Raw genomic sequence first — 55,625 nt, 5'->3', positions numbered from 1 at the left:
GAAAGTGGCTTCGCCGGGGGTACGCCCTGCCGCGAAGGAGTGGCTGACTGTCGCGCCGGAGTCCAGGTCGTAGCGGTGGATCGCGCCCTGGCAGTCGGAACCTTCGGGAGATTTGAGGGTGGTGGCGTAACCGTAGCGGGCGGGGAGGCCCGCGAGGCGGTCGTCGATGCGGGGGAATTCTGCTCGGCGATCGTCGAGCTGTTCCTCGTGCACGGTGTCGGTGGCCAGGTCGATCGTCCATCGCCAGAGGGATCCATGGCCGTTGACGTCCACGTTCTCGCCGACATGGTCGTAGCGGATGGCGTACAAGGTCAGGCGCCGTCCGTCGGCGTCCTCGTGGGCGTTGAGCGTGTGGAAGACGTAGCAAGGAGCGATGTCGAACCAGCGCACCGGGCCGTAGGGGTCCTCTCGGTTCAGGACACCCAGGCGCGCGCCGTGGTCGGGGGTCCAGGTGTAGGGCAGGCCACGGTCGCCGGCCACGGCCTTGGGCAGGTCGAAGACCATCGGCAGGTCCATGAAGACGACGTGGCGGGAGGTGAGGTGGAAGTCGTGCATCAGCGTCGGTGCGCCGACGTCCACGGGCCGGCTGATCGTCAGCTCTCCCTGTGCGCTGGCACGGTGGTAGGTCAAGGGGGTCTCGTCCGGTCCGGCACCGTAACCGAAGAAGTGCAGCTCACCGGTGGTGGGGCAGGTCTTGGGATGGGCGGTCATCGGAGTGTGGAGCCGGCCGTGGAAGTCGTAGGCGCCGATGGTGGCCAGCTCGTTGCCCCTGCGCATGTCCATCTGGTAGGGGAAGGAGGATTCGATCAGGGCGAGGGTACGTCCGGCATGGCGGACGACATGGGTGTTGGCGACGCCTGCGAGGAGGTCGCGCTTGCCCTGTTCGTCACGGAGTTCGGCGCCGCGCGTCAAAGCGGCGGTCTGGACCCAGCGGTTGCGGTAGGAGACGGCCCGGCCGGCCTCCAGGCGCACGCCGTGGACCATTCCGTCGCCCAGCCACCAGTGTGCGGAGGTGGCCTGGTGGGGGTTGGGTCCGTTGCGCAGGTACCAGCCGGTCAGCTCGGGCGGGATCGCACCGGTGACCTGCAGTTCAGTGACGGTCAGTTCGTCGTGGACGGGGGCGAAGGCGCCCAGCAGATGGGGGACGGTGGTCATGGTTGACTCCAAGCTGTGTGATGGACGGGGCTGTACTCGGTGCCGGGACGGTCAGGGCGGTGAGAGTGGAGGTGAAGTACGGCGAGACGGCGGGTGCGCTTCGGCGCCGCCGGCCGTTGGTCAGTGCGCCGCCGTGGGCTGGGCAGTGGCCGCCGGGCCCGCCGGGAGGGGAATGCGGTGCAGCCCTCGCCGGTCGTAGAAGCGCGTGACGGCGAAGCCGAACAGGGCGGCCGCCACCAGGGCGATGCCCATCGCGGACCACGCGCGGGTGAGACCGGCGTCGGCCTGGGCGTCGTAGTAGAGGATCGAGCGCATGCCGCCGGCGATCTGCCGCAGCGGCTCGAACTCGCCGAGCGTGCGGAAGAAGCCGGGGAGCGCCTGCAGCGGCACGGTCGCGCCGGAGGTGGGCACGGCCATCGCGATGAAGATGAGGGTCAGCAGCAGCATGCCCGGTGTGCCGAACGCGGCGAGGAGTGAGAGGCCGCCGATGCCGACGACGGCGATCGTCGCGACCGAGTAGAGCCACAGCAGGCCGAGGTGAGAGGCGTCCATGCCGAGCACGCCGACGGTGGTGGCCTCGACCAGCGAGCCCATGAGGACGGAGAGCCCTGCCATGAGCGCGATGCCCGTCGCGAGCGTGCGCACGCGGCTGGTGTGCTGGACGGGCATGCGCTGGCGGAACGGTCCGATGTCGTTGTGCAGGTAGCCGAGGGCGGTGTCGACCTGGGAGTTGATGACGTTGGCGCCGAGCATCCCGCAGACGACCAGGACGAGGGAGTAGTAGAAGGCGGACAGTCCCAGGCCGCTGTGCGTGCCCAGCGGGTGGCCGTCGGCGACCTGCACGGCGACCGGGTCGGCGAGCAGGAGTTCGGCGGCGGTCGGCAGCGTGGCGCCCTGCTTGCCTGTCTGGCCGACGAGCTGGGCGCCGATCCGGGTGGACGCGGCGTGGGCGGCCTGCTGGGCGGCCTGGCTTGCCATGGATGAACCGATGCTGCCGGCGGACTGGTTGGTGAGCACGCTCAGCACCGGCCGAGCGGGACTCTGCGAGGTGCCCGGGACGGTCAGGGCGGTGACGGTGGAGGTGAAGTCCGGCGGGACGACGAGCGCCCCGAACACCTTGCCCTGGCCGATGAGTTGATCGGCCTTCTCGCGGGTCATCGACTGCCAGGCGATGGCGTGGTTGGCGGTGCCGTGCTCGATCCCGGTGACAATCTGATCCCCGAGGTTGAGGTGCCTGCCGCCGGCGTCCGCGCCCTGGTCGCTGTTGACCAGGGCGACGGGCAGGTCGCGCAGATGCCCTCTCGGATCGAGGTTGCCGCCGACGTAGAGCAGCGCGAAGGCGGTGGCGACGATGGCCAGGATGAGGCCGGCGCCGGTCCACAGGCGTGGGCTGCGGAGCGCGGACGGCGTTGGGCGAGCGGGCACGGTGCGTTCCTCGGTCGGACGGGATGGCTGGAGCTCAGTCATTGGCGGGCGCTGGTGCGAGTCCGTCGGCGACGAGCCCGGCGTGGACCGCCTCGCCGAGGGCGTGAACGGCGGACTGCGGGCGGACCATGACCGTGAACTCCTTGATCCGGCCGTCGTCGGCGAAGTGCAGCAGGTCGATGCCGTGGATCTGCTTGCCGCCCGCTGTGGCGCGGAAGAGCAGGACGGCCGAGGGTGCGTCGGCGGCGTCGGCGCTGGTCTGCGCGGTGCCGGTGTACTCACCGACGTACCGGAAGTCCTGGAAGCTCCGCAGCAGGACCCCGAACAGGCCCAGGACCATCGGCTTGCCCTCGAAGGGCGTGAACTTCACCGGGCTGTAGAAGCGGACGTCGTCGGTGAACAAGTCGTCCAGCGCGGCGAGATCACGGGCGTCGACGGCGACGCGGAAGCGGTCGGCGGTGGTCATGGTGCACCCTCCTGACTCAGGGAGACTAGTCATGAATCTGACTACTCATTTTTAGGAGTACCATAGGGAGGTGTGTCCGGCAAACAGAGGTGAGTGAAGGAGTTCGACCGATGGCACTACGGCACGCCGTTCTGGCCGCCCTGCTCGACGGCGAGACCAACGGCTACGAACTGGCCAAGACCTTCGACGTCGGCGTGGCGAACTTCTGGTACACCCAGCCGCAGCAGCTGTACGCCGAGCTGACCCGGCTGGAGAAGGACGGGCTGATCTCCGGGCGGGAGATCGTCCAGGACAACCGGCCCAACAAGCGGGTCTTCCGCGTCACGGACGCCGGCCTCGCCGAACTCGACGACTTCGCCGCAGCCTCCGCCAAGCCGTCCTTCGTCCGCGACGACCTGCTGGTCAAGGTCCAGGCCGCCGACCACGTCGACCCGGCGGTGCTGATCGCCCAGCTCGACGAGCGGGCCACCTTCGCCCAGGCCAAGATCGACCTGTTCGAGCAGTTGCTGCGAAGCATGCGCGGCGAGCGCACGGAGGAGGAGTTCCTGCACGAGGGCGACCGCATCGGCCCGTACCTGACCTGCCTGCGCGGCCTCGCCTTCGAACGGGGCAACCGCGACTGGTGCCGCAACACGATCACCATCCTGCGCCATCGGCAGGCTGCCACTGCGCAGCGGTGACAGTGCTCCTCTTCGTGCACTGCTGAGCTTGATCGGGTGGTGCCAGTCAGCCGTCCATGATCAGGCCGGCCCCCGCCGGCCGAATCGACGAGTACGAACTCCCCAGCCCGTCCTCCGAACCACACGGAATCGCACAAGGACCAGACGGTGCAGTCTGGACGGCACTGGAGATCGGAACGATAGCCCGACTCACGCCACGCTGAGACCCAACCTCCCAGGCAGGGGCGACCCCATACGCCCATCGGCACAGCTGCTTTGCCACCCGGCTGTGAGAGGGTCGCCCTCGCCGTGGGTTTCGGCGCCGTCATGCCCCTGGGCGCCCGGCAGCCCCCGCGGCCGGAGGAGCCGGCGGAGCGGATCGCCGGACTCCACCCCGACCAGCACCCCTCCGAGGAGGCAGGACCGTTGCTCTGGGCCGCCCAGGTCATTGATCCGGTGATAGCTGGCCACTGCTCGCCAGAACGTGGCCTCATGGGAGTCGATCAGGGACATGCCGTTCTGAACGGCTCTGCGGTAGGTGCTGGGGGCCGGGAACTGGCCGCTCAGCGTCTCTTTATGACCGGACATCAAGTCGTTGATGTCATGGAAAAATCCACCCAGGAGTTCAGCGTTGGCACCCCTGAACGGGATGTTGCCTTCGAAGCCAAGACGCTTGTACGCCACTGCCGGCGCGGCGGCGTAGATCTCACAGAAGACGGAGCGCGTGCGCACATACTCGGCGCCGATGCCATCGCAGGCCTCGAGGGTGTAGCCCGACTCCAATACCACCCGGTGCAGGCCGACTGCGGGTGCAGAGCGGAGCGGACGACCTCCCGCGGAAACTGCATCAGGTCGGTTTTCTGGGATGTTCCGGTGTTCTGGGATGTTCCGGTGTTCTGGGATGTTCCGGTGTTCTGGAATGAGCTGAGCCGGGCCGCGGAGATGCCTAGACCAGTGGGCCTGATAGGCGCGACATGGCCCCCATGCAAGCGCCCTACCCGCCAGCACAATTGATGACCCCGGTCCAGCGAGCGGGGGTGCCCCGACCCAGGTACGAGGGCTGCGGCAAGGGGAAGGGGTGGCGGCCGTCTGACCCCGAGCATGACCGAGGGTCGAAACCCACGTCGCCCGACGGCAGCGGGTGCGGGTGCGGGCGGCGGTCGATGGGGCTGAGGGTCGACAGAGGCCCGTACCTAATCGTTATGCGGGATTAATGGGGCGAGCGATGCGCTCCACGACATAAGTGTTTTGAGTTGCCTTGACGGGCTCCCGAGGCCGCAGGAAGCTGAGCCGCCCCCCACGGCAACCCTCCCCTTTTACCGTTGGAATGCCCATGCGCCCGCTTGTTTCCGCAGGCACGCTCACGGCCGCCGTGGCCGCGGCCCTGCTGCTCGCCCCTTCCGCTTACGCCACCGCCCCCGGCGACAACGGCACCGTGAAGATCCACGACGCCAAGACCGGTGAGGAGCTCCGCAAGAACGAGCCCCACGTGTGCACCTTCTACCTGGACGCCTTCGGCTTCGACGGCGACCAGCAGGTCGACTGGCACATCGAATCCTGGGCCCCGACCGCCGACGTCAAGGGCGAGACCGTGAAGACCGGCTCTCTGACGCTCGGTGGCGAGGGACACGGCCGTACGCAGGACCTGTCCCTGCCCGACGGCCACTACAAGCTCTTCTGGAACTTCGACGGCGAGCACGGCCGGGCCAAGCAGAAGGTCTTCTGGACCGACTGTGCGGGCAAGGACCAGCCGGGCGGCGGCAACCCCTCGGCGCACGCCACCCCCTCCGCCACCGCTCAGCCGACCGCCGCTCAGCCGACCGCCTCCCACGCGGGCAGCGCACCGACCTCCCCGGCCGCCTCCCCCTCGTCGTCAAAGTCCGCCGAGGTCAACGGCGACCTCGCCGAGACCGGTAACGGCGCCCCCGTCGGCCTGCTGTCCACGGCGGCCGCGGCGCTCGTCGCGGCCGGCGGCTACCTGGTGTTCCGCCGCCGCAAGGCACAGCAGCACTGACCCGCCTGTGCCCCCGTGCCCCGCGCGGGCTCGGGGGCACAGTCACGTCGGGCAGCGCCTGGTTGCCGGGCGGCGCGCTCGGATCCCAACCGTGCCCAACCCTGCCCTTCAGTACGGTCGACGGCCGTCCGGCCGCCCTCGCCCGCAACCTCGGGCTCTGACGGTGAACGTTCAACCGTATTTGGTTGCATCGCCTATCTACCGGAAAAGCCTTTAGTCTCATTTTGAGGGATAAATCCAGCTACTCGCGACAGGAGGAGTAGCCATGGCCGGACAGAGCCCCTACGTATTCGAAACGTACAAGGCTGTCGCGAACGCTGACCGCGCCGCGGAGCTCGCCGCGACCACGTCTCCGTTCCAGATCGATGTGCGGTTCCTCGGAGGCCTGACGAACAGCCAGAAGAACGTGTTCAAGAAGGCCGCGGACCGCTGGGCGCACGTCATCGTGGGAGACCTGGAGACCGCGGTCATTCACGACATCACCGGTGAGGTCGTGGTCGACGACCTCTTGATCGACGCCGAAGGCGTGCCGATGGACGGCGTCAATCACAACCCCAACACCCTCGGATCGGCCGGCCCGACGCAGTTCCGGAGCGAGGATGCGGCCAGCGGAGCAGGGCTCCCCGTGAAGGGGCACATGAGGTTCGACAGCGCCGACCTGGCCCAGATGGAAGAGGAGGGCATGCTCCTCGATGTCATCACGCATGAGATGGGGCACGTGCTGGGAATCGGAACCGTCTGGACCGATTTCGGGTTCCTGAAGGACTTCCCCGGCAGCAACCCGACCTTCGTCGGCCCCGGGGCGATGACGGAGTTCGGCAAGCTCATCGGAAATGCCCCCACCGCGGTACCTGTGGCAAACGTCGGCGGTATCGGAAGCGCAGGCGGCCACTGGCGCGAGAGTGTGTTCGCCAACGAGCTGATGTCGCCGACCATCGGCGGCCGCCCCGGCACACCACTGAACGACAACCCCATGAGCCGGCTGACGGTGGCGAGCCTGGGGGACCTCGGATACACGGTCGATCTCGAGGCCGCGCAGGACTTCGAGCTTCCGGATCTCCTCGCGATCGCGCGCTCGGACCGCGTTCCTTCCCCGGAGCCGCGGTACGTGGTGCTCCCGACGATCCCGACCCGCATTCCGGCGGAGAGGCCCTGACGGGCCTCGCCAGCCGACAGTCAGCCGACACTCGACCCACCGCACTCGGCCCACCACTCAAGCCGCCACCCGGAAGCCGATGTTGCCCGTGGAGCTGTCGGGGGTGTTACGGCTGCGGGCCGCGACGCGGTAGCGGTTGCAGTAGGAGTCGTGGCACAGGTAGGAGCCGCCGCGCATGACGCGCGAGGTGTCCGGGCTGAACCAGTCGGCGCACCATTCCCATACGTTGCCGACGGTGTTGTACAGGCCGTATGCGTTGGGGCGGTGGGACTTTGCCGGTACGGTGCCGGGTCCGGCGGGTCCCGTGTGGGCGGTGGGAAAGGCGCCCTGCCAGATGTTGAGCATCGTCCGGCCGCGGGGGGCCAGTTCATCGCCCCAGGGGTAGCGGCGGCGGACGAGGCCGCCGCGGGCCGCGTACTCCCACTCTGCCTCGGTGGGCAGTCTCGTACCGGACCACTCGCAGAACGCCTGCGCGTCGTTCCAGGACACATGGACGACGGGGTGGTGCTGCCGCGCCGTGAAGGAAGACCCTGGGCCCTCGGGGTGGCGCCAGGTCGCGCCCTCCACCACGCGCCACCAGGGAACGTCCTCGACCGGCGGTGAAGCGGCCTCGAGCTCGCCGGAGAGGAGGCCGAAGAAGACGAAGGAGAAACCGAAGCTTTCGGCTTCGGTGACATGGCCGGTCGCCTTGACGAAGGTCGCGAACTGGGCGTTGGTCACGGTCGTGGGGGCGATCCGGAAGGGGGCGACCTCGACCTCGCGGACCGGGCCCTCGCCATCGGCCGGGATGCCGTCCGGGTCGTCGCCGCCCATGAGGAACCGCCCGCCGGGGAGGGCGATCAGCTGCTTGGCGATCCGGAGTGCCGCCTGTGGGCGGGGCGGGGCGGTGGACACGGCCGGAGCGATCGTGAGGGTGCTGCGGCCGGGTGTGCAGCAGGAGGAGGACATGGCAGCTCCAGGCGTCGAGGGGGCCGGCCGGGCGCCCGCAGCGGAAGCGGGTGCCCGGCCGGATGGTGCGGACCGGCCGAGGGGGGCGGAATCGGCCGGATGGTGCTGTGCGAGGCCGTGGGCCGTTCCGCTAGCTCGCGCGGTCGGCGGCGAGCTGGGAGGCGAGCGCCGGAATGCCCAGGTTCTGCTCCTCCGCGGGCGTTGCCTGGTAGAGCTTGTTCGTCAGCTGGTACTGGTCGTTGACGAGGTCGTAGTACTCCCGGAACGTCACCTGTCCGGTGCCGGTCTCATTGCCGTTGGCGTCGGTCCACAGGTCGTAGTACTCGACGTACTGCTTGTCCTTGGCGACGTAGGACGCCCAGGTGTCCTTGACGCCCGCGCTGCCCTGCTTCCACCACTCGACCAGCAGATGGTCACGGTTGAAGGAGCCGAGCAGCGACTTGCCGTCCACCGAGTGCGTCGGGGTGATCCCGGCCGCGTCGAGGATGGTGGGGGCGATGTCGATGTTGCCGACGATCCGGTTGTCGGTGGTCCCGGAGTTCAGTCCGGCGGCCGGCCAGGACAGGTGGAACGGCACCTCGTGGGCCGGGGAGTACGGCGTCCCCTTCCCGAGAAGGCCGTGGTCGGCCCACTGGAAGCCGTTGTCGCCGATGTGGATGACCAGGGTGTTGTTCAGCTGCCCCAGGGCTGTCAGCTTGTCCTTGAATGCCTGGACGGCGTCGTCGACGGACAGCAGCGTCCGCAGCTGCCGCTGCCGCACTGCCTGGCCGTCGGCCAGGGTGTTGGTTGCGTCCTTCACGTACTGCGGTTTGTCGCTGCGGTCGTTCTCCGGGACGGAAGGACGGCCGTTCCAGTCCGGTACGACCGTGTCTGCGTATGCGGGAGCGGGCGTGTTGGGTTCGTGCGAGGCGTACGGGGTGACGTAGGCGAACCACGGGCGGGTGTCTGTGGCTGCCTTGTCCAGGAAGTTCAGCGTCTTGTTCTTGATGATGTTGGTGGTGTAGCCGTTGATCGTCTGGACCGTGCCGTTGACGTTCCACTGGGCGTCGACGTAGCCCGGCTGCAGCAGGGCGAAGTCCTCGAAGTGCGGCGGGTTGTCGGCGAGTGTCCAGGAGTTGAGGTACTTGCCGAACAGGCCGGTGCGGTAGCCGGCCTGCTTGAGGTAGCGCTGCACCGTGGTGCTCTGGTCGAGGTTGTGCGCGTGGCCGTTGTCCCGCACGCCGTGGTTGTGGGCGTAGCGGCCCGTGAAGACGGACGAGCGCGAGGGTGCGCACAGCGGTGTGGTGACATGGCCGTGGGTGAACTTCACGCCCTGACCCGCGATCCAGTCGAGGGTCTTCTGGATCGCCCAGTCGGTGTGTTTGGGCTGGTCGTCGGTGACGATCAGCAGGATGTTGGGGCGGGACGCGGCGTTCGCCGGGCCTGCGGCCGCCACCTGGGCTATCGCGGGTGCGGCTGCCGTGGCGGCTGCCGCCGCCGTACCGGCGAGAAAGCCGCGCCGGCTCACCTGCGGTCTGTCGTGACTCATGGGTCGTTTCCTCCTGTGGTCCATCGAAGTGGCGGCGCGGGCGTGCGGAACCGCATTCTGCGTACGCGGAGTTGGGGGGACGTCGCGCGCCCGCGCGGGGTACGGCAGTGTCTGCCGGATACGAGGAAGAGACGGGAGTCGGGCGCTTTGACGGGGGCGCCAGGTGGGGATCCCGTGACGATGGCGATGTGGCGCGAGCTGACCGGACGAGAGCGGGGTCACTTGCCGTGGGGCAGGCGACCGGGCCCGGCGGTCACGCCGTGGCGACCGTACACAGCGCGCTCGCCAGCCTGCCGAAATCGACATGGCGGCGAGCAGCGAGCATTCCTTCTGCTGCCATGCGGCGAGAATAGAGGTAGCGGAGCGTGCCGTTCTATGCACGCCGTATGAAATGTGGAATGCGGCGTCAGGACCAGGACGGCCGGCCCCTGCTGCGACCGGAGCTTCGCGCGACCGGTGGTGGCCGCGCGAAGCTCGGTTCAGGTGCCGGTGTGGGTCAGGAGTGGGTGGCGAAGTCCTGGGTCCACCAGGGGCCGTTGGCGCTGAGGTTGACGCCGACGCCGGTGGACTTGTAGGAGCAGTTGAGGATGTTGTCCCGGTGTCCGGGGCTTTCCATCCAGCCCTTCAGCGCCGTGTCCGGGTCCTTGGGGCTCTTGAAGATGTTCTCCGCCCAGCTGCTCCACTGGAATCCGGCACGGGTCATACGGGTTCCGGGGTCGATGCCTTCCGGGGTGTTGTGCTCGTAGTAGTTGCGGGCGGCCATGTCGTTCGAGTGGGCCTGCGCGGCCTTCTGCAGCCGGCGGTCGACGGTGAGCGGGCCGCAACCGTGCTGGGCCCGCTGGGCGTTGACCAGGTCGACGATCTTCTTGGCGAACCGCGCCGCGGTGCCGGTTGCGGTCCGCGGTGCGGCGGGGGCGCTGGTGCTCGCTCCGGACCCGGCGCGGGAGGCACGGGGCATCGTGTTCCCGGCCTTCGGGCTGCTCTCGGGGCGGGCCTTCCGCGGCGGTTGGGGGGTGTGCCGCTTGCCGTGCCGTTCGGCATCGGACGGGGCGGCCGACGCCTCGTGGCGGTGGGGCGAGGGTGAGGCGCTGCCCGGCGCCGACAGGGCGGAGACGTCCCCCGTGCGCGGCTCCGGCAGGGACCGGTTCGCCGTGAGCTCCTGGTCGGGGCCGGAGGCGGGGCGTATCAGTACGAGGGAGCAGCAGCCCGCGGCGATCGCGGCCGCCACGGCCAGCAGCATGCCCTTGCGCCGGAGGCGGGGACGGCTGGTGCCGGCGCGGTGGGTCCCGCCGTTGCGACCGTGCCGGCCGCCGGGCCGGGGCGCGGCGGAACGACGGCGCGAGGCAGCCTCGCCGGACCGGTGGCCGGTCCCGGTCGGCGTTTCGTCGCGACGTGCCGGCCGGAAGGTGTCGTCGTTGTTCATGGTTCCGTTTCCTGTGCGGCCGTGGAGCCTGTGGGGCTTCCGCAGCCTGTGGGGGATGTGGGTCTGTGCGGTCCGTTGTGTGCGGTCCGCACAGAGGAGAGCCGGGTCGCGGTCCCGGATAACGAAAAGTTCTCGGCGTATGTGGAGCGGACCGCCGCGGGTGGTCCGACGGGGGCCGCGGGGCCGGGCCTCGAGGTCATTCCGGATCCACGTAGGTTTCTCTGTTATCCCGGCGAGTCCGGCGGGTCACCTGAGTGCGGGGGCCATCGATGTGCACACGGATGAACAGGACCAAAGAGGCGTGAAGCGGGAAAACGGTACGGCGACCGTCGAGGCTGCCAGGGCCGGGGACGAAGGTGCCCGGGAGCAACTGGTCGCTGCGTACCTGCCACTGATCTACAACGTCGTGGGCCGGGCGCTGGACGGCCATGCGGACGTTGACGACGTGGTGCAGGAGACCATGCTGCGCGTCCTGGAGTCGTTGGCGGATCTACGGGAGCCGGCGTCCTTCCGTTCCTGGCTGGTGGCGATCGCCATGAACCAGGTACGGCGCCGCTGGACCGTCAGCCACAAGACTCCCGTCGTCGGCTTGGACCAGACGCCGGAACGGGCCGACCGTTCCGCCGATTTCGTGGACCTGACCATCTTGCAACTGGGGCTTTCCGGTCAGCGTCGTGAGGTGGCCGAGGCCACCCGTTGGCTGGACGAGGGGGACCGGGCGCTGCTGTCCCTGTGGTGGCTGGAGGCCGCCGGGGAGATCAGCAGAGCGGAACTCGCCGCCGCCGTCGGCAGCAGCACACGCCATACGGCGGTCCGTGTCCAGCGGATGAAGGAGCAGCTGGAGACGGGGCGTGTCGTCGTCCGTGCTCTCGCGGGGAGTCCCCCGTGCCCCGAACTCGCCCAGCTGACCGCCACCTGGGACAACGAACCCTGCGCCCTGTGGCGCAAACGCATAGCCCGCCACTCGCGCGGGTGCCGGAACTGCTCGGAACACTGGAACGACCTCTTGCCTGCAGAGGGGCTCCTGGCGGGCCTCGCCCTGCTGCCACTGCCCGCGCACCTCACCCCGCCCACCGTCCTGCACGCGCCCACCGCCGCGACCGCATCAACGACGGCAGCCCCGGGACACCCCGTGTCCGCAGACCACGGCGCACACGCAGTGCCGAAGCGACCGCACCCTCCGCGCCGGGTCGCCAAGGGCGCGGCGGCCGCCGGCGTGGTGGTGCTGGCAGCGGCCGTCATCGCCGCGCTGTGGTGGTTTCCGGACGCCCCCCGGAACGAGCACAAGGCCAAGCCGAAGACGGCAGGCACCCCTGCCCCCACCACATCGGCGCCCCGCCACACGCCCGCACCGACCCCGTCACGCACGGCCGCCACCGCATCGCCCACCCCGTCCGCCTCACCGGCCGGCACTCCGTCACCCACGCCGCCCGACCTGGAGCAACAAGCCATCGCGCTCATCAACAGCCGCCGTGCGCAGGTCGGCTGCGGTCCGCTCCGTAGAGACCGGAGGCTGCACCTCGCTGCCCAGCGGCACTCCACCGACATGGCGGCACGCGGCTACTACGCACACGACACGCCGGACGGCACCGGCCCGGACAAGCGAATCACCGCCGCCGGATACCCCTGGAGCAGCTGGGGCGAGAACCTCGACCGCGGTCCGCGTACGGCTGACGCGGCGGTAGGCGACTGGATGAGCGACGCCATGCACCGTGACAACATGCTCAACTGCCGATTCACCGCGGTCGGCATCGGCATCGTGCACGGAACGGGCGGCCCTTGGTGGACCCAGGACCTCGCCTCGCCGCGCTGACCTCGGTCGGGTCGTCCCCGGTCCGCTCGGCACCGGCGCGTCCTGGCGACCCGACGGCGGAAGCTGCGGACACCTCGTCGCCCGCTCTCCTGCCCTCTCGATCAGGCAATTCCCCACGCCGAATTTGCCTACCATGTACGCATGTTGGCCTTCGCCCCTGCGGTCCTGTTCTCTGTCCTCTTCGGCGTCGGCGTCCTGCGCGACCGACGCCGGTTCGGCAATGCCATTTATCTGGGGCTCGCCGCCACCTTCGCCCTGCTCGCCCTGATCGGCAAGCTGGGGCGGACCGATTCACTGCTGGGGACGATCGCGGTCCTGGCGTTGTTGCTGCTCCCGGCGCTCGGGATCGTCGTACTGGCCTGCTTTCTGATCGCCAACGGCATCAAGATGGTGCGCAAGGAAGGCCGGCGCCCCGCCAACCTGCTGTCGCTCCTGGCCGGGCTCGGCATCCTCTTGCTCATTGCACTGCTGGTCACGGCCCTCGCGCTGCGCTCGCGCACGCTGCTCGTGGTCGGTGTCACCGCCGTCGGGCTGGTCGGCTATGTGTCTTTCCTCTTTCTGTGCTTCGTGAGCTACGCCTTCCTGTACGGGCGGCTGCGGGTCCGCCGGGACGCCGACTATGTGGTGGTGCTGGGTTCCGGGCTGATCGGCGGGTCCAAGGTGCCGCCGCTGCTGGCCAGTCGGCTGGAGCGGGGGCGCGCGGTGTACGAACGTCTCCAGGCACGCGGCAGCACGCCGGTGCTGCTGACCTCCGGTGGTCAGGGACCGGACGAGAAGCTCCCGGAGTCCCATGCGATGGCCGACTACCTCATCGGGCGCGGGTTTCCGGCGGACCGTATCGAGCGCGAGGACCGCTCACGCACCACCGAGGAGAATCTGCGGTTCAGCAGGGCGATCATGGAGGAGGCGAAGCCGGACTACCGGTGCGTGGTCGTCACCAACAACTACCACGCCTTCCGGGCGGCGTTGATGGCGCGGAAAGTGGGCCTGCGCGGTCAGGTCGTGGGCTCCCCCACCGCCGCCTATTTCTGGCCGAGCGCGACGATCCGCGAATTCGCCGCGGTGTTCCTCGCGCACAAGGTGGTCAACCTCGGTGTCTGTCTTCTGCTGGTGCTGGGTGGCGTGCTCATCTGGTGGAATCGCTGACGTGCCGGGAGGACGGAGCACGGCCCGGTTGGTCCCGTAATTATCGCATTAGCACCTATACGCTGCATGGTGCCGCCCTGGAATGGCGCGCGTTCACGTGCCGGAAGGACGTACCACCATGACCACGGATGCACTCCCCAGCCCACTGCGCGTACTGGTCCTCGGCGCCTCACTGCGGACCGGATCGACCAACGCCCGTCTGGCTTCCCTCGTCGGCCGGATGATGGCCGAGGCCGGGGCCGACGTCGACCTGGCCGCGATGCGGGAATTCGACATGCCGCTGTACGACGGGGATCTGGAGGCCGCGCACGGGGTTCCGGACGGCGCGCTCGCCCTGCGCGACCGGCTCGAACAGTGTGACGCCTTTGCGCTCTCCTCCCCGGAGTACAACGCCTCCGTGCCAGGCATGGTGAAGAACGCGATCGACTGGGTCTCCCGGGTCCGGCCGCAGCCGTTCAAGACCAAACACGCCCTGCTGGTCTCCGCCTCGCCGTCCCTGGTCGGCGGCAACCGTGGACTGTGGGCGCTGCGGGTGCCGCTGGAGCACCTCGGCACCCGCGTCTACCCCGACATGTTCAGCCTTGCCGCGGCTCACCAGGGCTTCACCGAGGACGGGCAGCTGGCCGACCCCGGTCTGCACCAGCGCCTCGGCGAGACCGTTACGGCGTTCCTGAGCCTGGTCGAGGCCGATGTCCGGTACGTCTGCCTGCAACGCCGGTGGTACGAGTTCTTGGGAGACTGTACGGAAGCTCCCATTACCCTGCGGGCCGAGGACTGAGCCGCTCGGCCGCACCCCTGCTTCGGCCCGGCGTGTCGATCATCCGCCGCGCATGGTCGCAAAAGGACCGGGTGGCGGGATGGGTTGGGGTGCGGGGCCAGATCAGGCGGACGGTCACGGGCGGGGCGTCCCTGAGGGGGAGGTAGCGGATGCCGGGGTGGGGGTGGCTGTGTCCGGTGCCTTCGGCGGTGACGCCGACCGCGTCGCCGGTGGCGATCACCGTGAGCCATTCGTCGACATTGGCCACCTCGAAGGTGTGCGGGCGGCGGTCGCCGGGCCAGAGGCCGGCGCGGGTGGTGGCGGCTGTCGCGCACAGCACGACCGGCTGATCGGCGAGGTCGGCGGGCGTCACGGTGTCCCCGTCGGCCAAGGGGTGGTTCTCCGGGACGGCGGCCAGGCGGCGCTCCTGGTAAAGCTCCGCGCTGTTCAGGCTCCCCCCGGCGGCCGTCGGCATCGTGCGGACGAGGGCCGCATCGACCTCTCCGCGATACAGGGCGGACTCGGGGTCGTCGTGACGGTGCATCTGTACGGGGGTGCCGGGATGTGCCTGCCGCCATGCGCGCAGCAGGGGCACGGTGTGCTCCCCGAAGGACGCCCAGGCAAATCCGATACGGAGTGGACGCGACCCGCCCGCGACGTCCCTGAGGGCGTCGTCCACCTGGTGGAGGATGCGGTGCGCGTGTTCCCACAGGCGCTGTCCGGCCTCCGTCAGGGCCAGGCTTCGGGTGGTGCGCTCCACCAGTCGCGTCCCGAGGCGGGTCTCCAGCTGGTCGAGCGTACGGGAGAGGGCGGGCTGGCTGATGCCCACAACCCTTGCCGCATCGGTGATGGTCCCCTCGTCACCGATTGCCGCGAGGGCCCGTAGATGCCGGAGCTCCACCTTCTCCACATTCATCACCAGCAAGCATAAATGCAGCACCAAAGGTATTTCCCTCCGCCGATGCCCCCTGTCTAGCCTCACGCGCATGAACATTCTTCTCGTCGGGGCCACCGGCAAGCTCGGTACCGCCGTCCATGCGGAGCTGGCCGACCGCGGCCACCGCGTCCTCACCGTCGGCCGCACCGCCGGCGACCTGCGCTACGACATCGCCGATCCCGCTCAGGTCACCGCGATGTACGAACGGGCCGCGGGCATCGATGCGAGGGACGTGATCGATGCGGTGGTCAGCGCCGCCGGTGATGTGCCGTACAAGACGCTCACGGCCATGACTGCGCAGGACTTCCGGGCCGCGTTCCAGGGCAAGGTGCAAAGCCAGATCGAGCTGGTGCGTCAGGGCCTCGGCCGGGTCGCCGAGCGCGGCTCGTTCACGCTGATCACCGGGGTGCTCGCCCGCGAACCCATCCCCACGGGCAGCGCGGCCTCCATGGCCAACGGCGCCCTGGAGGCCTTCGTGCGCGCCGCCGCCATCGAGATCGCCCCGCAGCGGATCAATGCGGTCAGCCCCAGCGTGTTCACCGAAAGCCTCGCCGACTACGGCGACTTCTTCCCGGGCATGCCGCCGGTCGGCCTGGCGCAGGTCGTTCAGGCGTATGTCCGCTCCGTCGAAGGCGGCCAGACCGGGCAGGTTTACACCTTGCCGTGATGCTGGGGCGTACGGGGGACCCCGGGCGAGGTGTTGCGCATGGGCGGTGGTCGTGAGCAGTACGTTCACAAGCGGAGCGCATCGGAATACGTCGGTACGTATCGGCGCACACGCGATACAGCGGCGTCACGACTCGATCGGTGGAGTGCGCATGTCCTCACCCGTCATGCGGAGGAGAAGCCGACGGCGTGTCGTCGGCGCCCTGGGGCTGTTGGTGGTCGTCGGGGCCGTCGTGGTCGGCCTCGTCCAGGCCGCGCCATCGCCCTCGCCCTCGCCGCACGAGCTCGATCCCCGGATCGCTTCGCTCATGCGGAAGCCGGAGTACGGGCATGCCCAGTGGGGGCTGTTCGAACAGGATCCGGACAGTGGCGAGGTGGCGCAGTCGCGCAACGCCGACCAGTTCTTCGTCCCCGGGTCGTCGGCCAAATTGTTCAGCGTCAGCGGCACATGGCACACCCTCGGCGGCGACCACCGGTTCCGCACTCCGGTGCACGCCGTGGGGCAGCGCCGAGGTACGGCTCTTGACGGCGATCTGGATCTCGTCGCGCAGGGTGATCTGACCCTCGGGGGCCGCACGCGCAAGAACGGTACGGTCGCGTTCACCAACCTCGACCACACCTACGCCAATGACCTGCCCGGAGCCACCCTCACCCCGCAGGACCCGTTGACGGGCATCAACCAGCTGGCCCGGCAGGTACGCGACGCGGGGATCAGACGCGTCGAGGGTGATGTGGTCGTCGACGCGCGGCTGTTCCCTCCCGATCCGTCGCTGAAACCGACCCCCACCCCCCTGATCATCAACGACAACCTGATCGATCTGCTCACCTCCCCCGGCGTCGACGCGGGCGACCCCGCCCACCTGGAGTGGCGCCCGAAGGTCGCGCCGTACCGCGTCACCTCCACCGTCCGCACCGTCGCGGCGGGCAAGCCGACCGACATCAATGTCGACGCCTCCCCGGACGGCGCCCGCATCCGGCTGTCCGGCACCATCGCCGCCGGCTCCGCCCCCGCCCTGCGGGTGGCCGCCATCAAGGACCCGAACGCCTTTGGCCGGACCGCCCTGATCGAGGCGCTGCAGCGCGCCGGGGTCGAGGTCCGCGCGGGGGCCGTCGGACCCAACCCTGCCGACCGGCTGCCCGACTCCTACCAGGGTGCGCCCACGGTGGCCCGCTACACCTCGCCCGCGTACGCCCAGTACGCCGAACTCATCCTCAAGGTGAGCCACAACCTCGGAGCGAATCTCGGTATCTGCCTGATGGCCACGCATGCGGGGAGTGCCGATTGCGAGGACGGATTTCCGGTCCTCGCCGCATTCCTGGACGGCGCGAAGGTGGACCGCAAGGCAGTGCAGCACGCCGACGGCCGGGGTGGCAATCCTGCCGACCGGAGCACCCCACGGGCTCTGGCTCAACTGCTGACGTACTGGCAGCGCACCCCCGAAGCCGGCCGTTTCCGCAGGTCACTGCCGATTTTGGGGGTCGACGGCACACTGGCGGATTCGTGTCACGACTGCCCGTCACGGGGCAAGGTCTTCGCCAAGACCGGCACCATGGCTGGTGGCGATGCACTCAATGACCGGCTGGCGGTGGGTGCCGAAACCACGGCCGGTTATCTGGAGACACGTAAGGGGCATTTCGATGTGTTCTTCGCCGGGGTGAACGGGGCTTCGACGCCCGGTGCCAATGTCAAGGGAATTCTGGGCATTGCCAATGATGTAGCGGAGGTTGCTGCTCGCCTTCAGCAGAGTGCTGCCCGGTGAGCCTGCGTCATGTCTGTCGGGCCATGAGCTCCTCTGCCATGTGCACGATGCGTTCCAGGAGCTTCTCGTCGTACGGCAGGAACGGCAGCGGCCGGGCGCCGCGCGACTCGGGCAGGACGATGTCCACGGGATCGCCGTCGCGGGTTACGCGGCCGGTGGCCAGGTGGATGTCGTGACCGTTCAGGCGTAGATGGCGGGGGCCGAACTCCACGCGGCCGGAGGATATGTGGCCGGCGAAGATGCGCTGCAGGGCCTCGCGGCGCAGGCGTGCGGTCTGGCGAAGAGGGAGCTCGTAGAGGCGGTTGAGTTCGCGCCACGAGTCTCGGTCGTGGGCGGGGCTGGGGCTGTGGGTGGGGTCGGTGGTGTCGCGCCAGGCGTAACTGGACGCGCTGATGAGGAGGTCGACCGAGCGCAGAATCTCCGAGCGTTTCACGGGATCGAGCCCGCGAACGAGGTGTACGTCCTGGGCTTCGGCCCACCCGGTGGCGCCCGGGTAGAGCTTTGCGGCGACGCCGAAGTAGGCCGTCACACCCGGGAGGGAGAGCGCGAGGCAGTCGTCTTCGATGCTCCAGCCGTGGCGCGCGGCCAGCCCGAGGACCGACTCTATGCGGACCAGGTGGCCATGGAACATGGCGGTGGTACCCGTCTCGTCGGCCTCCTCCGGGAGGTAGTGCTCCCGATATGCCTGCCGGAAGGGCTGGCGCAGCCGGAGGTCGGTGATCCGGTCGCGCCAGCGGTGGCGTTCGGCCTCGGTGGCGCGGGCCGGGTGCCAGAGGCGGACCGCCGCCGAAGGGGCGGGGTCGGGTCCGTGGGAGCGGTCGGCTTCGGGCAGCGTCGCGCGCCAGTCTCCGGGGGCGTACTCGATCTCCCAGATCAGGCGGCGGACGGCCGCGCCCACCACGGGGTGCGTGGCGAGGGCTTCGCGCCAGCGGTCGAATCGGTAGACGGTTCCGTTGAGATGGCTGGCTTCGAGGAAGCCGCCTTCGAGTCCGCGGAGGAGGGTGCGTATCTGGGCGCGGGTCTTTCGCAGGACGTCGCGGGCGGCGGTGACCGTCTCGGGATGGTCCCGGCGGGCGGCGGACGGGAGGGACCGCAGCGGTCGGCCGTCGGCGCGTTCCCAGGCCAGGGTGGGTTCGTCGGCGGCCGTGAGGACGGCGGTGTAGGCGCCGCAGCGGATGCGCCGGGTACCGTCGGGACCGTAGCCGAGGCCGGGGAGGCGGACCAGGATCTCGGGGCGTCGGCCGAGGTTGCGTTCGGCGCGGTGCAGGATGCGGTCGAGCTTCTTGGTGACGCCTGCGTGGCGGACGACACGGCGGGCCTCACGGAGCGCGGCGACCGATTCGGGCGTGGGGTAGGCCTCGACGGCTTGGGCGAGGACGATGCAAGCGCCCTGTGAGGGGAGGGTCCGGGCCGCGGTCGGAGCCACGGAGAGCTGGGGCAGCAAGGTGGTCAGTACGTCCCCGGCCCATGGTTCGTCGTGCCGCAGGGCGAGCCGGGCGGCGCGGCGGAGCGTCTCCGTATCGGCGGGGGTGAAGGCCTTGTCGGCGGCGTAGGGGACCTGGCCGGCGTGGATGGCGGCGAGGTGGTCCGCGGCGGAGTGGAGCGTACGGCGGGCCAGTTCGGCAAAGGGCGGGGAGAAGGTGTGTGGGGTGTGCCGGGGGTGTTCTCCTGCTTGGTCCGTCAGGGGTGGCCAGGTGCCCGACGGGGTGGCGTACCGGCGGTCCTCGGCGAGCCAGGCCCGTTCGCGGGCGCCGGTCGTGCGGATCACTTCGAGTTCGGCGAGCCTCAGTGGGCTGTTCTCATACGCTGCCCGGAGGCGGGTGACGAGCTCCGCTTCGGCCGTCGGGCCGGCGAGCGCGGCCACCGCCAAGGCCGCGCCGACGATGTGATCGTCCGTCACCGATGCCGCCGCTACGAGGGCCGTCGCCGGCGCCGCCAATGCCGGCTGGTCCCATGGATCGGCGCAGCGCAACAGGGCACCGGCCGCCAGGCAGACATGGGTGGGCTTCGGCGACTCGGCCAGTGCCGCGTAGAAATCCGTGAGAGCAGCGGCCGTGAACGAGGGCTGCGTCTTGACCCAGGTCACTTCGCGGGCGGCCCGGCGGGCGTGGCCGGGGGCACCCTCGTCGCCGAGGATGCGGTACACGGTGGGCAGCAGCGTGCCCAGCTCCACCGGGGTCAGACGGGTGCACGCCGCCCACACGCCGCCGGACCCGTCCAGATCGGGCGCCGGACCCACCATTGCGGCGTGCACCTGTGCGGCGTGCGGGGAGAGCTCGTTCATGGCGTCCATGGCAACGAACGGTAACCGCAGGGTCTGACAATCGCGGTTCGCCGATCGCGGTCCGGCCGTCGCAGCCGAGGGTTGCGAACACGCCGACAAACTCGACAAGGGCAGCGGCCGAAACATCCGCAGGCACCGGAGAATCCGGAACACGAGGATCGGCCGGAGCGTTGAACGAAGAGAAAGAGGGAGCTGTAGCTGTATGCGCATCGCACTGTGTCAGATGACGGCGTCGACCGAGCCGAAGGAAAATCTCGCGGCAGTGCGGGACCACGTGCACCGCGCCGCGCAGGAGGGCGCGCGACTGGTGGTGTTTCCCGAGGCGGCCATGGTGCGCTTCGGGGCTCCCCTGCAGTCGGTGGCCGAGCCGCTGGACGGGCCGTGGGCGGAGGGGGTGCGCGCGGTGGCCCGGGAGGCGGGGGTGACGGTGATCGCCGGGATGTTCACCCCGGCCGACGGGGACCGGGTGGCCAATACGTTGCTGGCCACGGGGCCGGAGGCGGAGGCATCGTACGACAAGATCCATCTGTATGACGCCTTCGGGTTCCGGGAGTCCGACACGGTTGCCGCGGGCTCGCGTGTGGTGACGATCGATGTCGATGGGGTCCGGGTCGGCCTGGCCACCTGTTATGACCTGCGGTTTCCTGAGTTGTTCCGCGCGCATGCGGACGCGGGGGCGGTGCTCTCCGTTCTGCCCGCGGCATGGGCTGCCGGTCCCGGTAAGCGCGAGCAGTGGGACCTCCTGGTGCGGGCACGCGCCCTGGACGCCACCGTCTGGCTGGCCGCCGTCAATGCCGCGGCTCCGGACCCGCAGGCCGATCCGGAGCTGCCCACCAAGGCACCGACGGGTGTCGGGCACAGCGCTCTGATCGGCCCCGATGGCACCGTACGCGCCCAGTTGGGAGCCGTGCCGGAGCTGCTCATCGCCGAGGTGGACGTCGAGGAGACCGAGCGGGTCCGGCGTGCGGTGGCCGTGCTGGACAATCGGCGAATGTAGGCACCGGGTGGGGGCGGGTGCCTGGTGGCGTTCAACGGGGCGGGCCGCAGGTCCGCGGCCCCGCCCCCCGGCCGTAACTACGCGGCCAGCAGGACGCGTTGGGTGGCCCGGATGTGATGGTCTATGGCCGTGCAGGCCGCCGCGGCATCGCCGGCCACCAGGCAGTCGAGGATCTGACGGTGTTCGGCGATCACCTCGTCCTGGCGCTTGCCCGACCGGTACGGCGCGATGATGCCGGCCCGGACCTGGCGGCTGCGCAGCGCGTCGTACTGACGGCTCATCAGGGTGTTGCCGGCGGCCGCGACAAGGGTGGCGTGGAAGCGGTGGTCGGCAGCGATGAATGCCTTGGTGGAGCGCTCTCCTCGCATTGCTTCCTGGTGGGCAAGGATGTCGGCCATTTCCGATACCGGAGCGGTGCCCTGTGCTGTGGTGCATTCGGCGGCGAAGCGCTCGATCAGTCCGCGCATTTCCATCAGCTCACCGATGTCACGCCCGGTCAGCGGAGCGATATGCGCGCCCCGCTTGGGAACCAGCCGCACCAGATCCTCGGCCGCGAGCAGGAGCAGCGCCTCGCGGATCGGGGTGCGTGAGATGCCGACACGGTCTGCGAGATCCTGCTCGGAGAGGAAGCAGTTATGCGTGTCAGGGTCGGTGAGGATGAGGTCCTTGAGATAGGCATATGCCTTCTCCCGCCCCGACTGCATCGTTTTCTCCATCGATCCCGCCGCTCTTCCCGCTGATTTCCCGCGCCCTTGGCGTCGCACCGCGCGTCACACACGCGTCCGCGCCACCCCGCCGTCATGCACCGCGTACTTCGCCTCGTCGCTTCGTACCGTGCGTCGTACTGCGCCCTGTCCTTGGCATCGCACTTCGTGCCGCACGTCGCGGTGCACCGCGGGCTGTACTGCCCGTCGCAGATCCTGCATGCATGTTGTATGCAGGTGCATGCAGAAGCTACCACGGGGCGAGGCATGGCCGAGCCGCGGGTACCTGCCTCGAACTCCCGGGCGGGAAGGGGCCCGACGCGACGGCGCCGCAGCCGTTTCCGCTGCGGCGCCCACGCCGCCCCGAAGGCCGGCCCCTGTCCGGGGCCGGCCCCTGCTCCCGTAAGCCCCTTACTTACGGGCCGACGAGGCGAGGTGCGCGAACACCACCACGTTGGACTCGTAATCCTTGGCGGCCCGGTTGTATGCGCCGCCGCAGGTGATCACGCGCAGCTGTGCGTCCGGGGTGTCGGCGTAGACCCGGTCGTTGGGGAACTGCGCCTTGCTGAAGGTCTCGACGGAGTCGACCTTGAACGTTGCGACGAGGCCATCCGCCCGGGTGATGCTGATCTGGCTGCCCTTTTTGAGCATGCGCAGCTGCAGGAACACGGCGGGGCCGGTCTTGGTGTCGACATGACCGGCGACGATCGATGCACCGCGTTCGCCGGGTGTCGCCCCGCCCTGGAACCAGCCGACCAGGTTGGTGTCGTTCGCCGGCGGCGCGTTGAGCTGCCCCTTCGGGCCGATCGACAGCGCCGTGAAGGGTGCGTCGACGCCGATCTCGGGGATCGCCAGCCGCTTCGGTATGGAGCGCGACAGTGGTGGGCTCGAGAGGGGGGCGTTCCGGGCGGTCGCGGCCGGACGGGCCTGGGGCGGCTTGGGATCGGAGGGCGTGTCTATGGAGTTGTAGACGAGCAGGGTGCCCAGGAGGAACGCCCCGGCGGGCCACATCAGCCGACGGCTGAGAGGGCCGGACCCGGGCGCGGGCCGGGGTGGTCTCGACTGGGGCGGCTGCTGGTAGGCCATGGCGCGCTGCCTTTCGTGAACGAGGCGTCGGCAACGAGAAGCGGGGTGCCGAGCGGGAGAAGCGAGCGGGAGAAGCGGGTGTCGGAACGGCAGTTGTCGCGGCCACCATCCATCTGCGACGGTGGCCGCGACAGCACGGCGAACTGTGTGGGACGCGGTCAGGTCAGGCGGCGGAACCCGACGCCTTACGGCGGCGGACCACGTAGACCCCGGCGCCGAGACCACCGAGCATCAGCACCGAGCCGGCGGCCAGGCTGCTGCCGGAGAGGGCCATGCCGCCACCGCCGGTGTGGACGCCACCGGAGGGCCGGCCGTTGTCGTGGTCACGCCCGTGGTCGTGGTCGCGGCCGCCCCAGCCACCACCGCCGTGGTCGCCACCCCGGCCGTGGTCACCGCCACCGCCGTAACCACCACCGCCGTGGTCGCCACCCCGGCCGTGGTCGCCACCCCGACCGTGGTCACGGCCGCCACCGCCGTAGCCGCCACCACCGTCACCGCCGCCACCCCAGGCCACCACCGTGACCACCCCGGCCGTAACCGTGATCATCGTCGTCGCCGCCACCCCAGTCATTGGTCATGGCGCCGCGCCACCACCGTGACCACCCCGGCCGTAACCGTGATCATCGTCGTCGCCGCCACCCCAGTCATTGGTCATGGCGCCGCCACCGGTGTTCACGCCACCAGAGGGCCGGCCGTTGTCGTGGTCACGCCCGTGGTCATGGCCGCGGCCGTGGTCCCGGCCGTGGTCGTCGCCGCGCCCGTGGTGGTCACGGCTGGAGGATCCACCGTCGTCGCCGGCCACGGTGATTGCCTGGGCGGCGGGAGTAGTGATGGCCAGGACCGCAGTCACAGCGGCCGAGGCGAACAGGGTGCGAGCAGTGCGCATGGAGACCATGTCCTTTCACATCGCTACTGCGAAGGCCGACACGTCATCGGCTCATCGGACCGCAATCGCGACGCATTCAACGTCAGTCAGATGACGGCTCGGCACCACCGGAGAACGCCGCATTCGGGGTACCTCGTCCGCTCTTCGGGTGGCCGAAGCCCGAATTGTCACCCGTTCGATGGCGCGCCCCTCCGGCGTGTCGCGACTTCGACGGTGTAGCGGGCTTCCCAGATGGCGTACAGGGGGCGGCGCGCACGCCACGCCGTGACGGGGAGTGAGCGAATGGGGGGGCGCGGAGAGGGTGGCGGGGGGATGTGCGGCGTTGGCCGACGGGGCCCGATGGGAGCGGGCGGGGCATGGGAGGGGACTGCGGATACGGGAGCCGGGTCGCGAGGCATCGGCGGCCGCAAACAATTCCCAACCACCCTCTGCTTACGCCGTGTTGGAGCACAAATGGCGCGCCCGACAACGTCAACCAGTCTGCCTCGCAAGCACGTTGGCCTTGGCTGCCCTCCCCATGCCAGGCACCCATCTCACCCCGCCCCCATTGGCGCAAACACCTCACAAGAGAGCAAAAGGCATTCCATGCCCCATACCGAATAGACGCCCCCTCATGGATGAAGCGGACCGTCCGCCACGGCCGAGACCTGGCTACATACGGAACGTAGCGATCGCCGATCCGGATTGTGCAAGGTGGAGCAGGACCCGCTCCCCCACCGCCCCTAGCCTCGCTGCAACATCACCAACGAGGGGCGGTACCGGTGAACTGGCTCATCCATGACTACCGCGAGAAGGATCTCGCTGCCGTGGTCCACCTGATCGACTCCACCGCCGAGCTCGGACAGGAGTCGGTGTTCTCGCTCGCCGAGTGCATCAGCGCGCTCAGCTCCCGGCAGCCTGCTGTGGTGGCCGTCCACCAGGGCGTACCCATCGGGACGGCGCTCGCCTGTGTGGCCGGTGAGCGGGGCTGGGTGATGCGGATCGCCATCTCGTCGGCCTGGCGTGGGCGGGGACTGGCGAGTGCGCTGCTGGTGGAGCTGGAGCGGCGGCTGGTTGCCGCGCGGGTGAGCCGTATCGCCTACGTACTGCCCGAGGAGGACCTGCTGGGTGAGGGGCTGCTCAACGCGGGGTACACGCGGCAGCCCGCCGTGGCCTACTTCGAGAAGGTCGAGCCGCACCACGGTCCCGCGGCCAGTCTCCTGGACGACCTCGGCGGACGGTTCCTGCCGGCCGATCTGTGGGCCAAGGTGGCCGGCATGGAGGCGGAGAAGGACCTGATCGAACGACGTGTGGTGCTGCCGCTGGCGGAGCCGGAGCGGGCCGCGCGGCACGGCGTCCGTCCGCCGCGGGCGATCGCCCTGTTCGGTCCGCCGGGCACCGGAAAGACCACCTTCGCACGCGGCATTGCGGCCAAGCTGGGCTGGCCGTTCGTCGAGCTGCTGCCGTCCCGGCTCGCCGACGAGGGCAACCTCGCGGCGGCCCTGCGCAGCGCGTTCGCCCGTATCGCGGAGCTGGAGCGGGTGCTCGTCTTCATCGACGAGGTCGAGGAGATCGCTCCCGTGCGGGCCGAGCCGGCACAGCCCGGCGGGCTGCACGGGGTGACCAATGAACTGCTCAAGCTCATACCGGGGTTCCGGGAGCGGGACGAGCGCCTGCTGGTGTGCGCCACCAATTCCATCCGCTCGCTCGACCCGGCCTTCCTGCGCCCCGGCCGCTTCGACTACCTGATCCCGATCGGTACGCCGGACAAGGCCGCCCGCGCGGCGATCTGGTCGCGCTACACGGACGGCCGGGCCGATGTCGATGTGACGGCGCTGGTTGCGGCCAGCGAGCTGTTCACCCCGGCCGATATCGAGCACGCGGCCCGGGTCGCGGCCCAGGCGTCGTTCGAGCGGGACCTGGAGTCGATCGGCCTCGGCACGGGAGCTCAGGGGCGGCTGGGCGCGAGCACCGAGGACTACCTGGCCGCCATCGCCCAGTGCCGGCCGACGGTCACTCCGGCGATGGTCGAGGAATTCGAGGCGGATATCACTGCTCATGCCCGTTGTTGAGCGCGGCCGGGGCGGGACGGCCGGGTGAGAACCGTGCCTCGTCCGGGCCCGGCGCGTTGCCCGTCCGGGGCCGACGGCGGATGCCCGAGTCTGCGTCGGCGGCAGGCACCCCGTCGGTGCGCTTCAGAGGGCGGGTGGTCCCTGTCGGATGCGACGCAACACCGGTGCGAGCTGGTCGAGTTGATCGCTGTCCATGAGCTGCCGTTCGTCCCACCAGGTGGCACCCGCATCGGCCAGAGGACCGATCAGATCGCGGGCCTTGGTGGGATCCCCGGGAGTCGCGCCGCCGATCACGATCTCGAACGGGTTGTGGCTGTCCTGTTCGCGGTCGCGGTCGCGGTGCCGGTGGACGTAGGTGACGAGATCTCGGACCTGATCGACAGCGGGGAGGTGGCCGTGTCTGGAGTCGGCGAACAGGGGAACCGCGCCGTCCCATTGGGCTGCCCGGCGCATGGGGCGCCGGTGCGGCCAGAAGCCGGCCACCCAGACCGGCGGGCGCGGGCGCTGCACCGTCGCCGGCAAGAGGGTCACCTCCTCCACCGTGAAGTGCCGCCCATGATGGGTCACCGGCTCACCGGACCAGTAGCGCTGCAGGAGTCCCAGACCTTCGTCCAGGCGTTCCGCGAGCACCACCGGGTCGGTCGTCTCGCCGAAGCTGCCGTACTCGTCCTCGATCGGCCCGCCCAGGCCCGCCCCGAAGATCACCCTGCCGCCGCTGAGCACGTCCAGCGTGGCCACCTGACGGGCAAGCTGCTGCGGGCGTCGCCGAGCGACCGGGGTGACCAGCGTCCCCAGCTTGATCCTTGAAGTCGCCAGCGCCGCAGCGGTCAGCAGCATCCAGGGGTCGCCGAAAGTCCGGCGAAGACGCTTGTCGTGCACCACGTGGTCCCAGACGAAGAGCCCGTCCCAACCTGCTTCTTCCGCCGCCACAGCCACCGTCGCGACCGTCCTGGGATCGGCGAAGTCCCCGAAGTTCGGAATGTTGAGGGAAAAGCGCATCCGTCCATAGTGATCCCGCGCACAGGCCGGGGCAATCGAATTCCGCGGTCCCCCGGGCCGGTTGATACTTTCCCGCGGTGGTCACCCGGAGCGGCGCCGCCGGCTCCCCGTAAGCGCCCCGCGTACGTGATGTCGGCATCGTGCTCGACGGCGACCGTCTACGGACCGCCCTGGGAAGGGACTTGGCATCCTCGGACAATTTTGATCCGGCGTTGAAACGGGCCGCCACTCTCCTCCGTACGGGGCGGCATCGAGTAGGGAAGAACATCAAGAACAGGAGTCGTTGCCTTGACCCGAAAGAGGAGAATCGGCCGGGGTAAGAAGATCGCCATTTTCGTCAGCGCCGCGGCGATGGTCGGCGGCATCGCCGTCGCCATGACGGGCACCAGCCAGGCATCGGTGGCTTGCGACGGACTGGCCACCGCGCTGAGCAACAACCAGAAGTTCATCACCGACCAGGAAGCCCATCCGGATGCCCAGTCCGCCGCCCGGATCGCCAACCGTAAGGCCGTGATAGCGCAGATCAAGGTCCAGCAGAAGGCGTCCGGATGCGGCAGCACCGAAGACAGCAATGCCGCGCCGGCGTCCCCGCAGGCCCCGCCCACCGGTTCGGACAGTCAAAGCCAGGACCCCGCACAGCCGGCCGGCTCCGATGTCGTCTGCCCCGGCTCGACGGTCACCCTCTCCGGCGAAGGCGGCGCACCGGCGGCGTCGAGCAGCCAGTTCCCCAGCGGCACGAAGCTGAAGGTGACCAATCTGGACAACAACAAGTCGACCACGGTGTCCGTCACTTCGACGTCGGGCAGCTGCGTACTGCTCAACAACGCGGCCTTCGAGCAGGTACGTGAGCAAGGAAAGTTCCTCATTCGCCACGCCCGCATCGAGCGCGTCGGATAGGCCGACCCGGCCTCGGGCGTGGGGCCGCGGCCCGAACCCGCAGCCCCACGCCCGATGCACCGCCCCCCACACCCACGCACTACGAGAGGAGTACGGGGCCGGTCCCGGCTCCTCCGATCGGCCGATGCCTGATGCGCGGCGCACGCATACGGTGGCATTGACGTTGACATGAGCGGACGCAGCCGCGCCTGTGAACGTCAAAAGACCACCAGTAGCCGAGAAGAGCTTGGGGAACGCCGTGGAGGGGACTCAAACGAGTCAGGGGAGCCAGGGAAGCCAAGGGATCCAGGGGCAGAGCAGCCCGAGGAACCCACAGGGGGGTTCACAGAGTTCACAGGTCTCCGGGGCTCCGAGGATTTCGGGGATCGTCGACCTGGCTGCCTACGGACCGGACTTCACCGCGGACCCCTACCCCTACTACGCCAAGCTGCGCGCCCAGGGGCCTGTACACCGTGTGCGAGTGCCCGAGGGCCAGGACGCCTGGCTGGTGGTCGGCCACCAGGCGGTCCGGGCGGCGCTCGCCGACCCCCGGCTCACCAAGGACTGGCGCACCGCGATGGCGAGCGCGGACATCAACGATTCGCCGCTGTTCACCAACATGCTGGATGCCGATCCGCCCCATCACACCCGGCTGCGGAAGCTGGTGGCCCGGGAGTTCACCTCGCGCCGCGTCGAAGCGCTGCGGCCGCGCGTGCAGCAGATCACCGACGAGCTGCTCGACGCGATGCTGGCCACACCGGCGGGTCGTGCCGACCTCGTGGACGCGCTGGCCTTCCCCTTGCCCATGACCGTCATCTGCGAACTGATCGGCGTCCCCTCCATGGACCGAGAGGCCTTCCGCGCCTGGTCGAACGAGATCGTCGCGCCGACCGGCCCGGAGCCCTCGCAGAAGGCCACCACGGAGATGGCCGCATACCTCGTCGGCCTCATCGAGGAGAAGCGCAGCGCACCTGGCGAGGACCTGCTCAGCGCCCTGATACGGACGAGCGACGAGGACGGCGACCGGCTCTCCCGCGATGAACTGGTCGGCATGGCCTTCCTGTTGCTGGTGGCCGGCCACGAGACCACCGTCAGCCTCATCTCCAACGGGGTACGCGCCCTGCTCCAGCACCCCGACCAGCTGGCCGCTCTGCGGGCCGACCGCTCCCTCCTGGACAACGCCGTGGAGGAGATGCTGCGCTTCGACGGCCCCGTGGAGACGGCCACCTGGCGTTTCACCTCCGAGCCGGTCGAGATCGGCGGCACGGTCATCCCTGCCAAGGAGCCCGTGTGGGTCGTCCTGGCCTCCGCCTCCCGCGACCCCGAACGCTTCGCCGCGGCGGACGACTTCGACATCACCCGCGAGCCACGCGGCCACATGGCCTTCGGCCACGGTATCCACTTCTGCCTCGGCGCCCCGCTGGCCCGCCTGGAGGCCCGTATCGCCATCGGCACCCTCTTGGAACGCTGTCCCCACCTCGCACTGGACTGCGCCACCGACGCCTTCACCTGGCGCTCCGGGATGCTCATCCGTGGTACGGAACAGCTGCCGGTCCGCTGGACACCCGAAGCTGGGCAGCACGCAGACACGACGCACGGTGACACGACGCAGCACACAGACACCGCGCAGCACGCCGGACCGCGGCAGTAGGCCCGGCCCAACCTGCAGGCATGGCTGACGTGGCAGCTCGACCTCAACAGCTCTCTTGCGGTGACTGCGCCGAAGACCACAGTCCCCACGCCCCACTCCACCGGTACCGCGACGAAGAACGCCACCTGACGGCCCGTCTCACCGAGTTGCCCGTCCACGCCCGCACGACCCTGGCCGCGCTGACCGCCGTTCGTCTGCTGCCGTATTTCCTCCGGTTCCACGCGGAGACCGGCAAGGGCGATCCGCATGTGCTCGGCCGGGCGCTGGACGATGTCTGGCGGAAGCTGGAGGACGGAACGCCTGTCACGCTCCCGACCATGCTGGCCGCCTTCGACCAGATCCAGGTCGCCGCCGACAGCCCCGGCCCCCTTGCCGGTCTCGCCTGGTACTCCGCCGCCGCGGTGACGAACGCGTGCCATGTCGCCGTGCACGGCGAGGTCCGGGAGACCCTGCACTGCCTGCGATACGGGCGCGAGGCCTCTCTGGCCGCTCCGGCCGCGTCCGGGCGGGCCGCAGCCGGTTCCCCCGGGGTGTGTCGGCGGCACGCGTCCCTGCGGGAAGAAGTACGCCGCCAGATACGCGATCTGGACGACGTGGCTCGCGCCGCTTCCCCGTCGGCGCGGGCCTCCCCACCCACCTGAAGGAGGGCGATTCCCGCCTGCCGCGCCCTTGGCACCCTTGACGACGAGTCCTCCTCAGACACCCGCGGGCAACGCCTGCTCACACCAGATGATCTTGCCGCTCGTGGTCTGCCGCACACCCCAGCGCTGGGTGAGCTGCGCAACGAGCAGCAGGCCCCGTCCGCCCTCGTCGAACACGCGGGCCCGGCGCAGGTGCGGCGCGGTGTTGCTGCCGTCGGTCACCTCGCAGATCAGCGTGCGGTCGCGGATCAGCCGCAGCCGGATCGGAGCGGCGCCGTACCGGATGGCGTTGGTGACGAGCTCGCTGACGACCAGTTCGGTGACGAAAGCGGCTTCCTCCAGGCCCCAGGCAGAGAGCCGGCGGACGGCGTCCGTACGGACCTCGGCCACCGCCGCGGGATCGGCGGGCACGTCCCAGGTCGCGACCTGCCCACCGTCGAGGCGCTGGACACGGGCCAGCAGCAGGGCGGCGTCATCGGCAGGGTGGTCGGGAAGCAGGGTCCCGACAACCTTGTCGCACAGTGTGTCCAGCGCGAGGCCCGGGACCGTCAGCGCCTGCCGCAGTACCTCGATCCCCGTGTCCATCCCACGCTGCCGGGACTCGACCAGGCCATCGGTGTAGAGGGCGAGCAGGCTCCCCTCGGGCAGTTCCGTCTCCACCGCTTCGAAGGGAAGCCCGCCCAGGCCGAGTGGGGGTCCGGCGGGCAGCTCCAAGACGGTTGCGGTGCCGTCGGGACGGGCGACGGCCGGTGCCGGGTGTCCGGCACGGGCGAGGCTGCAACGGCCCGACACCGGGTCGTAGACGGCATACAGACAGGTGGCGCCGACGTCTCCTGATGCCGCGGACTCCGCGTCCGTCCCGGATTCGGCGGCCAGTCGGATGACGAGGTCGTCGAGCTGGGTGAGCAGCTCGTCCGGAGCCAGGTCGACGTCGGCGAGGGTCTGTACGGCGGAGCGCAGCCGGCCCATGGTCGCGGAGGCGTGAATGCCGTGTCCGACCACGTCGCCGACGACGAGTGCCACCCGTGCGCCGGACAGCGGAATCACGTCGAACCAGTCGCCGCCCACTCCCAGCCGCGGATCGGCCGGCAGATACCGGAAGGCCGCCTCGACCGCGGACTGTTCAGGCAGCCGCGTGGGCAGCAGGCTGCGCTGCAAGGTGAGAGCCGCCGTACGCTCACGGTTGAAGCGCCGGGCGTTGTCCAGACAGACAGCCGTCCGGGCGACCAGCTCCTCGGCCAGGGCCAGATCGTCGGTCTCGAACGCCTCGGGGTGCCGGGACCGGACGAAGTCCACCACTCCCAGCGTCGTGCCCCGCGCGATCAGCGGCACCGAGATCCACGAGTGGAACCCGTGTGCGCGGCTCTTGGCGAGACGCGCGGGGTCCTCCGCCAGCCAGGCACTGATGGCCGGGTCCGCCACCTGGTGCAGCTCCGACCGCCCGGTCGCCAGGCAGCGGGCCTGCGGCGAGTTCTCGGGATAGAAGGCGATCTCACCCACCGCGACCAGGGCCTCCGGCGTGCCCTCCAGTACGGACCGGTGCGCCACCCGGCGCAGCACGGCGCCGGTGACCGGTCCCGGAGGCGGCTCGTCTCCGCTCAGCAGGCTCTCGAGCAGGTTGACGCTGACGAAGTCGGCGAGCCGGGGTACCGCCACATCGGCCAGTTCCTGCGCCGTGCGCCCGAGGTCGAGGGTGCTGCCGATGCGCGTGCTGCCCTCGTTGAGCAGCTTCAGGCGTTCCCGGGCCTCCTCGGCCCGGCCGGCCAGTGCACGCAGCTCGGTGGTGTCACGCAGCGTCGCGACCCACCCGGCGGCCCCGCCGTGGACGTCCGTGGGCCGGAGATTGACGGCCAGCAGGCGGCTCCCGGACGGATGCACCTCGTCGGTGACGGTGCGCCCGGATCCCAGCAGCGCGGCCATTTCCGGGGCCAGGCCCAAGGTGTCCAGAGGCAGTCCCTCCGCGCTCGCGCGCATGCCGAGCAGCTGCCGGGCCTCGTCGTTGGCCAGCACCAGGCGCCGGTCCGCGTCAAGGATCAGCACCCCTTCACGGACCGAGTGCAGGACGGCGTCGTGGTGCTCGTACATCCGGGTCATCTCGACAGGTCCCAGGCCGTGCGTCTGGCGTCGCAACCGCCTGCTCACCAGCGCCGCCCCGCCCGCGGCCAGCACCAGCGAGCCCGCCGCGACACCGAAGAGGACCGGCAGCTGGCGGTTCACCGTGGCACCGACATCCACGGTCTGAACGCCCGCGGAGACGATTCCGATCACCGCGCCCTGCGCGTCGGTGACGGGTACGAGCGCCCGGACCGCGCTCTGCGGCTTGCCCTTGAAGATCTCGGTGAAGGACTGGCCGGCTGCGGCCCGGCCGATGTCACCCTGGGCTCGGCGGCCGATCAGACTCGGCATGGGGTCGGTGTAACGGATCCCGCTCTTGCTGAGCACGGAGAGAAATCCCACGCCGGAACCCTTCCGGGCCGCTTCCGCGAGCGGCTGGAGAACCGCTGTGGGATCCGGCGATTGCAGCGCCCGCACGACGCCCGGGGAGTGCGCGAAGCCCTGTGCGACAGCGAGTGACCGGTGGCGGGCATCGTTCTGGGCGTCATGCGTGGTCTTGAGCACCAGGGCCACCATCGCCGTGGCCGCGAGCAGGACGAGGACCGTCAGCTGCCAGACGAACGCCTGGACTGCGACGCTCCGCACGCTGAAACGCGAGGTCAGATATGCCTTCCGAGACCCCCCGCCGGCGCGCCCCGGCGTGGCACCGCCCTCTCCGGCCTCACGCCCCTGGCCGGAGTCCGCATGACCTCCCCGATGGCCTCGGCGCCTGTCGGCCCACGGGCGGCCCCATACGCGCCAGAGCAGGCGCCCCAGCGCCGAAAGCCAACCAAACCCGCGCATAACCTCATTTTCCAGCACTCCCGGCTCCCGCGAACGGACATCGCCAGGCGCGCGGCCGGATTCATCGACATGAGCCCCCGCTGAATGAATGCCGGGCACTGGGCCGCACTGCGCCCGGACCGGAAGCTGGAGCAGTCCCGCGGTGCGGAACAGTCCCGCCAGAGCGTCCGCCGGTCCGCCGGCCTCGCGAATGTCCCGGACCCTCCTGCGAGCCCCAGCCCTGCAGTCCGAGCCGAGCGGTGATCAATTGGGGCGATCTCGATCCTCGACCGGATCCCGTACAGGCCGCTGAACGCCAGGGGGTCCTGCAGGTCCTGCAGGACCTGCACGTCTGCCAGCTGCCGGACGGGCGACCACAGACGATCTCGCCGCGCATGATCACCTCAATCGGGCTGATCCCCCGCGGCGCGGGGTCCACGCCGCTGACCAGCGCTCGGCGCCCTCACGGCGATCTTCACCGCGCCGCCGCGGCGTCGTGAGGCCCGCGACTCTCACAGGAACTGATCACGGACCTCACCGACCTGGATAACACGATGCACCTGATTTCGGTCAGAGGCGGCGCACTCGCGCAGCGATCCCATGGCCGAGCAGAAGGTAAATCACTGCGGGCAGGCCGTAATTGAGCAAAACCCGCAGACCGTCGACGTCCATGGTGAAAATGTCCTGCGACCATCCGGCGAGCCAGTCGGCCATACCGTGCACAAAGCCGACGAAGACATTTCCCTGGTTGGCCTCCAGCAGGTACAGCAGGATCCACAGACCGAGAAAAGCCGCCGCAATGTCCGCGATCGTGTGGATGACCAAGGCCGTCCGGTTTACCCCGGAGCCGTCCCGGCCACGCGCCCGGGTGCCCCGATTCTGGTCATAGGGATCGTAGGTGTTGTAGGTGTCGTTTACGGGCATGGACTCATGGGGACCGTTCATGACTGCCCTACTTGCCCCGGGCGAGTACGCGAAACCTCTTTCAAACCTGCGATTTCATACCGATTTCTTTATTCCCTCTCGCACATCGATCTTCGCCGCGGATACAGATGACCGAATTTCACCCGAATTCCGTACTTGGGCCGGACTGAACTCCGAAATCCCCTGATCTGGTTCAGCAATCCCAAGTTATCCCGACGGACCCGCCCCCGCTCAAGCGGCCGAGTGCGACCGCAACGCGTCAGATCAGACCGCCGGACCACGGCAGCAGTCACACCGCCGGGAGCCGCCGACGGCGGCCCCGGGCCCGTGGCCTCGTCAAGACGGGAGGGCACCGAGCTGGCGCAGCTGCGCGAGGACGTCGACGACGCCCCGGATCTCGGCAATCCTTCCGTCGACGAAGCGGAAGATGAAGATCTCGCTGTAAGTGACGGTCTTCCCGGTGGGCGGCAGTCCCTGGTACTCGCCCCGATGGGTACCGGTCACCGTGTTCCTGGAGACGACCTTGTCGCCCTCCGTGATCGTCTCCTCGACGGCAACGTGGATGTCGGGGAACGCGCGCAGGAGTCCCTCCCACACCCGCTTCAGGGCTTCCGCCCCCGTCGCGCCCATCGGTACCGGCGCGTGGAAGACCATGTCCGGCGCAACGAACTCGTCGATGGCCTTCGAGATGATTTCCGGGTCGCCGCTGTTCACGGCGGCGTGGAAGCGGTTGAGCGTCGCTGTGTTGCTTGTTGCCCCGGCTGCCGACATGCGGTCTCTCCTCTGCTCTGTGCCTTCGCCGCGTGCTGGACGGCGTCTCAGCAGTAAGACGGCACAGCCACCGGGAATGTGACGCGACGCGCGGACAACAACCTGGGTCCCCCGCCATGTGCGGCGCTTCTCCGCGATCCGTTCGGGCACCGCTCGAGGTCAGGACCAGGACCTCAAGGAACAAACATGGCGGTTGATCCTTATGGCGAGAGCCGGTTGGTGGACAGCTCGTGCCGCGCCTGGCCGAGGGACTGACGCCACATCAGTTGTGGGTGAGGTTTCGGCGATCGGTAGCACCGAGGCAACTGACGGACCGATCCTCATGGCCGCGGTTCCCGTGCCCTCATCGATCACGATTCGCGATCAGTGCAGACGCGGATCGCTCATTGGTCGGCGGGCGTCATCGCGATGGGGTGGGGACATCAGCCAACCGCGAGGCCCGCAGCGGCCCACGAGGGGAAGGAATCCGTCATGCCCTACCTGGACGTCAACGACACCACGCTCTACTACGAGGACGAGGGGGCCGGGCCCGCTCTGCTGTTCCTGCATGGCTGGGGGACCAGCGGCCAGGTCTGGGGCGCGCAGCTGCCCGAGTTCACCGGCGACCACCGGGTGGTCACCGTCGACTGGCGGGGCTGCGGCCGGTCGGCCCGTCCCGTCAGGGGCAACACGGCCGACGGGGTGGTGGGCGACATGATGGCGTTGATCGGTGCGCTGCGGCTGGACCGGCCGGTGGTTGTCGGCTCGTCGATCGGCGCGACGTTCGCCACCGAACTGGGGCTGCGGCACCCGGAGTCGGTCGGGGGTGTGGTTGCGGTGGACGGAACGGCGTACTGGCCGTCGCAGGGGATGCCGTTGGCGGAGCTTGCCGACGGCCTGCGCCGCGACCGGGCCGGAACGGTCGCCGAGTGGGTGCCGCAGTGGTACGCGCCGGGTACCGCGCCCGCGCTGATCGACTGGACGGTCCGGCAGATCCTGGATTCCGGCGTCCACATCGACCAGCACTTCGCCACCGCCGGCGACTATGACCCACGACCGGACCTGCCCGGTCTGCAGGTGCCGATCCACTACCTGCACGGCGAGCTCAGCACCCCGATTCCGCTGGAGGTGCCCCGGGCCTGCGCCGCGCTCACCCCCGGTGCCGAGGTCGGGGTCATCGCCGGCTCCGGCCACATGCCACACCAGGAGCGCCCCGACGAGTTCAACGCCGCACTGCGCGCCGCACTCGCCCGGATGGCGTCCGCCGCCCACGCCACGGCCTGAGCCCCGCCCGTCACACCCCACGTCACCGCTTGTTCGGCGCCCAGATGACGAGGTCTCCGAAGATGAACTCGCCGCCGTGCTCGGGCAGTCGGCCGCCCTTGGGGTCGTAGACCCGCGCCGGTGTCGGCCGTCGCACACCCGGCCTGAACGGAGCCCGCCCAGGATCTGCACCGGCAAGTCCGCCAGGAAGTAGGCGGTGCGGGGTGCGCTGCATCCCGAGTCCACTACCACCAGGATCTCGGGAGCACCGCACCGTGCTGACACTGGCCGGACGGCGACGAGTCGCTCGACGTCCTCGCCGATCTGGGCGGTGACGGTGGCAGTGGCAGTGGCAGTGGCGGCGAGATCGACGCAGGGCTCACAGGCGGATGGCATCCAGGTACTGCACAGTCCATGAGGTGCGACCGGCCTCCAGGCCGTCAGCCGCCCAGGTCAAGGGCAGTTCTGCCACGGCCCGGCACAGCCGGCCAATATCGATTCCGCCTTGGTTAAGACCGCCGTACAGGACTTCGTGGCCACGGCGATGCTCCGACGCGAGCGCAAGGCCAACCAGCGTCTTCGGCGAATGCCCAGGTGAGTGACCCACTCGAGGGGCAGTCCGAGCCGAGCCGGGCCCCTGAACGGCGAACCTAGCGGAAATCGTCCGCGTGCTCTTCCGCCCACGAGCGGAACGTGCGCGCCGGAAGTCCGGTGATCTCTTCCACCGTGGAGGTGATCAAGGTCGACTCGGGCCGCGTTTCCGCACTGGCCAGCAAGGCTTCGACGAGTGCGGCTGGCCGACCGTCGGCGAGCATCTGCTCTCGTGCGACCTGTACGGAGACCTTCTCGAAGCGTGTCCGGTGGCCGATGGCTTCCCCGATGCTGTGTACCTGCTCGGCTCTGCTCAGTACCTGCGGGCCAGTCAGGACGTGTATCGCGCCCGCATGCCCGTCATCGGTCAGTGCATGCACCGCCACAGCCGCGATATCGCGCTCGTGGATCACCGCCGTGGCGGCGATGTCGGGACCGCGAACGACACGCGTAGTGCGGATCTGCTCGGCCCACCCTCGTGCGTTGGAGGCGATGGTGTTCGAGCGCAGGACGGTCCACTCCAAACCGGAATCTTCTATCAGGCGCTCCATATCGGCGTGGAGCTGGTTGATCGGATCGGTCTGCCGTTCGGCATCCCCGTTCACACCCGACGACGAGAGATAGACAACGCGGCGGGCATGCCGCGCAATCGCCTCCAGCACGGCCGGGGCCCCTTCGGCCGTAAGAAAAGGCCAGATCAGGAACACTGTGTCGCTCCCTCTCAACGCCCCCTCCAGCGTGTCGGGCAGGGACAGGTCCCCGCCTGCGGCCTTGACTCCCTCCGGGAGCCTGGCCGATTCGGGATCACGCACCATCGCCCGCACAGCGGCGCCCGTGGCCAAGAGCTGAACGACAACCTCTCGCCCGACATTGCCGGTTGCGCCGATCACAAGAATCTCACTCATGATCAGCTCAGCCTCAGCCGGACTCGGATTATTCCCGCCTGCCGGGGCCCGCCCCCAGGTTCACCGGCAGCTTCTCCTCAAGACGCCGCTCCGCCGCGGCGACAGAGGTGAACACGACGTGCTCGACGCTCGCCGCGTGCGTGGCCTCGGCGACGTTCGTGCCCCAGAGCACCGCTACGTCCACCGGCACCCTCCTCACACGGAATACGGACCTTCTGCGAAGCACCGGTGCGACATCAGTCGGCCGACGCGTACGAAATCGGGCTTGCCGAGAACTGCGGCGGCCACCGTCGCCAGCCCCAGCCCGCGCCCTCGTATCGCACTCGCGGGCCGCAGCCGGCGGTACATAAGCCCAGGTCAGTACCAGATGGCGACCGAACGCCCGCCCGCATCGCGCTCGGGTGGATCCGGGAGGGAGTGCGCACAGCCGCGGGCGATCCGGTGGGCCGTCCACGCGGCAGCGGCCGCGTCCAGCACGTCGTCCGGCGGGGTTCGCCCCGCGTCCCCCAGGTCGTCCGGCAGGACGATTCCGGCCGCGGCGAGGAGCGAGCGCCGTGCCATCTGCCCGGCCCAGCTTTTCTTGCGGGCAAGCGACGCTGTTCCGCCCGCCAGGGCCCGGAATGACACTTCGGGGTGTACTTCGACGAGCCGGTCGCCCCCGGGCTCCGCCAAGCAGGCGTTGGCCTCACGGAGTTTGGCCGCGAGCCCCCAGGTCTGGCGGCTCAGCCCGGCCCCGGTGAGTTCGCGGCACCGGCGTCGCGCGTCGTCGTACTCCTTCTCCTGCCACACCGCGCGCGGCGGCACCCGGAAGACGCTGCCCCGCCGCGGTCCCAGCAGGGCCGCCGCCTCCGTGTCCGCACGCCGCCATCCGGCGTCGAGCAGCCCCAGCGGCATGTCCACGGCCACGACCGCGACGCTGCCGGCCGCGGCTTCGGCCAGAAGGGGCCGCAGGGCGGTGACTACCCGTGCCTCCGCGAAGCGGCCGTCGTGGAGCCCGACCGCCAGCCATCCGGCCGGGCACGCGTCGACGCCGAGGACGGTCACCATGTCAGCCGGCGTCCTCGAACGGGGCCGTCGGGGGATAGCCGTACCGACCGTAGAGGCGGACGAAGTACGCGAGTGTGACGGTCCGGCGGTGCAGGAGTCCCTGGTCCGTTTTCTCGTACAGCTCGACCCGCTCCTGGCCGCCCGGTCCGATCGGCTGCACCAGGCGACCGCCCACCCGCAGCTGTGTGGCCAGCGGCGGCGGCACCTCCGGGAAGGCGGCGGAGATCACGATCGCGTCGAACGGAGCCCGGTCGGCCATGCCCAGGGTGCCGTCGCCGACGACGATCTCGGCATTCCCGATGCCCTGGCCGGCGAGGTTGGCCCGAGCCTGCTCGGCCATGTCCGCCCACCGCTCGACCGCGACGACGGACGCCGCGAGGCGGGCCAGCACCGCGGTCTGGAAGCCGTGACCGCTGCCGATCTCCAGCACGCGCTCGTCCCCTGTGAGGCCGAGCGCGGCAACCATCATCGCCATGAGGGAGGGCTGCGTCGTCACCTGGCCATGACCGATCGGGATCGGCGCGTCCGCGTACGCCGACGCGCGGCTGGAGGCCGGTACGAAGGCCGCGCGCGGGGTCGCGCTCAGGGCAAGCAACAGGCGCTCGTCCGTCACGCCGGCGGCGCGGGCGGCCTTGACCAGATGCTCGGGGCCCAGATCGCGGCGGGGACGGGACATCCTGGCTGCCTCCCTTCCAGGCCATCATCTCCGGACCATCGTCGGTCACAGACCCGCTCCACCACTACCCCGAGATCGCAGAACGCCAGGTCGCAGCCGCCGTCTGGGCTCTGTCGAACCCGGGGCGGTTCATGCTGCGGAACGTGCCCATGCCGGCGACGTCCCGGAACAGACCCCATCGTCATCGGCGACAAGGGCTACAACTACAGCTCCCAGGCCATCGGGACCTGGCTCCAGAAGCGCGGTTCCGCCGTCACCCGCTACGACAGAACCGCTGAGTCTGAGTCCTACCAGACAGCCGACACCCTCGCATCGCTGGCGATGTGGGTGTGACACTCGATCGCAACTCCTGGGCGCCTTAGGGAAGTTGAGGACTATTCAGGTTGGGGCGGATCCCCGTAACCCGTACCGAAGCCGTACACCAAGACCGAGACAGTCACCCCAGAAAGGTAGCCAACCGGCCGCCCCGGCCGCACCGGACGAGCAGGTGTGCGAAAGTGGCGCGATGAGGACTATCGGGTTGCTCGGCGGCATGAGCTGGGAATCGACGGCGGAGTACTACCGGCTGCTGAACGAGCTGACGCGGGAGCGTCTGGGCGGGCTTCATTCGGCGCGCTGTGTGCTGTACTCCGTCGACTTCGCCGAGATCGAACGGCTGCAGACCGAAGGACGCTGGGACGTGGCGGCCGACGTACTGGCCGAGGCCGCCAAGGCGCTCGAGGCCGCAGGCGCCGACATGCTGCTGATCTGCACCAACACCATGCACAAGGTCGCCGACGAGGTGGCCGCCGCGGTCAGCGTCCCGCTGCTGCACCTCGCCGACACCACGGCCGCCGCCGTCCTCGGGCGGGGTCTGCGACGCGTCGGGCTGCTGGGCACCGCCTTCACCATGGAGCAGGATTTCTATCGTGGCCGACTCGCGGCCCAAGGGCTGGAGGTACTGGTCCCGGACGCCGTCGGGCGCAGCACCGTTCACCGGGTGATCTACGAGGAGCTCTGCGTCGGGGTCGTCCGCGAAGAGTCCCGCCAGGCGTACCAAGCCATCATCAAGGACCTCGTAGCCGCCGGGGCGGAGGGAATCGTGCTCGGCTGCACCGAGATCGAGCTGCTGATCAGCGCTGACGACAGCCCGGTGCCCGTCTTTCCGACCACCCGGCTGCATGCCGAGGCGGCGGTCAGCCAGGCACTTGCCGACGACGCCCCGTAGCAGCCCGGCCGGCCCGGATACTCGTGATCATCGGCTCTCGCGCCCTTCCCCCTTCCCTCTCCCCCACCCGTCCCCTCGGCTCACCGCCGTGACAAATCCTTGCCGCTGCACGGGGTTTGAAGTTACGGCGGGTACGCTGACGTGGTGTCCCACACAGAGTTAGAACGACTGGCGAGGATCCGGATGCAGGTCACCGGGGAGACGCTGGAGCGTGCCATGGCGGTCCTCGCAGGACACAGCACCGAACCCGAAGCAGAGTCCGAGGCGGACCCGACGGACCACGCAGGCGAACCCTCTGGTGGCAATGAATCGTCCGGCTCGAATGAATCGTCCGGCTCCCATGAACCATCCGCCTCCGCGGACCAGGCCACCGGCAGCCCCGCCGACCGCTCCTCTGACCAGCCCGCCGGCCGGGGATCGCCGCAGCCCCGGCCACATCTGCGCGGGCTGTAGCAGCGCGCCCGGGCCCCGCCCCCTGCATCCCACCCACTCCATGGCTCACCCCATGGCTTCGTACTACCGCTCCTAACGGGTGGCGAGCCGCGTAAAGGGTGACGACCGGCCTCGCGCACTCACGGGCTCAGCGGCCGCGCCAGCAAAGGCGTCCGGGGCGCTTGATGTCCCCCACTGGCCAGCATGCGGACCTCGCCCCGGTCGCTGATCTCCGCGCGCACGATCCCCGATTCATCTTCGTAGACCGGATACCCGCCCGCCCCCGCCTTCTCGGTACGCCGGACGACCACCACGTCGTCTTCCACGGCAAGAGCCTGAAATACCAGCTCATAGCGTTCCGGGTAATCCATCGGGGCCTCCCGAAATGGCTCTGCAGGCGCCCTGCGGCGTCCCTCCCTCACCCGTGCGGTACGCCGCTACACCTCCGCTATTCCATCGTCACTCACACAGGCCCGCAGCGCCTCAGGAGGGAGCACGGCGAGGACCGCGGACCGGACCGGACCACAGCCCAGGACGCTTGACCCACGGGCCACGGCCCATAACCCACAGTCCACGGAAGTAAACCTGATATTTCTCATCTGGATTTGGGATCAAGGTAGTTCCCAGGGTTGATGGCTCGAGGCCCTCCCACCCCCACAATCGAAACGACGAAGATCGAACGCCCGCCAAGGGCCTCGAACCACCGGAGCCACCATGCCTGTTGCCCACTTCAATCGCCGCCGTTTACGACTCGCCGGGACCGCCACGGCCGCCTTATTGGCACTGACCGTCCCAGCCGCCTCCACGGCCTCGGCGGTCCCGGCTCCCGCGACGCCGCTGAGCACTACTGCCGCCACAACGACCATCAGCCGGCTGGACCGTGCGGCGCTGGACCGGACCCTGAAGGCATTCCATGACGCCGGGATGTACGGCGCCTACTCTGCGGTGCGAACCGGCTCCGAGCAGTGGCAGGGCGCGGCGGGGCTCGCCGACGTCGGCACTGGGCGCCCCACGACCCCGCAGATGAGACACCGCATCGGCAGCATCACCAAGACCTTCACCTCGGTCGCCGTGCTCCAGCAGGTGGGGAAGCGCCGCATCGAGCTCGATGCGCCGATAGGCCGTTATCTGCCCGATCTCGTCCCGGGCGAGCGCGGCCGGGCCATCACCGTCCGGATGCTGCTCAATCACACCAGCGGAATCGGCGACTACGCCGGAGCGATCTTCGCGACACCGGACAGCCTGGAAGGCAACCGCTTTCGTCAGTTCGCCCCCGAAAAGCTGGCCCGACTGGGCCTGCGGGCCGCGCCATTGGGCAAACCGGGCCAGGCGCACCACTACTCCAACACCAACTACATCATCGCCGGGATCCTGCTGCGGAAGGTCACGGGCGAGTCCCCGGAGCGGTACATCACCGACCATGTCCTCCGTAAGGCCGGGCTCCGGCACACCTACTTTCCGACGTCCGCGAACCTCCTCGGCCCGCACGCCAAGATGTACGAGGCGGCGTACGGAGACTTCGACCCACCACGCGACTTCAGCGTCTACAACCTCTCCTGGGCCGGGACGGCCGGTTCTCTCGTCTCTACCATGTCCGACCTGAACCGTTTCTACGGTGAGCTGCTGAGCGGCAGACTGCTGGCCCCCGCCCAACTGCAACAGATGAAGACCACGGTGCCGATAGCAGGGACCACCGCCCGCTACGGCCTGGGCCTGCTCAGCACCAAGCTGCCCTGCGGAGAATTCTGGGGACACAACGGCCTGGTGCTCGGGGCGATGACCTGGTCTCTGTCGAGCGCCGACGGCCGCCATCGGATATCCCTCGGCTTCAACCTGACGCGCTATCAAAAGCTCGACAGCAACGGCCGGCCCCTGCCGAGCCCCATCGATGCCGCCATGCAGACGCACATCATGCAGGCGCTCTGCAGCACCAACGGAAGCCCGCATCCCGGTATGTCGCGCGCGCTCCCGCTGCCCAGCGCACAGGAGGTGCCCCGCCCCCATGCGCTGTCACAGGGGCGGGGCGGGTCCGAGTAGCGCCAGCAGCTCGGATAGTTACGGGGACCACCGTACGGGTGGCCACTGACAACGGGCCTGGGACCGAGCACGTACGCCCACATCAAGCCGCCGGGCGTCTGATGACCGGGCCTGCCATGCCACCCGATCGGGGTAATGCACCGGGAAGGCCCGTTGGCACAATCACTGCGGCACCCCGTGCCCAGGCGGGGGAGCCCAAACCAAGGAACCCGGACCAACAAACCCGGGCCAAGGAGTCCGGACCCCGGCCCGGCGAAGCCTCCTGACACCGCCGCCTCAGTGACGACGGCGCCGCCTCCCCCTTCCGTAACTGAGGGCTGTGGTGCGGGGACCGACCTCAGCCCTCTCCCAGCACGGCCCGGATGACGTGCCTGGCGTTGTGCGCCATCGCCGGGTTGGTCCTCCGGTGGTACGGCAGCGCGATGAGCGCCTGCGAGAGCGTCCGCCCCCGGCCGCGGCGCCAGGTCGCATCGTCCACGCCGAGCGCCTCACGGAAGACACCCCTCGCATCGGCCGGGAGCAGATTCCACGCCGGGAACAGATCGCACGCCGGATCGCCCAACCCCATGCACCCGAAGTCGATCACCGAGGTCAGCCTGCCACCGTCCACCAGCAGGTTGCCCGGCATCAGGTCGGCATGCAGCCACACCGGCGGACCGTCCCAGCCCGGGGCCCGGAGCGCGTCCTCCCATACGGCGGCCACGGCATCACAGTCGACGCCTTCCTCGGGGATCCCGCGCAGTTCCTCGATCGCCGCCCGGGTCGACGCGTCGAGCGAGGCCAGTGGCCCGCCGCGGTAGGCAGCCGGAGCCCCCGGCAGGGTGATGCTCCGCATCTCCGCCACGAACCCGGCAAGATCCTTGGCCAACAGCACGGGCTCGCTCAACGCCCCCGCCTCGGGGTTCTCCCCCGCCAGCCACCGGTACACCGACCACCGCCACGGATACCCCTCAGCTGGCTCCCCGGCCCCGAGCACCTCGGGGATGGCCGTGGCCAGCCGGGGCGCGAGGCGGGGCAGCCACTCCTGCTCCATCGATACGTCCTCGGCTCCGCCCTTCACCAACGGCAGCCGTACGACCATGTCGTCACCCAGCCGGTACATGGCGTTGACCGTGCCGCCGGACGGAAGCCGCTCCACCGACAGCCCCGCCCACCGCGGGAACTGCCCCGCGACCAGTCGCCGTACGAGGTCGTCGTCGAAGGAATGGAGGCCGGGATGCATCTGCCCTGTGCTCATGAGCCGCCATCCGATCGCTGGACGCGGCGGGCGTCAAACACTTTTCCGGCTGGTGCTGCAGGCAGCCCACAGTTACGGGGCCCGGTCATCACGCCGGCCCCAGCGGCCGAGCCGGCTCGACGCCCGTGGCGACGTTCGCCGGCGCGGCTCGCCGGCCCGCTTGACTCCCCCGGCCCGATTGCCCACATCCAGCCGCTCTCCCGCTCCAGCAGCACCAGCAACCCCGCAGATACCCCAGCAGCTACTCCCCCGCCGCCACGCAGCCCGACTACCGGTCACCTCAACTGCGGCTGCAGTATTGCCGTCGGGAGGACTTGATGACTCAAGAGGTGACGACTCAAGAGGTGCCGCCGGGAATCCCTCGATTCTCGCTCGCGACGGTGGTCGTGGACTGTCCGGATGCGCAGATACTCGCGTGCTTCTATCAGCGCCTGCTGCGATGGGAAGTGAGATTCAGCGAACCTGACTGGGTGCTGCTCAGGCCACCGGAGGGCGGTACCGGGCTCTCGTTCCAGTCGGAGCCCGGGTTCCGGCCCCCGGTATGGCCGGAACAGCCGGAGGAGCAGCAGAAGATGCTCCACCTCGACATCCGGGTTGACGACCTGGACGAGGCCGAGGCGTACGCGGTCGCATTGGGTGCGAGGCGAGCCGAGATCCAGCCGCAGGACGACGTCCGCGTCCTCTTCGACCCGGCGGGGCATCCGTTCTGTCTGTTTCTGCAGGGAGACAGCTCGGATTGAGGTACCGAGGCGTTGAGATACCGAGGCATTGGCGCACCGAGGTGCTCCGTTGACGGTCCATGAGGGCCGTACGGGTGGATCGGTCGGCCGGAGATCCACCGAACGCGGAGCGTGTGGAACTGGACACATGCAGAGAGCAAGATGCGACCAACCGCCGATGGTCCTCGCTGGTCAGCGAGTTGGGGTGGTGCAGGGATGGGGGCGGAAACAAGCTCGGGGGGCGTACGCCGGGCGCACGGGGTGATGAATTGTCAGCGACTGCCCCTAACATGTCTTACATGTCCCCCTCTCCTTCTCCCCCTGCCGGGGTGCCCATCCCTGCGTCCGAGGCCAACGAATCGATCCGGCGATTTGTACGCACCCGGCACGGTTTGGCATGGACGGCGCAGGACATGGCGGAGTATGCGGTACTGCTGGAGATCTGGACGACAGCAGTGCGCGCCGAGGTAGTTGAGGCAGCGTAGGCACGAGCAGGAAGGCCCCGAGCCGGCAGACTCCGAGTCGGCAGACGGTGCACAAAGGCCAAAGGCCCCGCCGGGAAGGTCCGCACTGGGCGGGACCCGGCAGGGTCTTTGTGCGTCCAGAGATCTCAGCAGCTGGGGAACGTTGGTGCTCTACCAACTGAGCTACGCCGACCCGAAGTCGACGACGGGACTCGAACCCGCGACCGCCCCATTATGAGTGGAAGTAGCCCCGGCCTTCGCACCTGGACGAGATCCACTGTAGCCCCGGCCGGCACAGCGGGCACCCGGTTTTATGGGACCACCTGCCAGCCCCGAACCCAGCCCCGACCCACCCCGAACCCGTCCTTGAGTCCGGACCTGGCCCCGATCCCGCCGCCCGACCGCAGCGCCATACGCCGGATCCGCCGTTCACCCCACATACTTGACGACGACCTTTGTGTACGCGTACGGGTCCTGCGACACCCCGCTGCAGCTGTCGCCGTCGCTGCCGGAGGCGCACTGGCGGTCGCGGTTGACCGACCAGAAGGCGAAACGGGCGATGTGGTGCTGCCGGGCGTAGGCCAGGATCGTACGGAAGTCCGCGAGGGTGACGGTCTCGTCGGCCTCGTCGGTCTTGCCGTTCATCGAGGAGACACCGATGTGCGGGTAGGCGTCCGCGTCGCCGTATCCGTAGGCTCTCTTGACCGCGGATTTCAGCCCTTCCAGGGCACTGACGGTGGCCTGGCCCATCGTCCCGCTGTGGCCGCCGAAGTCGAAGGGCATGACGGTCCAGCCGTCGTTGTCCAGACCGGCCGCCGCGTCTTGAGGGCGTCGACGACGCGCTTGCGGACCGTGGCATTGGCGAACTCGGTGTTCTCGATATCGATGTCGAGCGCCCTGAGGTGATAGGCGTCGACCACCTTCTGGTATGCCCCGGCGAGCGCGCCGGCGCTGCCGCATTTCTCGCCGAGCTTGGCGCCACTCCAGCCGCCCGCCGAGACCACCACATCGCCGCCCTTGGCGCGTATCGCCCGGATCGCCGACTCATCGCTGCCGCCGGTCAGCGCACGGCTGCCGTCCCACTTCGGGTTGCAGCCACCGTCGGAGAGGATGAAGGCCAGCGTGAACCACTTGGTGCCGGTTGCCGCCATCACGTCCGTCGGCTTCTGGGGGTCGCCCCATCCCAGGTACTCGTACGGCGCAGCAGCCATCGGAACCGCCGCACGGGGTAAAGCGACGGAGGCGGGGCCGGAGGCAGGGGCAGCCGTCGCATCGGCGGGTGCCGTGGCGCCGGCGGTGCCCAGGAGCACGGAACCGGCGGCGAGCACGATCGTCAGGGATCGCGGGCAGTGGGAGCGGGCCATGGAGTCGCTTCTTTCGGACGCTTGTGGCGTGGGAGGGGTTGAAGAGCTGCGGGCGGCTTCAATGCGCTTCTTCCGCTTCTTCCGCTTCTTCCGCTTCTTCCGGGGCGACCGCCGCGGCTCGCCGGGCAGGCCGACGTGGCTCGCCGAGGGTCGGGGAGGCCGGAGCGGGCGGGGCGTCCACCAGGTCGCGGACGAGATGGTGGTCCGGGGAGAACCGGCAGGCGGGGTCGGTGGCCGAGGCATCGCCGGTGAGCGCGAAGGCCTGGCAGCGGCAGCCGCCGAAGTCCTTCTCTCGCAGGTCACAGCTGCGGCAGGGCTCGCGCATCCACGCGGTGCCCCGATAACGGGTGAAGGTCCGGGAGCGGTGCCAGATCCATTCCAGGTCGTGATCGCGGACAGTGGGCGCGTCGAGACCAGGGATCGCCGCTGCCGCCGGGCAGGGCAGAACCGTACCGTCCGGAGTGATCGTGAACGAGATGGCGCCCCAACCCCCCATACACGGCTTGGCGTTGCCTTCGAAGTAGTCAGGGACGACCCAGACCACCTCGATCCGCTGCTCGGCCAGCTCGGCGCGCCGCCGTCGTACGGTCCGCGCCGCGACGGCGAGCCGCTCGCGGGAGGGCAGCAGCGCGGCGCGGTTGCGCAGCGCCCAGCCGTAGAACTGGGTGTTGGCGAGTTCGATACGGTCCGCACCCCAGGCAGGTGCGAGATCAAGCAGCGCGTCCAGTGCGTCGAGGTTGTGGCGGTGCAGGACGACGTTGAGGCCGAGCGGCAGTCCGGCCTCCCGTATGAGGGCGGCGGTCCGTTCCTTGTCGGTGAAGGAGCGGCGGCCGGCGATCAGGTCGTTGGTGGCCGGGTCGGCGTGCTGGACAGACAGCTGGACGCTGCGCAGCCCGGCGTCAGCCAGCCGACCGAGCCGCGCCCGGCCGAGGCCGACGCCGCTGGTGACGAGCTGGGTGTGGATCCCGGCGCCGTCTGCAGCCGCGACGATCTCCGTCAGGTCCGGGCGCAGCAGCGGCTCCCCGCCGGAGAGATGCGCGCTGACGACACCGAGATCGGCTGCCTGGCGGAGCGCATCCTCCCACTCCGCTGTCGTCAACTCTGCTGATTTAGTGGCGAGTTCGAGTGGGTTGGAACAGTACGGGCAGCGCAACGGGCAGCCATGTGTGAGCTCGGCGAGCAATGCCCAGGGCCGGACCGGGGACGTGCCCGGGGAGCCCGGGGAACGAGGCGAGGCCATGGCGGGATCGCAGGCACCGGAGGGTGGGGAGAGCGTGTTCATCGCAGCCAGCCTTCCGCCCGTATTCGGCCCAGAAAGGCGGGCACTTCGTCCGCGACCGGCGCACCGGGATGGCGGCGGGCCAACTCCGCCACGATGTCCGGCACTTCCCGCTCGCCGTTGCAGAGGCGCAGTACGTCGCCCGCGCTGCCCTTGAGCACCACTACGCGTTCCGGCAGAAGCAGCAGGTCGGTGCCGCGCACCCGGTCGTACCGGAGATGGACGGCGGGGGCGAGTACGGGCCGCCACCGCGCCGTCATGGCCGCCCTCCCGAGGACCGGTCGTCCCGCAGCGGCCGCTCCCCCGGCCCGTCGTCCCCCGCCGGCCGCTCCCCCGCCTCGACCGCATCCAGCAGCGCCCACAGCACCTGGCACTTGAAGGCCAGCGCGGCGACCGCCTGCTCCTGCTCGGCTTCCGTACGCGCCCAGTCCAGGACCAGCGACAGCGCCTCCTTGCTGTCCCGCCGCCCCTGGCTCTGACGCCCCCGGAAGTAGGCCAGGCCGTCGGCGTCGATCCAGCGGTAGTGCCGCTCGAAGGCGTCGATCCTCGTGCGCATGATGTCCGGGGCGGACAGTTCGGTGAGCGAGGCGGCCACCGCCTCCAGCGGGGAGCGCAGCCGGCAGAAGTTGACATAGCCGTCGACGGCGAGCCGTACGCCGGGCAGCACCCCCGTCTCGTCCATCAACAACGACCGGTCGATCCCCGCCGCCTCACCGAGCCGCAGCCATCGCTCGATGCCGCCCTCCCCCGGCTGCTGCCCGTCGTGGTCCTGGATCCGGCGCAGCCACATCCGGCGCAGGTCAGGCGTGCCCAGCTTGGCGGTGATCAGGGCGTCCTTGACGGGGATATGGCGCTGGTAGTGGAAGCGGTTACGGATCCAGCGGCGCAGTTCGTCCGGCGTCAACTCACCTTGGTGCATACGGACATTGAAGGGGTGACGGTCGTGGTAGTTGTCGCGCGCCACGGCCCGCAGCCGCTCCTCGAACGGCGTGCTCATGAAGCGATCTCCATCCCACTCACAAAGCGATCTCCATCCCTTCCGCAGCCACCGCGAGCCCCAGCACGGCCAGCCGTTTGTGCTCTGGCGCGTCGGGATCGACGAGGGGGTTGGTGTTGTTGATGTGGGTGTAGCAGCAACGGGCGGCGAGCGGGGCGAGGCGCGCAGCAGTACCGCCCGGTCCGGCGATCGGCAGATGCCCCATGCCGGTGGCCGTACGGGTGGAGAATCCGCTGCGGCGCGGTTCGTCGTCGTCCCAGAAGGTGCCGTCGAGCAGGACGTGGTCCGCCTCGGCGATCGCCGCTTGGAAGGCGTCGGGCCAGGCGGCGAGCGCGGGGGCGTAGACGGCGGTGCCGCCGGTGCGACGGTCGCGCAGCCGCAGGGCGACCACCCACGGCTCGACGTACGCGGTCGCGGCCGCGCCGGACCCGGCCGCGGCATCCGGCCCCGCCGCCGCGTAACGGGGCCGCTTACCAGAAACCGGTACGGCGCTGATCTCGACAGCGGACCCCTCGCGCAGCGGCACCGGACGAGGGCCCAATTCCCGCCATACCAGCTCGGCGTACGGCGTGAGGACGTCGTCCAGGCGGGCGCGGTCGCCTAACGCGGAGCGGACCGGGCCGGTGGCGAGAATCTCGATACGGTCGGCCTCGCGCAGCCGGGCGAGGCCGAGGGTGTGGTCGAGTTCGGCGTCGGTGAGCACCACACCCGCTACGGGGGTCCGGCGTGCAGCGGGGCCCGGGTGCAGAGCCGGGGTGCTCTCGATCTGGTCGGCGAGGTCGGGGGTGGCGTTGATCAGATACCAGTGATCGTCGTCGGCTCGTACGGCGAGCGAGGCATGGCGGCGACGCCGGTCGGGATGGATGCGCGCCCCGGAGCACCCTGGGCAGGCACAGTTCCACTGGGGCACTCCGCCACCCGCCGCGGTGCCGAGGACCTTCAGCAGCACGGCGGGCCGGTCAGCGGGCGTTGAGGGAGTAGGCGGTGACCTCGAGTGCGGTCTCGATCACCGTGTAGTCGGGAGTCCGCCAGGCGGTCTGCTCGCGGGACGGGGCGTTGGGGTGGGTGGCCGGTTGAGGTTGGGTGTGGTCGGGGGTGTGGGGGCTCTGTTCCAGGTCGTGGTTCATGGGGCCCTCTCGCGTCGTGGGGTTCCGTGGTCGTAGGTTCCGTCGTTGTAGGTTCCGTCGTCGTGGCGAAGGCAGGGACTCCGGTCCGCGCGCCATCGGTCCGAGTGGGCGCCGGCCGTCGGCGGTTCATCCGCCACGTTGCTCGGTTGCCGTGAATCGCTTTGCAGAATCCTCAGCCGCGGGGCCCCGGTCAATGGGGCGAAAGAAAGACGCTCTCGTCCATGAAGCACCAACCGACACAAAGCCAACTTGCGCTCACATGGCCAGAGTTAGACCGACTGGTAAGAGGGCGGCCGTGGTACGCCAGGCAGGCAGTGAAACTGCTGCGGGACCAGGACACGTCCGAACTGCTGGTGTTTCCGCCTCCTGGAAACTGCGGCCCATAGGCTGCGTCACATGGACGTTCTCTTCATCACGAGTACGGCGGTGGTCGTCGCTGACCCGCCACAGAGCCGCAGACTCTTCATGGACACCCTCGGCCTCCCGCTGGAGGGCGAAGACGACGGCTACTACTCGAGCGGGAGCATCCCGGGCAGCAAGCACTTCGGCATGTGGCCGCTCTCGCAGGCAGCCGAGGCGTGCTTTGGCACACCGTCGTGGCCCGCCGACCGGGTGGTCCCCCAGGCATCCATCGAGTTCGAGGTCGCGGACGCAGACGCTGTCGCAGCGGCCGGCGGCGAGCTTGAGCGCGCGGGCTTCGCCCTGCTGCACCCGGCCCGTACCGAGCCGTGGGGACAGACGGTGACCCGGCTTCTCACGGACGATGGCTTGATCGTCGGCATCTCCTACGCCCCCTCGCTTCACGACGAAGAACGCGCCTGAGCTGCGAGTTCACGCCCCGCACACAACAGGTTGAGCGCTTGGACGGCTCGGTGGCGCTTGGACGGCTCGGTGACCATGTGGCGGCCCTGCGCGGCGAACGCCCGTGGCGCATTCCGGTCGACGGCACCAGCGTGGGCGCCCCCACGACGTACTCCACCCACGACTACGGGCGGCTCCGTACGGTCGTGTCCAAACCCGACAGGAACTCCCCGTGGCTGACGACGACGAACGCGGACAACAACGGCGACGGCGGGGAGAGCTCCGACACGGCATTCCGGACCGATCTGCAGTAGCACGATCGAGCTCCGGGGACCTGGGGGCGGGATAGCCGGATGCTGGGGTGCCGGGCGGGACGCCGGGATGGCCGACGATCGCCGCCCACCGGCTGCCCCACGCCTCATGACGAGCCTCTCCATGGCACGCTGAAGAGAGCAGAGGACAGCAGCAGCCACAGTCGCCACACGATCGGCGCGGGAACGACCAGCGCAGCCAGGATCGGCGCGGGAACGATCGACGCGGCCAAGATCAGCGGCGGCGACCACTGCACATCCACCGGGCCCGCACGCCACCAAGACAGGTCGAGGAGCACATGAGCACGCCACTTCCCGGCTTCGAGGACTTTGACGGGCTCGAGGGGATCGACAGGCTCGAGGGGATCGACGGGCCTGGGCACATCGGCCACCCCGGGCACCTCACGACATCCCCGACCGCACCCGGCGCCGCCCCGGACCACGACACCCCCGCAGCCCACTCACCCGGCGCCCACGAACGCGCCCCCCGCCGCATCCTCGCCCCCGGCGCCGTCCACGTCCCCGGCTGGCTGACCCTGGACCAACAGCGCGAGCTCGTCACCGCCTGTCGCGGCTGGGCGCGCGGCCCGGCCCCCATCCGGCACACCAAGCTCCCCCGCGGCGGGGTGATGTCCGTCCAGACGGTGTGCATCGGCTGGCATTGGCAGCCGTACGCGTATACCCGTACCGCCGACGACGTCAATGGGGCCCGGGTCGCCGAATTCCCTGACTGGATGGTCGAGTTGGGCCGACGGGCGCTGGTCGACGCGTACCAGGACGCTACGGCGGGCGACGACTACACGCCCGACACCGCGCTGATCAATTTCTACGATGCCCAGGCGAAGCTCGGCATGCACCAGGACAAGGAGGAGCGGTCCGGCGCACCGGTCGTCTCCCTGAGCATCGGCGACACCTGCGTCTTCCGCTTCGGCAATACCCAGACCCGCACCAAGCCGTACACCGACATCGAGCTGGCCTCCGGCGATCTGTTCGTCTTCGGCGGGCCGTCGCGGTTCGCGTACCACGGGGTACCCAAGGTCCGGCCGGGCACCTGCGACCCGGCGACGGGACTGACCAGCGGCCGCCTCAACATCACGATGCGGGTCACCGGGCTCAGCTGAGTCGCGCCACGCCCGGCCCGGATCTGTGGGCCACGAGGCAGACTGGACGCATGTGCCGCAGCATCAAGACCCTCCGCCCGCCCGTCACACCCGAGGTCACCGACGAGGACGTCCGGGCCGCCGCCTTGCAGTACGTCCGCAAGGTCTCCGGATTCCGCGCACCGGCCGCCCACAACCGCGAGGTCTTCGATCACGCCGTGGCGGCCGTGGCAGCCGCGACGCAGGAACTCCTCGATGGCCTCCAGGTCCGCGGCTCGGCCACCCACCAGCGCTGATACGGCCACCGACCCGGCGCCCCTACCCCGTCCTCACCACTCCACCCATGCCTGCACCGGAAGGTGATCGCTCGGAAACTGCCCGTGCTCCGAGAACGTATTGATCGTGGCACGCCGCGTCCGCACACCCGCCGAGGTGAGAATCCAGTCGATCCGGTCCCCGTCCGGCACCAGTGGCCGATACCCGTGAAAGGTGCCGTACTGAGCGCTCCGCTCCTCGGCCGTGTCCCAGCTGTCGACGAGCACCCCGTCGCCCAGCATCGCGTCGTACACGGGATTCTTATGCGCCGCGACATTGAAATCGCCTGTCACGATCCGGGGCAGTGACGGATCGAGCGCCCCGAGTCGCTCACGGATCAGCGCGGCGGAACGCTCCCTCGAGTACTGATTCGCATGATCAAGGTGAGTGTTCACCAGATAGAAGTCGCCCGAACCAACCGACGTTCCCGGCTTACCCGACGCACCTGACGCACCCGGCTCGTCCGCCGCCCGCACATCCCGGAACCGCACCCAAGTCACCATCCGGATGACCGTATTCCCCCAGGTCGCCGACCCGATCAGATACGGCGTATCGGACAGCCAGAAATGGTCGTACTCGACCGGCGCAAGCCGCCGCACATCGTAGAAAACCGCCGCGAACTCATCCCGGCTTCCGCCGCCCCGCCCGGTCCCCACCCAGTCGTAATGCGGACCGAGATCCTGCGCGATATCGCGCAGCTGCCCATAGAGCCCCTCCTGCGTCCCGAGCACATGCGGGGCCTCGCGGCGCAGCAGCGACCGCATGACGGGGCGCCGCTCGGCCCAGGAATTCGGCCGGGTGTCGGAGGCGTACCGCAGGTTGAAGGTCATCACCCGCAGCCCCCGCCCCCGGTCAGCGGCGTCCGCGGTCCCCGTCCCGTACGCCGCCACCGGTACGGCGACCGCCCCGGCGGCCGCGGCCCGCAGCGCATACCGCCGGCTGAACGCGGCCACCGGGGAACGGGGGACGGATGCCGCCTCGAGCGACTCACGGCCGGGAACGCGGTAGTCCTTCACTGCGACTCCATTCACCCATGGCGCCGACGGCACCGGCGCCCTCACCGCAGAGTCTCGAACACCTCCATGAGCCGGAAGTGGCCCCGAGGGGAACCGACTCGAAATCCTCGCTGCTCAGTCCCGCCCGGCCGGCCCCTGCCACTCCGCATGCCGGATACGGCCGAGCTCCCGCAGCCCGCCGACCGTGCCCCACTCGTCCTTACCCAGTCGCGACAACGGCCGCAGCCTGTCGATCTCGGGATGCCCGTCGACCAGCACCTCGTCCGACACCACGGCATGCACCACCCGCCCGAACACGACGGTGGAATCCCCGATCCCGAGCGTGCTGTGCACCTCACACTCCAATGCCACCGGCGAGTCCGCGACCCGCGGCGGCTTCACCCGCACACTCGGCTCGGAAGCGATCCCCGCCGCCTCGAATTCGCTCACCCCACGCGGAAAATCCGTCGCACTGTCATTGATCTGCCGCTCCAGCCCCTCCGTCGCAAAGCTCACCACAAACTGCCCGGTGGCCTCGATATTCCGCAGCGTGTCCTTCCGCCCGACGGAACTGAACTGCACCACGGGCGGCGCCACGCTGGCGATGTTGAAGAAGGAGTGCGGGGCGAGGTTCGCAGAAGCACCATCAGGGCTGATCGTCGAAATCCAGGCGATGGGCCGCGGCACCACCACCGCGGTCAGGAGCTTGTAGAACTCGTTGCGGGACATCTCAGCGGGATCGAAGTCAATGCGCATGGTGATCAGTATCCACACCGGCGGCCGCGGATCGTACAGCGGATCCACGGCACCACCAAACCCCTGAGCTCGGCGGAAAGTGCCCGGTATCGGAGCCGACGAGCACCAGGAGCCGACACCGTGTCCACCGCCCCAGCCATTGCACCGACCGTCTGGGAAGACTTCGAAGTCCCCGCACATGCCCGCGGTGGCCAGGTCACCCTCAACCTCCACGACCACCTGGCCGCATACGCCCCCAAACGACCAGGCGCCTACCTCCGCATCTCCTCCGACCGCTTCGGCCTGGAAGCCGGCGTCGACCGCCAGCTCGAAGACGCCGAGGACACCAGGTCCCGCCTGCGCTGGGGCCCGTTCGCCAAGGTCTACCGGGAGAACGACACCTCGGCCTTCAAGAAGCGCAAGGTCGTCAAGCCCGACGGCTCCATCGACTGGATCGTCCTGCGCCCCGAATTCCGGCAGCTCCTGGCCGACCTGGCCAACGGTGTCATCGACGGCGTGATCTTCTACGACCTCGACCGGCTGGTCCGCCAGCCCCGGGACCTCGAAGACCTCATCGACATCGTCGAATACGTCAAGCGTCCCGTCACCGGCGCCACCGGCGGCCGCATGAACCTGATCAACGACAGCGACCGCCACATGGCTCGCATGATGTGCGTGATGGCGCTCAAGTCCTCCGAGGACACCGCCCGCCGCGTCGCCCGCCAGCACCTCTCCGCCGCCCATAACGGCCTCGCCCAGGGCCGCATCGCCTACGGCTGGATCCGCAAGGGCGAGTGCAAGGGGCAGCTCGTCCCGGACGAGGCCGACGTCGTTGTCCGGATCTTCCAGGACTTCATGTCGGGGGAATCGGCCTACAGCATCGCCAAAGCACGATGTGAAGTCGCTGCACAACGTGGTCGCGGACGCGCTGCCGTTCGTCGGCTCCGGCTTCGCCCAGCCGCTGGCCGCCACGATCGCGCTCGGAGTGGTGCAGTGGCGGCTGCTGATCGCCGCGCTGATCGTCGTGCCGATCGCCGTCGTCTGTCTGTCGTTGCTGACCCGCGACCATGCGGCACAGCGGGCGCGCTACAACGACGCGAACGAGAACACCAACGCGGCGGTGGTCGAGTTCGTGCAGGGAATGCCGGTGGTGCGGACCTTCGACGACGGGCAGGGGTCCTTCCGCCGATTCGCCGATGCGGTGGACGAGTTCACCGAGGCGGTCGCCGGCTGGCTGGCGACCTCGCGGGCCGGGGGTCTGCTGCACCGGCTGTTCATCGTGCCGCTGCCCACGCTGCTGATCCTCTCCGCCACCGGCCTGCCGATGCTGATGGCCGACTGGATATCGGTCACCGATTTCCTGCTCGCCCTGATGATCGGGGCGATGCCCATCGAGGCGGCCGGTCCGCTGATGCACCTGGCGAACTACATCAACGATGCGAAG

At 69.5% G+C, this 55,625-nt stretch carries 54 protein-coding genes and 2 pseudogenes (1 of these 56 running past the window's edge); 24 read left to right on the top strand and 32 right to left on the bottom strand.

Annotated elements, in window-relative coordinates; genetic code table 11:
• From ADL29_RS32570 to ADL29_RS32560, 3 genes are all read right to left on the bottom strand, one after another.
• Nucleotides 1-1,155, bottom strand: the 5' portion of a protein-coding gene (locus tag ADL29_RS32570) for a carotenoid oxygenase family protein (RefSeq protein ID WP_053927141.1). 189 nt of this gene lie to the left of the window's left edge; only the first 1,155 of its 1,344 coding nucleotides appear in the window; it begins with the start codon at nt 1,153-1,155; its stop codon lies beyond the left edge, outside the window.
• Nucleotides 1,156-1,275: 120 nt separating this feature from the next.
• A complete protein-coding gene (locus ADL29_RS32565; RefSeq protein ID WP_053927140.1) occupies nt 1,276-2,580 on the bottom strand; it encodes a DUF3533 domain-containing protein in 1,305 nt (434 codons plus the stop codon).
• 34 nt (nt 2,581-2,614) lie between these two features.
• On the bottom strand, nt 2,615-3,046 hold the full coding sequence (locus ADL29_RS32560; protein WP_053927139.1) for a nuclear transport factor 2 family protein: 432 nt from the start codon (nt 3,044-3,046) through the stop codon (nt 2,615-2,617).
• 110 nt (nt 3,047-3,156) lie between these two features.
• Between ADL29_RS32560 and ADL29_RS32555 the strand changes: the two genes are divergently transcribed.
• Complete coding sequence (locus ADL29_RS32555) at nt 3,157-3,726, top strand: PadR family transcriptional regulator (RefSeq protein ID WP_053927138.1); 570 nt, start codon at nt 3,157-3,159, stop codon at nt 3,724-3,726.
• 74 nt (nt 3,727-3,800) lie between these two features.
• Nucleotides 3,801-3,929 (top strand): annotated as a pseudogene (locus ADL29_RS45685) (virginiamycin B lyase family protein); the annotation flags it as partial.
• On the opposite strand, the gene ADL29_RS32550 reads toward ADL29_RS45685, so the two are convergent.
• Nucleotides 3,916-4,488, bottom strand: coding sequence for a hypothetical protein (locus ADL29_RS32550; protein WP_053927137.1), 573 nt, complete (start codon nt 4,486-4,488; stop codon nt 3,916-3,918). The pseudogene ADL29_RS45685 and the gene ADL29_RS32550 sit on opposite strands and share 14 nt — an antisense overlap.
• Nucleotides 4,489-5,038: 550 nt before the next feature.
• On the opposite strand from ADL29_RS32550, the gene ADL29_RS32545 reads away from it, so the two are divergent.
• Both ADL29_RS32545 and ADL29_RS32540 read left to right on the top strand, forming a co-directional pair.
• Nucleotides 5,039-5,719, top strand: coding sequence for an LPXTG cell wall anchor domain-containing protein (locus tag ADL29_RS32545; protein WP_053927136.1), 681 nt, complete (start codon nt 5,039-5,041; stop codon nt 5,717-5,719).
• A 265-nt stretch (nt 5,720-5,984) separates the two neighbouring features.
• Nucleotides 5,985-6,875 (top strand): leishmanolysin-related zinc metalloendopeptidase, encoded by an 891-nt coding sequence (locus tag ADL29_RS32540; RefSeq protein ID WP_053927135.1) that lies wholly within the window; start codon nt 5,985-5,987, stop codon nt 6,873-6,875.
• 57 nt (nt 6,876-6,932) lie between these two features.
• Here ADL29_RS32540 and ADL29_RS32535 read toward each other — a convergent pair whose 3' ends face one another.
• The 3 genes from ADL29_RS32535 to ADL29_RS45680 form a co-directional block, all read right to left on the bottom strand.
• A complete protein-coding gene (locus ADL29_RS32535; RefSeq protein WP_053927134.1) occupies nt 6,933-7,823 on the bottom strand; it encodes a formylglycine-generating enzyme family protein in 891 nt (296 codons plus the stop codon).
• A gap of 130 nt (nt 7,824-7,953) precedes the next feature.
• Nucleotides 7,954-9,351, bottom strand: a complete 1,398-nt coding sequence (locus tag ADL29_RS32530; protein ID WP_107095146.1) for a sulfatase family protein — start codon at nt 9,349-9,351, stop codon at nt 7,954-7,956.
• 496 nt (nt 9,352-9,847) lie between these two features.
• On the bottom strand, nt 9,848-10,774 hold the full coding sequence (locus tag ADL29_RS45680) for a CAP domain-containing protein (protein ID WP_245689724.1): 927 nt from the start codon (nt 10,772-10,774) through the stop codon (nt 9,848-9,850).
• 301 nt (nt 10,775-11,075) lie between these two features.
• On the opposite strand from ADL29_RS45680, the gene ADL29_RS32520 reads away from it, so the two are divergent.
• From ADL29_RS32520 to ADL29_RS32510, 3 genes are all read left to right on the top strand, one after another.
• On the top strand, nt 11,076-12,587 hold the full coding sequence (locus ADL29_RS32520; protein ID WP_053927132.1) for a sigma-70 family RNA polymerase sigma factor: 1,512 nt from the start codon (nt 11,076-11,078) through the stop codon (nt 12,585-12,587).
• 141 nt (nt 12,588-12,728) lie between these two features.
• Complete coding sequence (locus ADL29_RS32515; RefSeq protein WP_053927131.1) at nt 12,729-13,733, top strand: YdcF family protein; 1,005 nt, start codon at nt 12,729-12,731, stop codon at nt 13,731-13,733.
• A 118-nt stretch (nt 13,734-13,851) separates the two neighbouring features.
• Nucleotides 13,852-14,511, top strand: coding sequence for an NADPH-dependent FMN reductase (locus ADL29_RS32510; RefSeq protein WP_053927130.1), 660 nt, complete (start codon nt 13,852-13,854; stop codon nt 14,509-14,511).
• Here ADL29_RS32510 and ADL29_RS32505 read toward each other — a convergent pair.
• On the bottom strand, nt 14,489-15,406 hold the full coding sequence (locus tag ADL29_RS32505) for a LysR family transcriptional regulator (RefSeq protein WP_053927129.1): 918 nt from the start codon (nt 15,404-15,406) through the stop codon (nt 14,489-14,491). The genes ADL29_RS32510 and ADL29_RS32505 overlap by 23 nt on opposite strands.
• A gap of 70 nt (nt 15,407-15,476) precedes the next feature.
• Here ADL29_RS32505 and ADL29_RS32500 point away from each other — a divergent pair, with 70 nt between their 5' ends.
• Both ADL29_RS32500 and dacB read left to right on the top strand, forming a co-directional pair.
• Entirely contained in the window at nt 15,477-16,094 is a 618-nt protein-coding gene (locus tag ADL29_RS32500) for a short chain dehydrogenase (protein WP_053927128.1), read from the top strand.
• Nucleotides 16,095-16,245: 151 nt separating this feature from the next.
• Nucleotides 16,246-17,853: a D-alanyl-D-alanine carboxypeptidase/D-alanyl-D-alanine endopeptidase gene (gene dacB / locus ADL29_RS32495; RefSeq protein ID WP_053927127.1), complete on the top strand. Its 1,608-nt coding sequence runs from the start codon at nt 16,246-16,248 to the stop codon at nt 17,851-17,853.
• 7 nt (nt 17,854-17,860) lie between these two features.
• Here the strand turns inward: dacB and ADL29_RS32490 are convergent, their stop codons facing one another.
• Entirely contained in the window at nt 17,861-20,146 is a 2,286-nt protein-coding gene (locus tag ADL29_RS32490; RefSeq protein WP_157878631.1) for a DUF4132 domain-containing protein, read from the bottom strand.
• A 193-nt stretch (nt 20,147-20,339) separates the two neighbouring features.
• On the opposite strand from ADL29_RS32490, the gene ADL29_RS32485 reads away from it, so the two are divergent.
• Nucleotides 20,340-21,134, top strand: coding sequence for a carbon-nitrogen hydrolase family protein (locus ADL29_RS32485; RefSeq protein ID WP_053927125.1), 795 nt, complete (start codon nt 20,340-20,342; stop codon nt 21,132-21,134).
• A gap of 77 nt (nt 21,135-21,211) precedes the next feature.
• Here ADL29_RS32485 and ADL29_RS32480 read toward each other — a convergent pair whose 3' ends face one another.
• The 4 genes from ADL29_RS32480 to ADL29_RS46405 form a co-directional block, all read right to left on the bottom strand.
• Nucleotides 21,212-21,838: a GntR family transcriptional regulator gene (locus tag ADL29_RS32480; RefSeq protein ID WP_053927124.1), complete on the bottom strand. Its 627-nt coding sequence runs from the start codon at nt 21,836-21,838 to the stop codon at nt 21,212-21,214.
• Between the two features lie 411 nt (nt 21,839-22,249).
• Nucleotides 22,250-22,924 (bottom strand): class F sortase, encoded by a 675-nt coding sequence (locus tag ADL29_RS32475; protein WP_046924061.1) that lies wholly within the window; start codon nt 22,922-22,924, stop codon nt 22,250-22,252.
• Between the two features lie 163 nt (nt 22,925-23,087).
• Nucleotides 23,088-23,471: a hypothetical protein gene (locus tag ADL29_RS46410; protein ID WP_342671187.1), complete on the bottom strand. Its 384-nt coding sequence runs from the start codon at nt 23,469-23,471 to the stop codon at nt 23,088-23,090.
• A gap of 27 nt (nt 23,472-23,498) precedes the next feature.
• The gene (locus ADL29_RS46405; RefSeq protein ID WP_157878630.1) at nt 23,499-23,810 is read right to left on the bottom strand and encodes a hypothetical protein; all 312 of its coding nucleotides are present in this window, start codon (nt 23,808-23,810) and stop codon (nt 23,499-23,501) included.
• Nucleotides 23,811-24,571: 761 nt separating this feature from the next.
• On the opposite strand from ADL29_RS46405, the gene ADL29_RS32465 reads away from it, so the two are divergent.
• Nucleotides 24,572-25,861, top strand: a complete 1,290-nt coding sequence (locus ADL29_RS32465) for an ATP-binding protein (protein ID WP_053927122.1) — start codon at nt 24,572-24,574, stop codon at nt 25,859-25,861.
• Nucleotides 25,862-25,984: 123 nt separating this feature from the next.
• Here the strand turns inward: ADL29_RS32465 and ADL29_RS32460 are convergent, their stop codons facing one another.
• A complete protein-coding gene (locus ADL29_RS32460; RefSeq protein ID WP_053927121.1) occupies nt 25,985-26,860 on the bottom strand; it encodes an LLM class flavin-dependent oxidoreductase in 876 nt (291 codons plus the stop codon).
• 288 nt (nt 26,861-27,148) lie between these two features.
• Here ADL29_RS32460 and ADL29_RS32455 point away from each other — a divergent pair, with 288 nt between their 5' ends.
• The 3 genes from ADL29_RS32455 to ADL29_RS32445 all read left to right on the top strand — a co-directional run bounded on the left by ADL29_RS32455 (nt 27,149) and on the right by ADL29_RS32445 (nt 30,028).
• On the top strand, nt 27,149-27,757 hold the full coding sequence (locus ADL29_RS32455) for a hypothetical protein (RefSeq protein ID WP_053927120.1): 609 nt from the start codon (nt 27,149-27,151) through the stop codon (nt 27,755-27,757).
• 355 nt (nt 27,758-28,112) lie between these two features.
• Nucleotides 28,113-29,387 carry a cytochrome P450 family protein gene (locus tag ADL29_RS32450; RefSeq protein ID WP_107095150.1) on the top strand — a complete coding sequence of 425 codons (1,275 nt, stop codon included), beginning with the start codon at nt 28,113-28,115 and terminating at the stop codon, nt 29,385-29,387.
• 20 nt (nt 29,388-29,407) lie between these two features.
• On the top strand, nt 29,408-30,028 hold the full coding sequence (locus ADL29_RS32445) for a DUF416 family protein (protein WP_107095145.1): 621 nt from the start codon (nt 29,408-29,410) through the stop codon (nt 30,026-30,028).
• A 54-nt stretch (nt 30,029-30,082) separates the two neighbouring features.
• On the opposite strand, the gene ADL29_RS32440 is transcribed toward ADL29_RS32445, so the two are convergent.
• From ADL29_RS32440 to ADL29_RS32430, 3 genes are all read right to left on the bottom strand, one after another.
• Complete coding sequence (locus ADL29_RS32440) at nt 30,083-32,659, bottom strand: SpoIIE family protein phosphatase (RefSeq protein ID WP_107095149.1); 2,577 nt, start codon at nt 32,657-32,659, stop codon at nt 30,083-30,085.
• An 816-nt stretch (nt 32,660-33,475) separates the two neighbouring features.
• Nucleotides 33,476-33,829 carry a hypothetical protein gene (locus tag ADL29_RS32435; RefSeq protein WP_053927118.1) on the bottom strand — a complete coding sequence of 118 codons (354 nt, stop codon included), beginning with the start codon at nt 33,827-33,829 and terminating at the stop codon, nt 33,476-33,478.
• A 336-nt stretch (nt 33,830-34,165) separates the two neighbouring features.
• A complete protein-coding gene (locus ADL29_RS32430) occupies nt 34,166-34,600 on the bottom strand; it encodes an ester cyclase (protein ID WP_053927117.1) in 435 nt (144 codons plus the stop codon).
• A gap of 471 nt (nt 34,601-35,071) precedes the next feature.
• Between ADL29_RS32430 and ADL29_RS32425 the strand changes: the two genes are divergently transcribed.
• Nucleotides 35,072-35,863, top strand: a complete 792-nt coding sequence (locus ADL29_RS32425; RefSeq protein WP_053927116.1) for an alpha/beta fold hydrolase — start codon at nt 35,072-35,074, stop codon at nt 35,861-35,863.
• A 629-nt stretch (nt 35,864-36,492) separates the two neighbouring features.
• On the opposite strand, the gene ADL29_RS32420 is transcribed toward ADL29_RS32425, so the two are convergent.
• The 4 genes from ADL29_RS32420 to ADL29_RS32410 form a co-directional block, all read right to left on the bottom strand.
• Nucleotides 36,493-37,338: an NAD(P)H-binding protein gene (locus tag ADL29_RS32420; protein WP_078971454.1), complete on the bottom strand. Its 846-nt coding sequence runs from the start codon at nt 37,336-37,338 to the stop codon at nt 36,493-36,495.
• Between the two features lie 28 nt (nt 37,339-37,366).
• On the bottom strand, nt 37,367-37,522 hold the full coding sequence (locus ADL29_RS43795; protein WP_157878629.1) for a hypothetical protein: 156 nt from the start codon (nt 37,520-37,522) through the stop codon (nt 37,367-37,369).
• Between the two features lie 173 nt (nt 37,523-37,695).
• Nucleotides 37,696-38,385, bottom strand: coding sequence for a DUF429 domain-containing protein (locus tag ADL29_RS32415; protein WP_053927114.1), 690 nt, complete (start codon nt 38,383-38,385; stop codon nt 37,696-37,698).
• A 1-nt stretch (nt 38,386) separates the two neighbouring features.
• Nucleotides 38,387-39,061 carry a protein-L-isoaspartate(D-aspartate) O-methyltransferase gene (locus tag ADL29_RS32410; protein WP_053927113.1) on the bottom strand — a complete coding sequence of 225 codons (675 nt, stop codon included), beginning with the start codon at nt 39,059-39,061 and terminating at the stop codon, nt 38,387-38,389.
• A gap of 505 nt (nt 39,062-39,566) precedes the next feature.
• Between ADL29_RS32410 and ADL29_RS32405 the strand changes: the two genes are divergently transcribed.
• Nucleotides 39,567-40,268 (top strand): aspartate/glutamate racemase family protein, encoded by a 702-nt coding sequence (locus ADL29_RS32405; protein ID WP_053927112.1) that lies wholly within the window; start codon nt 39,567-39,569, stop codon nt 40,266-40,268.
• 572 nt (nt 40,269-40,840) lie between these two features.
• On the opposite strand, the gene ADL29_RS32395 is transcribed toward ADL29_RS32405, so the two are convergent.
• The gene (locus tag ADL29_RS32395; protein WP_046924083.1) at nt 40,841-41,071 is read right to left on the bottom strand and encodes a DUF6296 family protein; all 231 of its coding nucleotides are present in this window, start codon (nt 41,069-41,071) and stop codon (nt 40,841-40,843) included.
• A 343-nt stretch (nt 41,072-41,414) separates the two neighbouring features.
• Here ADL29_RS32395 and ADL29_RS32390 point away from each other — a divergent pair, with 343 nt between their 5' ends.
• Nucleotides 41,415-42,737, top strand: a complete 1,323-nt coding sequence (locus tag ADL29_RS32390) for a serine hydrolase domain-containing protein (protein WP_078971453.1) — start codon at nt 41,415-41,417, stop codon at nt 42,735-42,737.
• A gap of 337 nt (nt 42,738-43,074) precedes the next feature.
• Here the strand turns inward: ADL29_RS32390 and ADL29_RS32385 are convergent, their stop codons facing one another.
• Nucleotides 43,075-43,974 (bottom strand): aminoglycoside phosphotransferase family protein, encoded by a 900-nt coding sequence (locus ADL29_RS32385; RefSeq protein ID WP_211274432.1) that lies wholly within the window; start codon nt 43,972-43,974, stop codon nt 43,075-43,077.
• Nucleotides 43,975-44,291: 317 nt separating this feature from the next.
• Between ADL29_RS32385 and ADL29_RS32380 the strand changes: the two genes are divergently transcribed.
• Complete coding sequence (locus tag ADL29_RS32380; protein ID WP_053927109.1) at nt 44,292-44,714, top strand: VOC family protein; 423 nt, start codon at nt 44,292-44,294, stop codon at nt 44,712-44,714.
• 872 nt (nt 44,715-45,586) lie between these two features.
• On the opposite strand, the gene ADL29_RS46395 is transcribed toward ADL29_RS32380, so the two are convergent.
• The 7 genes from ADL29_RS46395 to pqqA are packed head-to-tail and all read right to left on the bottom strand — an operon-like array spanning nt 45,587 to nt 49,924.
• On the bottom strand, nt 45,587-45,907 hold the full coding sequence (locus ADL29_RS46395; RefSeq protein WP_053927108.1) for a glycoside hydrolase family 18 protein: 321 nt from the start codon (nt 45,905-45,907) through the stop codon (nt 45,587-45,589).
• Entirely contained in the window at nt 45,871-46,521 is a 651-nt protein-coding gene (locus ADL29_RS46390) for a glycoside hydrolase family 18 protein (RefSeq protein ID WP_053927107.1), read from the bottom strand. Before ADL29_RS46390 ends, ADL29_RS46395 begins: the two co-directional genes overlap by 37 nt.
• Before the next feature lie 58 nt (nt 46,522-46,579).
• A complete protein-coding gene (gene pqqE, locus ADL29_RS32365) occupies nt 46,580-47,761 on the bottom strand; it encodes a pyrroloquinoline quinone biosynthesis protein PqqE (RefSeq protein WP_053927155.1) in 1,182 nt (393 codons plus the stop codon).
• 38 nt (nt 47,762-47,799) lie between these two features.
• Complete coding sequence (pqqD, locus tag ADL29_RS32360; protein ID WP_053927106.1) at nt 47,800-48,060, bottom strand: pyrroloquinoline quinone biosynthesis peptide chaperone PqqD; 261 nt, start codon at nt 48,058-48,060, stop codon at nt 47,800-47,802.
• Nucleotides 48,057-48,797, bottom strand: a complete 741-nt coding sequence (pqqC, locus tag ADL29_RS32355) for a pyrroloquinoline-quinone synthase PqqC (RefSeq protein ID WP_053927105.1) — start codon at nt 48,795-48,797, stop codon at nt 48,057-48,059. The genes pqqD and pqqC overlap by 4 nt, the downstream gene beginning before the upstream one ends.
• A gap of 19 nt (nt 48,798-48,816) precedes the next feature.
• The gene (gene pqqB, locus ADL29_RS32350; RefSeq protein WP_053927104.1) at nt 48,817-49,746 is read right to left on the bottom strand and encodes a pyrroloquinoline quinone biosynthesis protein PqqB; all 930 of its coding nucleotides are present in this window, start codon (nt 49,744-49,746) and stop codon (nt 48,817-48,819) included.
• Nucleotides 49,747-49,756: 10 nt separating this feature from the next.
• Nucleotides 49,757-49,924 carry a pyrroloquinoline quinone precursor peptide PqqA gene (gene pqqA, locus ADL29_RS43085; protein WP_107095142.1) on the bottom strand — a complete coding sequence of 56 codons (168 nt, stop codon included), beginning with the start codon at nt 49,922-49,924 and terminating at the stop codon, nt 49,757-49,759.
• 396 nt (nt 49,925-50,320) lie between these two features.
• Here pqqA and ADL29_RS32340 point away from each other — a divergent pair, with 396 nt between their 5' ends.
• The 4 genes from ADL29_RS32340 (at nt 50,321) to ADL29_RS32320 (ending at nt 52,432) form a co-directional block, all read left to right on the top strand.
• Nucleotides 50,321-50,746 carry a VOC family protein gene (locus ADL29_RS32340; RefSeq protein ID WP_053927103.1) on the top strand — a complete coding sequence of 142 codons (426 nt, stop codon included), beginning with the start codon at nt 50,321-50,323 and terminating at the stop codon, nt 50,744-50,746.
• Nucleotides 50,747-50,784: 38 nt separating this feature from the next.
• A complete protein-coding gene (locus ADL29_RS32335) occupies nt 50,785-51,039 on the top strand; it encodes a hypothetical protein (protein WP_053927102.1) in 255 nt (84 codons plus the stop codon).
• 296 nt (nt 51,040-51,335) lie between these two features.
• Nucleotides 51,336-52,157 (top strand): alpha-ketoglutarate-dependent dioxygenase AlkB family protein, encoded by an 822-nt coding sequence (locus ADL29_RS32325; RefSeq protein ID WP_281181991.1) that lies wholly within the window; start codon nt 51,336-51,338, stop codon nt 52,155-52,157.
• Between the two features lie 50 nt (nt 52,158-52,207).
• The gene (locus ADL29_RS32320) at nt 52,208-52,432 is read left to right on the top strand and encodes a DUF2277 domain-containing protein (RefSeq protein WP_046924091.1); all 225 of its coding nucleotides are present in this window, start codon (nt 52,208-52,210) and stop codon (nt 52,430-52,432) included.
• Nucleotides 52,433-52,465: 33 nt separating this feature from the next.
• Here the strand turns inward: ADL29_RS32320 and ADL29_RS32315 are convergent, their stop codons facing one another.
• Together ADL29_RS32315 and ADL29_RS32310 are read right to left on the bottom strand one after the other, a co-directional pair.
• On the bottom strand, nt 52,466-53,281 hold the full coding sequence (locus ADL29_RS32315; protein ID WP_245689722.1) for an endonuclease/exonuclease/phosphatase family protein: 816 nt from the start codon (nt 53,279-53,281) through the stop codon (nt 52,466-52,468).
• Between the two features lie 300 nt (nt 53,282-53,581).
• A complete protein-coding gene (locus ADL29_RS32310; protein WP_053927152.1) occupies nt 53,582-54,202 on the bottom strand; it encodes a flavin reductase family protein in 621 nt (206 codons plus the stop codon).
• Nucleotides 54,203-54,322: 120 nt separating this feature from the next.
• Between ADL29_RS32310 and ADL29_RS46765 the strand changes: the two are divergent.
• A pseudogene (locus ADL29_RS46765) lies at nt 54,323-54,871 on the top strand (recombinase family protein); the annotation flags it as partial.
• Between the two features lie 205 nt (nt 54,872-55,076).
• The coding region (locus ADL29_RS32305; RefSeq protein ID WP_245689721.1) for an ABC transporter transmembrane domain-containing protein at nt 55,077-55,625 on the top strand (549 nt) is incomplete at its 3' end.

Origin of the sequence: Streptomyces chattanoogensis, assembly GCF_001294335.1 — a bacterium.
Classification (GTDB): Bacteria; Actinomycetota; Actinomycetes; order Streptomycetales; family Streptomycetaceae; genus Streptomyces; species Streptomyces chattanoogensis.
Note: the sequence above shows the minus strand (reverse complement) of the source record. Positions and strands in the feature narration are given on the sequence as shown.

Coding starts and splice junctions, on each gene's coding strand:
- ADL29_RS32560 (WP_053927139.1), bottom strand. CDS start 3,046: ATGACCACCGCCGACCGCTTCCGCGTCGCCGTCGACGCCCGTGATCTC.
- ADL29_RS32555 (WP_053927138.1), top strand. CDS start 3,157: ATGGCACTACGGCACGCCGTTCTGGCCGCCCTGCTCGACGGCGAGACC.
- ADL29_RS32545 (WP_053927136.1), top strand. CDS start 5,039: ATGCGCCCGCTTGTTTCCGCAGGCACGCTCACGGCCGCCGTGGCCGCG.
- ADL29_RS32540 (WP_053927135.1), top strand. CDS start 5,985: ATGGCCGGACAGAGCCCCTACGTATTCGAAACGTACAAGGCTGTCGCG.
- ADL29_RS32535 (WP_053927134.1), bottom strand. CDS start 7,823: ATGTCCTCCTCCTGCTGCACACCCGGCCGCAGCACCCTCACGATCGCT.
- ADL29_RS32530 (WP_107095146.1), bottom strand. CDS start 9,351: ATGAGTCACGACAGACCGCAGGTGAGCCGGCGCGGCTTTCTCGCCGGT.
- ADL29_RS45680 (WP_245689724.1), bottom strand. CDS start 10,774: ATGAACAACGACGACACCTTCCGGCCGGCACGTCGCGACGAAACGCCG.
- ADL29_RS32515 (WP_053927131.1), top strand. CDS start 12,729: ATGTTGGCCTTCGCCCCTGCGGTCCTGTTCTCTGTCCTCTTCGGCGTC.
- ADL29_RS32510 (WP_053927130.1), top strand. CDS start 13,852: ATGACCACGGATGCACTCCCCAGCCCACTGCGCGTACTGGTCCTCGGC.
- ADL29_RS32505 (WP_053927129.1), bottom strand. CDS start 15,406: ATGAATGTGGAGAAGGTGGAGCTCCGGCATCTACGGGCCCTCGCGGCA.
- ADL29_RS32500 (WP_053927128.1), top strand. CDS start 15,477: ATGAACATTCTTCTCGTCGGGGCCACCGGCAAGCTCGGTACCGCCGTC.
- dacB (WP_053927127.1), top strand. CDS start 16,246: ATGTCCTCACCCGTCATGCGGAGGAGAAGCCGACGGCGTGTCGTCGGC.
- ADL29_RS32490 (WP_157878631.1), bottom strand. CDS start 20,146: ATGGACGCCATGAACGAGCTCTCCCCGCACGCCGCACAGGTGCACGCC.
- ADL29_RS32485 (WP_053927125.1), top strand. CDS start 20,340: ATGCGCATCGCACTGTGTCAGATGACGGCGTCGACCGAGCCGAAGGAA.
- ADL29_RS32480 (WP_053927124.1), bottom strand. CDS start 21,838: ATGCAGTCGGGGCGGGAGAAGGCATATGCCTATCTCAAGGACCTCATC.
- ADL29_RS32475 (WP_046924061.1), bottom strand. CDS start 22,924: ATGGCCTACCAGCAGCCGCCCCAGTCGAGACCACCCCGGCCCGCGCCC.
- ADL29_RS46410 (WP_342671187.1), bottom strand. CDS start 23,471: ATGATCACGGTTACGGCCGGGGTGGTCACGGTGGTGGCCTGGGGTGGC.
- ADL29_RS46405 (WP_157878630.1), bottom strand. CDS start 23,810: ATGCGCACTGCTCGCACCCTGTTCGCCTCGGCCGCTGTGACTGCGGTC.
- ADL29_RS32460 (WP_053927121.1), bottom strand. CDS start 26,860: ATGCGCTTTTCCCTCAACATTCCGAACTTCGGGGACTTCGCCGATCCC.
- ADL29_RS32445 (WP_107095145.1), top strand. CDS start 29,408: ATGGCTGACGTGGCAGCTCGACCTCAACAGCTCTCTTGCGGTGACTGC.
- ADL29_RS32440 (WP_107095149.1), bottom strand. CDS start 32,659: ATGGTGGCCCTGGTGCTCAAGACCACGCATGACGCCCAGAACGATGCC.
- ADL29_RS32435 (WP_053927118.1), bottom strand. CDS start 33,829: ATGCCCGTAAACGACACCTACAACACCTACGATCCCTATGACCAGAAT.
- ADL29_RS32430 (WP_053927117.1), bottom strand. CDS start 34,600: ATGTCGGCAGCCGGGGCAACAAGCAACACAGCGACGCTCAACCGCTTC.
- ADL29_RS32425 (WP_053927116.1), top strand. CDS start 35,072: ATGCCCTACCTGGACGTCAACGACACCACGCTCTACTACGAGGACGAG.
- ADL29_RS32420 (WP_078971454.1), bottom strand. CDS start 37,338: ATGAGTGAGATTCTTGTGATCGGCGCAACCGGCAATGTCGGGCGAGAG.
- ADL29_RS32415 (WP_053927114.1), bottom strand. CDS start 38,385: ATGGTGACCGTCCTCGGCGTCGACGCGTGCCCGGCCGGATGGCTGGCG.
- ADL29_RS32410 (WP_053927113.1), bottom strand. CDS start 39,061: ATGTCCCGTCCCCGCCGCGATCTGGGCCCCGAGCATCTGGTCAAGGCC.
- ADL29_RS32405 (WP_053927112.1), top strand. CDS start 39,567: ATGAGGACTATCGGGTTGCTCGGCGGCATGAGCTGGGAATCGACGGCG.
- ADL29_RS32395 (WP_046924083.1), bottom strand. CDS start 41,071: ATGGATTACCCGGAACGCTATGAGCTGGTATTTCAGGCTCTTGCCGTG.
- ADL29_RS32390 (WP_078971453.1), top strand. CDS start 41,415: ATGCCTGTTGCCCACTTCAATCGCCGCCGTTTACGACTCGCCGGGACC.
- ADL29_RS32385 (WP_211274432.1), bottom strand. CDS start 43,974: ATGAGCACAGGGCAGATGCATCCCGGCCTCCATTCCTTCGACGACGAC.
- ADL29_RS32380 (WP_053927109.1), top strand. CDS start 44,292: ATGACTCAAGAGGTGACGACTCAAGAGGTGCCGCCGGGAATCCCTCGA.
- ADL29_RS46395 (WP_053927108.1), bottom strand. CDS start 45,907: ATGGGCCAGGCCACCGTCAGTGCCCTGGAAGGGCTGAAATCCGCGGTC.
- ADL29_RS46390 (WP_053927107.1), bottom strand. CDS start 46,521: ATGGCCCGCTCCCACTGCCCGCGATCCCTGACGATCGTGCTCGCCGCC.
- pqqE (WP_053927155.1), bottom strand. CDS start 47,761: ATGGCCTCGCCTCGTTCCCCGGGCTCCCCGGGCACGTCCCCGGTCCGG.
- pqqD (WP_053927106.1), bottom strand. CDS start 48,060: ATGACGGCGCGGTGGCGGCCCGTACTCGCCCCCGCCGTCCATCTCCGG.
- pqqC (WP_053927105.1), bottom strand. CDS start 48,797: ATGAGCACGCCGTTCGAGGAGCGGCTGCGGGCCGTGGCGCGCGACAAC.
- pqqA (WP_107095142.1), bottom strand. CDS start 49,924: ATGAACCACGACCTGGAACAGAGCCCCCACACCCCCGACCACACCCAA.
- ADL29_RS32340 (WP_053927103.1), top strand. CDS start 50,321: ATGGACGTTCTCTTCATCACGAGTACGGCGGTGGTCGTCGCTGACCCG.
- ADL29_RS32325 (WP_281181991.1), top strand. CDS start 51,336: ATGAGCACGCCACTTCCCGGCTTCGAGGACTTTGACGGGCTCGAGGGG.
- ADL29_RS32320 (WP_046924091.1), top strand. CDS start 52,208: ATGTGCCGCAGCATCAAGACCCTCCGCCCGCCCGTCACACCCGAGGTC.
- ADL29_RS32315 (WP_245689722.1), bottom strand. CDS start 53,281: ATGACCTTCAACCTGCGGTACGCCTCCGACACCCGGCCGAATTCCTGG.
- ADL29_RS32310 (WP_053927152.1), bottom strand. CDS start 54,202: ATGCGCATTGACTTCGATCCCGCTGAGATGTCCCGCAACGAGTTCTAC.